This is a genomic window from Arthrobacter sp. M4, from assembly GCF_020251205.1.
Lineage (GTDB): Bacteria > Actinomycetota > Actinomycetes > Actinomycetales > Micrococcaceae > Arthrobacter.
This window is the reverse complement of record NZ_JAIWYX010000005.1, coordinates 55,685-113,355: the sequence shown is the minus strand read 5'-3', so window position 1 is coordinate 113,355 and position 57,671 is coordinate 55,685. Positions and strand designations below refer to the sequence as shown.

The following is a 57,671-nucleotide window of genomic DNA, read 5'->3' as shown; positions in this document are numbered from 1 at the left end:
CGCGGCCGCTAGGGGAGACAGCAGGACCTTGCCCTGACCGATCATCGATGCCGCGTGCTCTGTGCCCTCCGCGCTGCCGGGGACTGAACCCAGGAACGCTGCGGCACCAAGTTTGGGCGCCTCCACAGCCACCCCGAGCGACGTGGCCGCGGATTCCAGCTGGGCTTGGCTGACGCCGTCCCGTGCGGCTATGAACGCCGTGTTGCAAGAGTGCGCGAACGCATCGCGGAGTGTCACCGAGCCCAGTGAACCTTCCGGATACCCCTCGGCATTCTTGAAAGTTCTGCCGTCGACGGTCAGCGTCGGCGTGCAGTTGACCTTGGAATCGGGTGTCATACCGTTGCGGATCATTGCCAGGGAATCGACAATCTTGAACGTCGATCCGGGAGCGTACTGACCCAGCATCGCCGTGTTATAGCCGTTGCTCCCTGGACCGCTGGCCGCTGCGAGGACCGCTCCATTCGAGGGACGGAGGGCAACAATCGCGGACGCTGGGCCAACCCCTGCCAAGGTGTCTTCCGCCAATTGCTGCAGCCGCGGGTCAAGAGTTGTCTTGAGCGATGCGCCACTCACGGCCTTCACCGCGAACAACTCCCGAGCCGAGGCCGCTGATCCGGCAGGGGGTTCAGCAGGCACGGCTCCGATGGTCACACCGTCAGTGCCTCGCAAGAGGGAATCGTATTGTTCCTGGAGCCCGCCGTTGCCCGTAGTGTCTCCGAGCTGCAGCGCCCCGTTGGTTTTCTCGATTTGCTCCGCGCTGGCCTGTCCGACGCTTCCAAGCACAGCCCGCGCGAAGGTGCGAGTCGGGGCCAAGGGCATGGTGTCCTGCACGCTAACTGCACCGGGAATGGTTGCCAACTTGGCTTGGCTGATTTCCGGCGTGAAGGCACGCAGAACAATGCCTTCAACGAAGGCTTGTGGGCCCGACGCTGCCACTTGTTGGGCATAGGTAGTTGCATCGAGTCCGGCTAATCCAGCCAATGCCCGGGCGGAAGCATCGGCTTGCTCTGCGGGCACCTTGGTCTTGTCGATGCCAACGCGATAAACCGGGCGGTCGACGACGATGGGCGCGTCTCCTGCACCCAGAATGTTTCCGCGCTGGGCAGTAGAGACTTTGAGGTCAAGGACTTCACCGTCCGTCAATTCCGGCGCGAGCATCCCCGAAGTCCATTGGACGCGCCACTGGTCCTTAGACTTGGCCAACGTCGCCTGGGTGGTGTACTTCCATTCGGCTTCGCCGACCTTCCAGGAATACTCAAGCGGAACCGTTGCCTTGTCACTGGAGAGATCAACTTTCCCGGCGCTGACATTCGGCTTGGCTGGCGCCAGTTCCTTGAAGACCGCGGCCAGCCTCTTGGCCGCAGCATCCTGTTGGATCCCATCCAGGGTGAGCGATCCGACGTCGAGCGCCGACAGGGCAGCGGCCAACTGCTTGGCTCCGCTTTCCGCTCCAGCACGTCCGTCGTCGCACGCCGTCAGCGTGCCAGCAGTCACCAGGGCAACGAGGCCCAACACGATATTCCTAGGGTTCCCCACCCGGGCCATTATGCCTGCTGACACTGACAGTTCCGCGCCGCGCTGTTCGGGCGCCAATCGCCCCGGCTAGCCCTTGGTGCGAATTCAGTCCCGGATGATGGCCTCCAATGCAGGTTTCTTCGCCTCGAAATCAGCCTGATCCAGGAACCTGGCAACCCTGGATACTTCGCCTTCGCCTTCCAACAGCCCGCCCTCATCGCTGATTGATGCGCCTTGGTGGAACATCAGCGTGACGTTCTTCTTTGACTTGGGGAAGAAAGACGCAATGTTGCCCTTGTAAATAAACGTGGGCGCTTGCCATTTGATGGCCTCGCCGACGGATGGGTCCACGGACAAGATGAAGGCCCTGATGTCGGCAACAAGTTGCCTGTTGGGGTTGTCATATTTCTGCAGCCAAGCGTCAACGTCCGGGTTGCGGTTGTCCATGCAGCAACAGTAGGGCCGACGACGGCGCCCGTCACCTACCGTGCGGGCAGGACCTCATCCGCGGTGTCATCGTAAGCATGACGGGCCCGGAGGATGGCAGGGACGTTGTTCTCCGCCCACTGTCGCAACAGGCCCAAAGGCTCCAGGAGGGATTCGCCCAGATCGGTCAGCTGGTAGTCCACACGTGGCGGAACCTGGGCATACACAGTACGGGTCACCAGGCCATCCCGTTCCAGCGTGCGCAGGGTCTGGGTGAGGACCTTCGGCGTCACCACATGAACCATGGACCGCAGTTCGGAGAAGCGAGCCGGGCCGTTCCGCAGAACCTCAATTACCAGCGAAGCCCATTTATCGCCTACGCGCTGGAAAATTACCCTCGATGGACAATCCGGGTCCAGGATGTTTGCTGGCAACGGGGCACCGCCGTTATGTACGACTTCCCGGTCCAGGAGCTGGCGACGATTCACGCAGGAACCCAACTTCCATTGAGGTACTAAGTATCAAAAAGAAACTTTTAGCCAGCCTCAACCATAGCAAGCGGGCAACGTCGTGAAAACTTCACACGGACTACGTCCGGTTGACGGCCCTCCGCCACGGCAGCACAGAGGCCGAAGGCCGATTCAGGTCCAGGCGTAACCGGTCAGGACTACCTGCAAACGGGCCCCCTTGCGGATCGTCCATTCCATGCACGCGAACCGGATCGAAGTGCGGATCCCAGACATCCCACACCACGCGGAACATCAAATATGCCGTGGCCAGCATGTGTGCAACAACTGCTAGTACGTAGTACGGCATATCTATGTTGTGCTGGCTAGGGCCTCCACTGGTTACCTGGCCAAGGTACATCCACACAGCGCCCCAGTGGAGGGCTTCTGCAGCCTGCCAGAGAAGGAAATCACGCCAACGTGGCCGGGCAAGGGCCAGCAGTGGCACCAGCCACAGAACAAACTGCGGCGAATACACCTTGTTGGTGAGGATAAACGCCGCCACGATCAGGAACGCCAATTGCGCCAGCCGCGGGCGTCGCGGAGCCGTGATGCCCAACAGTGCGATCAGGCCACAGGCAGCCAGGAAAAGCCACGTGCCGGCGGTATTGATGAGGGCAGCCTCAAGAGGAACCCAGTGCAGCCGGTCCGCCACTAGGTTGTAGGCGAACCAGAGGGAGCTGTAGCCGGCAGGTCGGTCCTCGGAAAACTCAAAAAAATAGCGCCAGCCGGTTGGATTGATCGCAGCGACCGGGAGGTTTACGGCCAGCCAAGCTCCAGCCGCGGACGCGGCGGTCACCAGCAATGGTTTCAGCTTTCCAGTCCGCAGGGCCAGCACAAGGATGGCCCCCATGATCAACAGTGGATAGAGCTTGGTGGCCGTGCCTAAGCCAATGAAGATGCCCGCCACCACCAGGCGGCCACGGGAAAATGCCAGCATGGCAACGGCCAACATGCCAACGGCCCACATGTCCCAATTGATCAGGCCGGCCAGAATGATGCCCGGTGCCAGGGCGACCATCGCCGCGTCCCATGGCCGACGGGCGCTCATTCGGGAAGTTGCCAGGACCGTGACGATCCAAACGGCGGCCACGAGGGTGGCGTTGACGTCGAAGTACCCTAGGACGCGGCTGGCGTTCACGCCGGATCCGGGTACCAGTGCAGCCGTTGCCCCGGCAATAACCCCCATGATCACCGGGTACTCGAAGTAGCTCCCTTGGGTGAAGAAGGGGAAAACCCCGTCGCCCAGGCCGCGGTTGCGAAACAGCTCCGGGAAGTCGGAATAGCAGGTGGCGTAGAACTGGGTGGGAATCTGCCAGCCGTTGAGCCTGCAGTGATTCTTGACCACTACGGCAAGCAGCGCCGCGATCACCGTCAAGATGATCAGTACGCGCTCCACGGTGAAGATCCGTGGCAGGACAACCCCCGGCTCGGTTCGGTGTCCCAGAGGACCGCCGATGAGCTCAGTGAAGTTGCGCAGCAGCGCGTCAGCTCGGCTGGGAACAACAAAGCGCGCACGCCTCGGCTGATGGTGCGGCTCTGTCTCCTGCATGGTTTCGAGCATACAGTCCGCTAAATGAAGCCCGCGAAAGGGGAGCCCCACGCCCTGGACAGACCTGCTTAACTGGCGTGGGCTCCCCATGACCCCTCGATCTTGCCGCAACTAGTCAGCGGATCGCGCTGGTGTGGAGGATCACATAGACATCTTCACGGCGCTGGTCGAATAACTGACCATTGATGAGGTTCCAGTCCCTGGGGGTTGGGTTCCAGTTGAATATGGTGGAATTCTTGGCTTTCCTGCGCATCAAGTCACCTCCTTTCGGAAAATAGTCCTCATGGGACAAATTTGGCATGGCAAATAGACCGGCCATTGAGATAAAAGAAGGCCGATAACGGGAGCACAAAATAGCTGAAATCCACTCGACGCGTAACAGGCCAAAGGTGGGAACGCATCGCAGCCAGCCCGGATTTTTCGCGGGACACGGCGTGGTGAAGGGTTCTTCCCTCAGGCTTTTAGCCCACAGGACACAAAATTGCCACGCAGCGGCATCAGCAATGGATATGTGTCAGAGCGAAGATCGCTGGTTCAGCCCGGATTGACCAGGGGACTGACCCCGATTTCAGGCTGCGGACAGGCCTCGAAAATTGCGCGCACGGCAGCGGAAGGCCGGGGCATGGCCAGCGTCAATCGTCCAATCGCTAGTCAAGGTAATCATCTCCCAACCTCCTCTTCCGCCAGGCCCCCGGCGGCTCAGGCCGACAGGAAGCGCATAAATGATCCCGGCAATTCGCTCTAGGATCTGGAATAAAAGGTACACGATCAATCCGGACTTGACCACCGAATTTATTCGAATTTCACAAATTCCGTAAAGTTGTCTATTTCCTAAAGACCCCAGCGCACGATTGCGGGCGTTTTCTTGTCCCACCCCAGGGTGCAGACCTTCGCTGTGCCCAGGATGAAGTGCCGACCCTCCCGCGCGTCCATCTCGAGCCACCGGGCTGTAAGGATGCGCGAAAAGTGGCCATGCGCAACAATCAGCACGTTATCCATCCCGGATTCCAGGACACGGGCGATGATCTTGTCGGCACGGGCGGCCACCTCATCCAGGGTTTCACCGTTGGGAACCCCGTCCGTCCAGATCAGGTAGTCCGGGTTGTCCTTGCGGATGAGGTCCGAGCTGATGCCCTCGTAGTCCCCGTAGTTCCATTCAACGGCCAGCGGCTCATGCACGGCATCCGGAAAGCCCGCCAGTTCGGCCGTCCGACGCGCGCGCCGCAGCGGCGAAGTGAGCACCAAGTCGAAGTCGATCCCTTCAAGGACTTTGCGTGCCTCCACTGCCTGCTGCTCACCCTCTACGGTCAGGGGGAGATCGGTCAGGCCGGTGTATTGTCCGCTCTTGGACCACTCGGTCTCGCCGTGGCGCATGATCCACAGCTGCGGACGTGCGGTGTTGGCGGGTGCGTTCAACTTAGGACTCCTTAGTATTCGGCGAGTCGGCTGCGGGGCCGCCGGTGGACGGTGCGGAGCCGTTATCGGAAGGTTCAGCGTCGTTCGTGAAGGCGACGGACTCCGGCTGCTGGGCCCACCACGCCCGCAGCCTGGCTACAGCCTCGTCGTGGGGCAGAGGCCCGTGCTCCATTCGCTCCTCAAGTAGGAATTTGTAGGCACGACCCACAAGGGGACCAGGCTTCAGGTCCAGCAATTCCATGATCTGTGCGCCGTCAAGGTCGGGACGAATCGCGTTCAGGGACTCCTGCTCGGCGAGAGCCGCGATACGCTGCTCCAGATCGTCATACGCGAAGGAGAGCCGGTCCGCTTTCCGCTGGTTGCGTGTGGTGACGTCGGAGCGCGTCAGGCGGTGGAGGCGTTCCAAGAGCGGTCCTGCGTCCGTGACATACCGCCGGACAGCCGAGTCGGTCCAGCCGGCGTCACCGTAACCGTAAAAACGCATGTGCAGTTCCACTAGGCGGGCCACGGCCTTGATGGTGTCGTTATCGAAGCGCAGCGCCTTCATCCGCTTGGTGGTGAGCTTGGCGCCCACCACGTCATGGTGGCGGAAACTAACCCCACCGCCAGGCTCGAATCGCCGTGTAGCCGGCTTACCGACGTCGTGCATTAACGCCGCGAAACGGAGGACGAAATCCGGGCCGGGAACCGGGCCTTCAGGCCCGGTCTCAAGCGCCACAGCCTGCTCCAACACCTGCAGTGAATGCTGGTAGACATCCTTATGGCGGTGGTGCTCGTCGGCCTCAAGGCGCAGGGCGGATACTTCCGGCAGGACGAACTCAGCAAGGCCGGTATCCACCAGCAGATCGATGCCGATGCGCGGATGGGCACCATTAATGAGCTTGACGAGTTCCTCACGGACTCGCTCGGCGGAGATGATTTTGATTCGCTCGGCCATCCGCGTCATCGCCTCGCGGACGTCCTGATGTACGTCCACACCCAACTGAGCAGCGAAGCGCGCAGCCCGCATCATGCGCAGCGGGTCGTCCGAGAAAGAGTCCTCGGGAGTGCCCGGGGTGGACAGCACGGAAGCGTGCAGGTCACGAATGCCGCCAAAGGGATCCACGAGTTCCATTGAAGGCAGCCGCAGGGCCATCGCATTAATAGTGAAATCGCGGCGCAGGAGGTCGTCCGCGAGCGAGGAACCGAATGCCACCACTGGTTTGCGGGAATCCGGATCGTAGGCCTCGGCGCGATATGTGGTGATCTCGATGGTCAGGCCGCCCTTGCGCATCCCGATCGTCCCAAAGTCGCGGCCAATTTCCCAGAAGGTGTCCGCCCACTTCTTGATGATCTTGATGGTCTGGTCCGGCGTGGCATTGGTTGTAAAGTCCAGGTCGGGGGAGGATCGACCCAGGAAGAGGTCACGAACCGGCCCGCCAACGAGGGACAGCTCAAATCCGGCGTCGACGAATCGCTGGCCGAGGTCCAATACGACCGGATCCATCTGAAAGTTGACTGAAGAGCTGTCCAATACCTGCGCCATAGTCCCTTAAGCTTGGCAGATTTTACTTCCACCTTGGTGCACAGTTACCTTCAGCGCGGTCTCCCGCCGTCCACCTTTAGGTCATGTTCCGGTCATCAACTCCGGGCAAGAGTCGTTAGAGTGGACTTCATGGCCAACCCGATCCCGAGCGCTCCAGGCAGGAGGACGAACGCACCGTTGCCGTCGGCAATCGGTGCACACGTCGCGCCCGTCGCGCACCCGGTCCAGGCCTCCCTCCCCACTGTGGAGGAGATCTCCGCCGGCGGCGTTGTGGTGGACACGTCCGACGGCGAATTGCGGGTTGCGATTATTGCCCGCCTCAACCGGGGTGGTCGCCTTGAGTGGTGCCTTCCCAAGGGCCACCCGGAGGGCAAGGAAAACAACGAGCAGGCAGCAGTCCGCGAAATCGCCGAAGAAACGGGGATCAAGGGCAATATTCTGGCCCCGCTCGGCAGCATCGACTACTGGTTCACCGTAAGCGGCCACCGTGTGCACAAGACCGTGCACCACTTCCTATTGGAGGCCACCGGCGGCGAACTGACCATCGAAAACGACCCCGACAAGGAAGCCGTAGACGCCGCCTGGGTGCCCATCCACGAGTTGGCGCGCAAGCTTTCTTTCCCCAATGAGCGGCGGATCGCCGACCTGGCCCGAGAGGTCCTTCCCGAACACCTCTAGGTGTTCCGCGGGTGCCCTTAAAGGGTCTCAACACCCACTCATGGGACGATTAAGCCGATGTCTGCCGCCAAATCAGCCCAGTCCGTCCAGTCCGGAGAAGCGCGTTCCGGTGCCATCATGGCCGCTGGCACGCTGGTGTCGCGCTTTCTCGGTTTCGCCAAAACGTGGATGCTGGCCGCCGCGCTGGGCCTCGGTTCAACGGTCAATGACACCTTCATCAATGCCAACAACCTGCCAAACCTGATCTTCCTGCTGGTTGCGGGCGGTGTGTTCAACGCCGTACTGGTGCCGCAGATCATCAAAGCCAGCAAGGGGCCGGACCGGGGAGCTGACTACATCAGCAGGCTCCTGACACTCGCTGTGCTGGTGATGCTGGGGTTGACCCTGCTGGTGACGCTGGCCGCACCCTGGGTCATCGACCTAACAACGCAGGGATATTCACCCCAACAAAAAGCCCTTGCCGTGAGCTTCGCGTTCTGGTGCCTCCCGCAGATCTTCTTCTACGGCCTTTATGCGCTGCTGACGCAGGTCCTGAATGCCAACGGCGCCTTCGGCCCGGCCATGTGGGCGCCTATTTTGAACAACATAGTGGCCATCGCCGGCCTTGGCATGTTCATCTGGCTCCTCGGCTCAAACAACACCAATCCGCACACCCTGGACAACTGGGGCGATTCCCAAACTTTCCTGGTTGCGGGGTTCTCCACTATTGGCGTGGTTTCCCAAACCGCCATCCTGCTGATTCCCGTCATGCGGCTGCGGCTTGGCATCCGTCCGCGCTTTGGCTGGCGCGGCGTCGGACTCGGCCACGCCGCGAAGCTGAGCGTCTGGACGCTCCTGACTGCCGCCGTCGGGCAGTTGGCGTTCCTCTATGTCATGAAGGTGGCTACGATCCCTGGCGCTGAGCGCCTGAGGCTGGAGCACGCTGGCGACCCTACCGCGAAGGCCCTTCCCGGTAACGCGGTGTTGGAGGTCGCCAGCCAACTGTATTTGCTGCCGCACTCGATCATTGCGCTGTCGCTTGCCACTGTTCTTTTTAACAGGATGACGCGAGCCTCCCAGAACGGTGACCGGGACGCCCTCCGCGACGCCCTCTCGCACGGACTGCGGACCATGGCCGTCGCCACCGTTTTCGGCGCGCTGGCCCTGTTCGCCCTCGCCGGCCCGTTGGGCATGTTCTTCTCCGGCGGCCTCAAGCAGGACGGCGTGATGCTGGCGCAAACGCTGACTATCCTGTCGCTTAGCACGCCCTTTATGAGCGCCAACTTCATGATGTCCCGAGTGTTCTACGCCAACGAGGACGCACGCACGCCCTTCTACATCCAACTGCTCCTGGCGGTGGTCAATGTTGTGGGCGCGTTCCTCATCCAGTTCCTGCCTGTCGGCCAGATCATCTTTGCCATCGCCATCCTGTACATGGTGGGGAACATCCTCTCCGTGGTGATCAGCGCATTCTTCCTGCGCCGGCTTTTGGGACACCTCGACGGCCCGCGCATCGCCAACTCCTACATCCGCATGGGTTATGCCGCCGCCGGGTCCGCCCTTGCTGGTGCAGTGGCCCTCTGGCTCCTGGGCAGCTATAACCGTGACGGCTTCGCCTGGAGTGACCGAATCGCGGCGTTGATCACCATCGTCGTGGTGGGACCGGTGATGCTGGTGGCGTATTTCCTGTTGCTTCGCCTCTTCAGGGTTTCCGAATTGGCAGACTTGCTCAGGCCGCTGCTGGGCCGCCTGGGCCGCGGTGGCCCCGCGCCAGCCGAGGACCACGAGCCCATCGAACGCGCCACTCTGTCTGACGACACCGGACTGATTCCGCGCATTTCCGGCGAATTCGACGCCGCGTCCTTCCGGGCCGGCCCCGCGACCGGACAGATTCAGCGGGTGCGGCCGGCAGTCACCTTGATGGGACCCGTGCCAGAAGAAGGGACACACGACGGCGGCAGTCATCAGGGCGGGGCGAGTGCTTCCAATACGGTCGACGCCGGTACGGCGGCTGAGGTCGACGCCGGCACGGAGGCTGAGGTGGATGCCAGTGCCGACGTTGGCACCGAAGGAGGTTCCGGCGTCGGGCCTTATCTTCCTGAGGAGGATGTTCCCAGCACCGCCCAGGGCGGAGGGGACCAGGCACAGATCCCGTTGCCGGGCCGGAGAACTTACCAGGGCGAGCTCGGGCAGAACCCACATTTCACCCAGCGGACCCGGCGGAGACGCTAATATCACGTCGTCGAAGTGTGACATCAAGCGCTGGACCCGGGCTGCTGGCCGCCCATCGGCTAGGATCAGAAGCTAGTACAGGTAGTTGCCAACCAGGGCTCAACCGGCTGGAACAAGACCAGTGTGAAGGGCCCGCAGCTCCTTAGACAGCCTAGGAGGAACTCGTGTCCCACCCGATCGATGTCGGATCAGTACTTGGCGGCCGGTATAAGGTCACGGCCACGGTACTGACCTCGCACGACCAGGATCTGGTGCTGGATGGCGTGGACCAGGTGCTCAACAGGCCGGTCAGCATCCTCGTCGCCGGACCGGGGAACGCCGACCAAGTCGCACAGAGTGCGCGTGAAGTTGCGACGGGCGAACGTGCTGGCAACGTACAGATCCTAGACCTTGGCGTCAGCGACAACACCACATACCTCATCACCAACCACAGCAGCGCCCCGGACCTTCTGGACCTGGTGGTTGCCTCAGACGAGCCCTATGTGGAGCCGTTTTTCACTGACACGCTGGGCAGTGAAATTTTCGGGCAGGCACGTTCCAACGAGCCCGAGCCCTACGACGGACTCTACGATGATGAGATCGAAGCCGAATACATCAAGTACGGCGAGCACGGGGTGGAGGCGTCCCGGCCCGGTCCCACCGGTCAGCAGCCTGTCACTCAGGCCCCGGATCAAGGTGTCCGTCGTCCGCCGGTTGTTCCGCCCATGCCTCCGCGTCCCGCAGCGGCTCCCCACCAGGGCCTTGCCGCGAAGCTTGCAGCGGCAGCAGCGGGTGCTGGCGCCGCTGCGACGGCAGCTGCAGCCGCTGTAAAGGGCGCTGGTGGCAAGTCCTCGGATGCCCAAACGGGCACATCCGGCGAGGGCTCGGATGCCGTTGTAGGCTCAGGCGCCGGTTCCGGTCAAGCGGGCACCGATCAAATGGCTCGTAAGCCTGATTCGGCTGACACGGCCGCTCAAGACGTCCAGGCACAGCCGACCACGCAGGCCTTCGACGCCGCGGGGTCCGGTGCCGGTGCTGGGGCAGGTGCCGGCGGCGCTGCCTCCGGGGAGAAGCCCAAAGTGTCCCTGTGGTCGGACCACGACTACGGCTACTCTGAGTCTTCCTCGGATGAGCACCCCGGTTCCGGGCAGATCTCTCCCGGCGCAGCGGCGTTCCAGTCGGCGCCGCCATCGGGCACAGACTACGAGGAAGACGAGTACTACGACGACGAACCCGAGCGGGAGCCGCGATCCTTGAGGTGGCTGGTCGGCGGCATCCTCGCCGCCGTTCTGGTGGTCGGCTTAATTTTGGCGATCACTAATTTGGGCAGCATTTTCCCCAGCGGCCAACCTTCCGCCGGGAACAATGCGACTACGGCCCCGCCCGCCACAGGCTCAGCGTCCGGATCACCGAAGAGCACGGGAACCACAGCGCCTGCGGCAGGTCCGCCGTCGATTGAGTCCATCACCCGATTGGGCAACTTCGACTTCGCCGCAACATATGACAAGGACCTGGCCAAGGCTTTCGACGGCAATGCTGCCAGCTACTGGTCGGACATGGAGTTCGCAACGGAGAACTGGGGTGGCTTTGCTACCGAAGTGCCCCTGGTGGTCAAGCTAAAGGCGCCGTCGCAGGTCTCCTCGATTACGCTCAGCCAGTTGGGTGCCTCCGGCGGAAGCATCAGCGTGTTCACCAACGACCGCCCTGCTATGGATGGTGCGAAGCAGGTTGGGACCAACAGCTTCACATCACAGGACCTGACCATGCCGCTCACGGAGCCCAGCACGGCGCAGTACATCATCGTGTCCATCAAGACGCTGCCCAAGCTCGCTGCTCCCAAGACGCGTTATGGCTACGGCCTTCGCCTGGCCGAGGTCAAGGTGCAATAACACCTTTGGGTTGGTGTGGTGGCTGCTGCCACTTATGACGCGCCTTAACGACGCGAGCTGCACGCAAACTCGTACCTCGAAGCTCGGACGGTAACCTGTAGGTGGCGTCTACATCGTGGTGCCCAAGAACACAGGAATATTCGGCACACGCCACGGGTTGTGCCATGTGGCCGGCCTGAGAAGCCGGTGCATCGACTAAGGAAGAGGTTCACCGCTTGTGAGCGAGGTAGCAAACACCACGTCAGACGTACGTGATGTCATCATTGTGGGCTCGGGTCCGGCTGGCTACACGGCCGCCGTCTACACCGCCCGTGCCAACATGAAGCCGCTGCTCATTGCAGGGTCGGTCACCGCAGGTGGCGAGCTGATGAACACCACGGATGTTGAAAACTACCCGGGGTTCCCGGACGGCATCATGGGTCCGGATCTCATGGAGAACTTCGAGAAGCAGGCGGCGCGCTTCGGCACTGAGATCCTCTTCGAGGATGTCACCGAACTAAAGCTCGACGGCGACGTCAAGACGGTCACCATCGGCACGGGGGAGACATTCCAGGCGCGGGCAATTATTCTGTCCACCGGTTCGGCTTACCGTGAGCTTGGGCTTCCTAACGAGAAGCGCCTCTCAGGCCACGGTGTTAGCTGGTGCGCAACCTGTGATGGTTTCTTCTTCAAGGACCAGGACATCGCCGTTATCGGTGGTGGCGACTCCGCCATGGAGGAGGCCCTGTTCCTTACTAAGTTTGCTAAGTCGGTCACCGTGGTGCACCGCCGCGACAGCCTGAAGGCCTCCAAGATTATGGCCGACCGGGCTCTGGCGCACGAAAAGATCAACTTCGTCTGGAACACCACTGTTGAAGACGTTCTCGGCGGGGACAAGGTCACTGGACTTAAGCTGAAAAACAGCGTGGACGGTGCCGAAACGGAACTCCCCGTGACTGGTGTCTTTGTGGCAATCGGCAACGATCCACGTACGGAACTCGTCAAGGACACCCTGGAACTGACCCCCGAGGGAACCATCGCCGTCGAAGGCCGTACCTCCAAGACGAGCCTTAAGGGTGTCTTTGCCGCCGGTGACGTAATCGACCCCGCCTACCGCCAGGCAATCACCGCATCCGGCTCAGGCTGTGTGGCTGCCCTGGACGTCGAGCACTACCTGGCCGAGCTGCAGTCCTAACGACTCGCTGCCTCCGGGCACGGTCCCACTCACACCAAGGGAAAGAGAAACAATGAGCAACGCCAAAGACGTTACCGACGCAAGTTTCAGCACTGATGTCCTGGCCGCCGACAAGCCTGTGATTGTCGACTTCTGGGCAGAATGGTGCGGGCCTTGCCGCAAGCTCGGTCCGATTCTCGACGAGATCTCCGTTGAATACAGCGAGAAGGTTGAGGTCGTGAAGGTTAACGTCGACGACAACCCCGCCATCGCTGCCGAGTATGGCATCACGTCCATCCCCGCTGTGTACCTGTTCAGCGGCGGGGAAGTGAAGAGCACCGTCATTGGCGCTAAGCCCAAGCAGTTCTTCGAGAAAGAATTCGCTGACGTCCTGTCCTAATTGAGCTGCTGCTTCTCGGATTCCGAGGAAGCGCCTTCCGGACACATTTGAGCAAAGGCCGGTGCTGCCGCACCGGGGCTGGTCAACATTGCAATGACCGCTCCACTTCGGCAGCACCGGCCTTGCCTTGTTATGGGGACGATGAGGAGGGGCAAGCCTGACCACGACACCGTGTTCATGATTCAGCGAACTTTGCGGCACTCATTTCGGCGAGGGATTCCTTGGTTCTAAGGTCTGCAGCGTTTGGCAAGGACCGGACCTTCCTTTGCTATGGCGATGGACGAGTGGCAAGCCTGACCACGAAACCGTGTTCATGATTTAGCGAATTTTGCGACACTCATTTCGGCAAGGGATTCCTTGGTCTTAGGTCTGCAAAGTTTAGCTAGAACCGGACCTTGCTTTGCTAGGTGCAGGTGCTGGTGCGGGTAGCAGCGCCGGTGCAGGTGCCAGCCCTAGTCGTGTAGGCGTCAGATTGTTGGACTTCGTGTGTTCGGGTTCATTCCGGCGCTGCCACCCTTTGCGGCAAGCGTTGGGGGACAGATGATGGGACACGCCTAGCGGGACAGATGATGGGACACGCCTGCGAGTGAGCCATCTATTGGACGTTCGTAGGTCTTGCATTGATTGCGTGCTGCTTCGCCAAGCTACGGCAGGACGCAGGACATGCCTCCGGGATTGCTTTGAGGGCGGAACGAAGGGTGGGCCAACGCTTATCGACATCGGCTGATAGCGTATTCATTAATTTTCGATTGTTTTGTTCGGCTTTTTTACTGATGCCCCGCGATCTGGCGTTTCACAATGTGTCTGGAATCGGCCGCCGCTTCAGTCCTGCTTTTGGCCATCGCTATCGCATGATTTGGTTATGTCGGGGGAACGCGCCATTACGTGGTCGATTGCCACCGTAGTTTCCCACCGCATCGCCTAGCCGGCGGGACTGCGCTCAGTGCGGTCGGGTTCTGGAAAAGTACATTACTCCGCCTTCGCGACTGCATCTCATGGTCGCCAGGGGCTGCACAACCACCACACGAAATGGATGGCTTCTGGCAGATCAGCCATAAGACAGTAGGGGACGGCGGCCGCGGACGGTAGCAGCGAACCTTGGCCTGTCGCTTTCCGGTAAAGAGTCGACGCTGTTCCCGGAGTGTACAACCATCCAGTCCGTTTCACGTGGAACAGACTGGATGGCCCGTCCCGAATTCAGAATGCACCAGCCAGACAAGTCCAAGAATCCACACAGCACTGGCGCCAACAATCACGTGCCAGATTGTGTTTATGGACTACTCGACCCTTTCGGTCTTCTAGGGAACGGACTCGAGCGCCCATTCCCAAGGGCCCCTTGCATCTTGCATCTTGCATCTTGCATCTTGCATCTCGGACCATTCCAAAGATTTGTCATTCGCGGCCAATTGCGGCGCCACCAATTCAGAGATGTTTCATTTCACTCTGTCGTCCCTACTGCCCAATCAACTCAAGTTGTGCACTGACCGACTGCGGCGATGACCAGTCTTGCCCAAAGGCTATAGCTGCTCCTTGAAGGCAACGAAATCTCCCGGTTCATGCGGCCGTTCCAGCGGCAGGTTTTCGTCCTCAGGGGTCTCGTAAAGTGAAAGGACGGCGTCGTCCTGCTGCGCCGCAGGCACACCCATAGGGCGGGCGTCGTCCGGGTAGGTGTCTTACGCCTGAAATGATTCATGTTCCACGTGAAACCACAACGCCTTTTGGGGTGAGAGTCGATTGCCAAGTTGGCGCAGGGGCGCGGACAGATGGCTGGTAGAAGCGGCTGTTTCACGTGAAACGCACTATCGATCGTTGGTTTCCGCCGACCAAGGAACTCCTGAGGGAAGCAGCAAGCGCCGCACCAGGCCTTCTGCAAGGAATGCTGTAACGCGTCGAAAGATCCACGGTACTTTACGTGTTTCTAATTCTTTGGTGGACCAGTCATTTGCCTGGACCATTTGGGTCTTTCCGATCCCAATCGGGGTAGGTGCATAATCCATGCGTGGTCCCGCCCGGATGCTACTTTGAGTCGCGGGGTTCAGCCATCACCGTGGACTCGGATGAATAGCGGTGTCTCGCTCTTTCATGCGCCCGCTGCGCCTGTCTCGCACTTAGGCGCCAGGCATTCAGAGTTTCACGTGAAACCACCGATGGGCCTGTAGCCTTCTCAAACGTCCAGGAGTCCTCAAAAAACATGCTTGCTCTACTGAATTAACTTGATTCCCATTACGAGCCACGAGCGAAAGCCGAGAAGTGCCGCCAAGTTCTCAAGAGCAGTGGCGGCTAGACGCCCGCATCCTGGAACCACGGAGCCTCGTGGACGGTGAAGTTCCCACAAATGTGCCAGCAGCGAACAGACGGACAAGAAGGAACAGACGGACAGATGGCACAAGGAGGACGAACACTCCGTCGACGCTGAACGAAGTCGACGCGTTGCATCTTGCTACACCCCGGTGAGCCCTGCGGAGCAAGCCACTATGTACGCCGGACCTACTGAAATTGTTCGAACTCTGTGTAGTACTGGCAGCTGAATCATTCTGACTAAGATTCTCCGCCAAGTGGGCAGTGGGATCCTACATAACGCCGTGTGGCCTCTCCAACAGTCGTGGGTGGATAGTTGCGTATGCCCAGCTCCAACACACACTTCCGCTCGCGGACCTAACGGTGCACACACTTCCTTTCCGTCACTGTTCTCTAAGACGGGCCGGTTCTACATCCACAAAGCGTCGATCAGTTCTACAGGAAACAACAAAAGAATCACCGCATCGAAGGCAAGACGGTATGTCCTCTCTGCCGCACACCACCGTTGTCTGGCATCGCGTATGCTTAGGGCTCCCCGTGAGCTGAAAGAGGACGACTCAGAATGGGCTCTAGGGAAGCAGCGTCGGGACCAGTTCCTTTTGCAACGACTTGATCCAGGCTGCTCGCCCTGTTCTAAGGTGAGCCCAGGCTCGATTCGATTTCGGCTCTGACCCTGTAAGCCGCATACAGCCGGAACGTATTTGCATCGAAAACCCATGTAGCCCGATTAGGCAACCGTCTAGGTCCACTATTGGCGTGGGCTCCAGACTCGGCGACTAAACAGAGTCGGAAAAGTAGGGCGCTAGGTCTCCTCTAACTCGGAGCAACAGCCACCCTATTCGACATGAGCCGGTGTCCAATGTGCCGGCCACACTCCGATGATTTGCCCAGGGGAGCACTGAGGTGATTCGACCCGGGAAGCCCTCGGCGTCTTTCCGTCAATCGACCAATCCCTCGATTGGTTCTGTCCGGCTTTTGCGTCCCTCTGCTCGTCCGTCACTCTGCTCGCCCATACCTCCGTCCAAGCGACTTTCCGACTTCCCTCTCTCCGCCTTTCCGTCTCTCCGACTTCCCGTCCTTGCGTCCTTGCGTCCTTCCGTCTTTCCGTCTTTCCGTCTTTCCGTCTTTCCGTCTTTCCGTCTTTCCGAGGACAGCACAGCCACTGTCTACCGTATAAGTCGGGAGTCCAGACGAGATCCTGGCCACTAAGCTCCCGGGAGGAGAAGCGACGTGTCTTTCGGCGCCTCAGCGTGGAAACCGGAATGCGCACAACTTGGAAATGCACCTCTAGGGTCACTGCCCCTTTTTGTTTTCGGCGGAAGACCCGTTCCGGTAACCAAGCAGACTGTACGCGGGGCTATCCAAATGACCGGAAGAGTCTCTGCCAAAGGACGCTGAGCAATCCGGCGCTGTACCCCTTCGGGCACTAAATGGGGGCAGTCCCTCTGTATGTCTGTATGGTGGCTCCCAGCTCAAGGTCATGAATCTGCCCATAGGACAAGGACAAGAACACACTGGAACACGCATGCTTGTTTCCCCATCTCGTGGGCCAACCAGCTTGGAAGGCGGAACGACCCGCTGCCCACCGTGGAGCCCCCGTGGCATTCTGCGAAGGAGCGCGCGGCCCTGACAAAGCAGCAATGGCACTGGGGACCTCACTCGGATCGTTTCACGTGAAACAGTAGACTGGACTGCGCCCATGGGGGGAATGCGAACTTGTAGGACGCGTCAAGATTGCACATCGGAATCCGAAAGGATAACCCGCGAGCAAGTCGACGTCCCACTCCCGATTCCTTATCAAGTATTCTGCTGCTCCAAATCGCCCCGCAGAACGGCGGATGGGGCCCGCTCTAGGAACGACTTCGCTGGCGGGAAACGCTCAGTCGGTACCAAGCCGCTTCATTGCACGGTCTTCATTCACCATACAGACAGGGCAATGGTGGATAAGTTATGCACACAGTTATCCACAGGTCACAGGAGGGCCTTGTGGATAACTTCATTGGTGTGTGGAGAAAAATAGAGTGATGCAGTTCGCGTTGGATAGCCCTGCTCAGAACAGGCTAGACCTGTCTACATCCAGACCTGGCCACGTGTGACACCGCTAACTTCCGCTATTTTCGGTAAACTTTACTGAATTTCCGGAGAAGAACTGTCGGGTGCGCTCGGGGTGAGCCATCGTTTCACGTGAAACGGTGGCTCGAGATCGTAGACCTCTCAAAAGGCAAGGGAAGTATTGGGTGCCTTTGACCTTCCGACTGTGAGAGCAGGGAACGATTTTCCACACACTTATCCACATCAATATCCACAGCCTTATCCACACCGTCCACAGACTACGCAACATGGATATTAGCCGGATCTAACACCTTGCCGGAATCCGATAAAGAGCCTGGGCGTGGCTTCGAGCGCCGACAACGAGCAATTTCTCGCGAGGAAGTGAACCACCCAGCGGCACCACGCCAGCACGACATTGTTCCTTTGGTGGGACCTGGGGGACTCACGATGTTCGAACCAAAACGCGTGTGGAAATTCTTAGAACGTGCAAGACGCACAGAACTTGCACACTACCCATTGTCGTGACCGAGCTGAGTCGCAGAAGTGGGACGCAACCAACTGGGCAAAACCAAGTACTATCGCCCAGCTGCCCCAAGCCCATCTGCCGCTGACCAGGAACGGCTGGATCCAAGGCCAAGCTCGTACTATGCCAGACGAAGGGCAACAACTGGATACCAAATCGGAGGTGCCCGCGTGCTTTCCACGATGTACCCCACCAGTGATTTCCGGTGTGTCGGCGGAATAGCGAAGGTCGAAACGTCACGCACTGATGGCTTCCTCCCGCACTGCAATGGCCAGCGGTCGTGGAGGTCATGTCATCGCCTACCCGGCTTGTTGCGGAGGCCGGCACTACTAACCACACATGGAAATTTTGCATCCATCACCACCAACTCCAGCTCTGATCAAGAAGGAGTCGCTGTGCCCGGCGCGAGAGCGAAGCCATTCAGTCGTGGGTGCTGAGATAAAATCTTGATGCTGTCTGCTGTCGGGAAGCCAACCGTTGGATAGTGGTACCCACATCCAGTGGACACCTCAACCTGCCTATTTCCCCAAACCAGTGATGGGGGCGACTGGTACGGCGGACTGCGAGTTTGTGCACCAAGCCGTTCATTTGGCTCCCGTCCCCAGATTCGGGGGCTTCGTCCCATAAGCGCAATGTTCCCTGGCCCCGCCGCTGCAAACAGACCCAGACGCCTGGTCCCAGGCGTCGATCGACTCTGAACTAGTCCGGCAAGGAGGGGTAAGAAGGCTACTTAGCATTGGCCGAACTTCTACTTGGTAATGACAGCTCATCCCACTATGGCCGGCCGTTGCCCACCGAAGTCTTGTCGGCTCACCGCTGACCAAGTCCTGATCGAAGAGGGAGTCCTGCCCGTCCAGGACGATTCGTCACTTCTCGGGCAGTGCGCGGACCGGTCCAATTCATCACTAGATCAGTCCTCGTATGGTGGTAAATCTTCGCTCATTTGGGGCGGACGGAAGGTGGTCATATGCCTGGCATCGCGCATGCCACGCGACCAATACCTAACACGGTCGTCCGCCCAATGAGTTGAACCTCGAGCGAACCTGCGTGCCGGTGCACAGCCGCTGCAAGGCCTGAGCAATAGCGGAGGGACGTGCAGGGAGCTCCGCACCAAGGTGTCGGCGGCACTGACACCAGGGGAGCGTTTCACGTGAAACAAGTGATAGATCTCGCAGCCGCGAATCCGCCGCGATGCCGCAGCTGCTAGGGCTGTTGGGAAAGATAGATCGCGACTGAGAGCGATCCTGGAACTAAAACCTGATTGCCTCAGCCACGAAGCGCACCTGTTCCTTTGGATGCCCCACAGGCAGTTGATACCCGACCGAGGGAATGACTGCTTGTCAGGCACTGACGAGACCTGCCAGATCTGCCCCCATTCTTCACCTGAAAGTCAGCAAGCTTGCTCCAAGAGATCGGGCAGGCTCAGCGGTAGCGTGAGCGTTTCACGTGAAACTCTGGCTGTGAGTAGACTATCGGCGCGCGGCAGACCCAACGATTCACCACAGGCTTTCCGGCGAGAACTCCGGAAGCAGGTGGTTCAGCTAAGGCACTCCGGGTCAAGCTCCATCAACCGTTCACGTGCGCCACCAACAAGGAGAACTGACTACAGGGGCCATCAAGAGCATCCAGGCAGTTGGTGCCCAGGTAACTATCCAAAGAAGCAGTACATTGCGACCCAGTCTGTACACCTGCAGCGATTCGCGCAAAAGCACCCAAAGCTAGGAAGGTCGCTGATCCAGCGAAGTCGCCAATTGCTCAGTGACCGAGAGTGTGAAGCCAATGTCGGATTGGGATCCGGTCCACACGTCCACTGCCGTAGACAGCCAAAAATGCGCAATTGCCCTGCCTTTGGGCTCGGGGCTCAGGGCTCAGGGCTCAGGGCGCAGATGCAATCGTCACCACAGATGTACCGAAAGGGCCATCTCCCAGGACTATAACAACAGTCCCGGACACACCGGCTGTTTCGACGGCTGTTTCACGTGAAACACCCCCGGCTGACCACCGTCATGGGTGCAAGTCCAAATACGCGACAGAATCTCAGAATCGCACACACCAGCGAACTTGAGGACGTGCGAGTCCTCTCCCTAAGCCTTCGTCCTAGGTGGCTGCGCATCATGGCGCAATCAAGAGATTCTCCGGGAGCGGCGCGAATCGAAACGTGGACCGACAAAATTGCTGACAAAAGCTACGCTTCGGCGATGCAATCTGTACACCGATATTTGGCCCGTGGTGTTTCACGTGAAACTTCAGGCCCAAAAGTCGTCCGTTCAAATGCCTTCCTTCGCAATCCGGGGGAGTGAGCGAATCACCAAATCAAACCCAGCAGTCCGTACCTTTCCGTCGGCCTACTACGGCCGACCATGCACCAGTTTTGGATGAGAGCGTTACCCAAGCGGCCTTGACCTGAACTAGGTCCACCCAATCAGACATGCCTGAGGGCCGCACCATACCCCCGGCTCCAAATGCCTGCCAGATCCAGCAGCCCAGGCCTGCCATCATTCCACTTGCAGTCGCGGCCGATTGCGCAGGAATGTAGACACTTGATGGCTTCTCATGAACTCTGAGAGTGCAACAGCTGTTCAACGAGACGCCACGACACAAAATGATCGATCCATCATCAGCTCCACTTCAAGAACACAGATGAAACCCAAATAATCAACAGAACAAAGCAGATTATCTCATCCAATTTGTGGAGATCGGATCACATCATCTTTGCCGCAGCCAAGGAGTAATCGACACCGATTGATTCATGACATCCACAAAGACAGGTTCCGCCGGCGATCCCAGCCCCCGCCCCCACGCCTAGACATAGTCGGATACTCAGCCACTGAAAATGCCAGGACGGATGAAAACACGTGGACCCGACCACATCGCCATACAGCGAACCCAAACGCGCTCTCTCGGCAATGACCTCGTCGAGTGCGCCTCCAGTACGGTCACCTCGTGCAGCCAAGCGCGGCGACGGCAATTCCCAGCCCTGACAAATAGGGCCTACCCATACAGACAATATGGGCAGACCCTACTTTTTGATAATGGAGAACCAAATTACAAAACGCAGCCAAGACCTACAAGCCCAGGCCAACTCTGCAATCCCGAACAGACGCTACGATTCCGAACCAGGGTTCAGCACGTCCATGATCCGATTCAGATCCTCTACGCTGGCGAACTCGATGCTGACCCTGCCCTTACGAGCACCGAGCGTGATCTTCACGTTCGTGTCCAAGCGGTCCGATAGCGACGACGCCAGGTAGTCCAAACGTTCGTGCCGTGCGTTCGGTCGGGGGATGTTGTTCTTGGTCGGCTTCTCTGAATCCTCATAAAGAGCTACAGCCTCTTCAGTTGCCCGAACGGACATGCCCTCGGCGACGATCTTCTGAGCCAGGCGTTCCATGGCTGCCGGATCAGGCAGTGCAAGGAGGGCACGAGCATGACCGGCAGACAACACGTTGGCCGCAACCCGGCGCTGGACCAGCGGCGGAAGCTTAAGCAGGCGAAGGGTATTGGAAACCTGTGGTCGGGACCGGCCAATGCGGTCGGCCAGTTGCTCGTGCGTGGTGCCAAAGTCCTCTAGGAGCTGCTGGTAGGCGGCAGCCTCTTCCAATGGGTTCAGCTGGCTCCTGTGTAGGTTCTCCAACAGCGCGTCACGGAGTAGGTCATCATCCGAGGTGTCCCGGACAATCGCAGGAATAGTGTCGAGTCCGGCCGCCTGGACCGCACGCCACCGGCGCTCACCCATAACCAGCTCATAAGGTTCCCGGCCTTCCTCAGTGGAAGTTCGAACCACGATCGGCTGGAGAACGCCAATTTCCCTGACTGAGTGAACCAGCTCGGCCATCTCGTCCTCATCGAAGACGCTACGGGGCTGTTTTCGGTTGGGATGAATGTCCGTAACCGAAATCTCCGCAAACCGAGCACCAGGCACCTCAACCAAGTCAACATCAGAATTGACCTCAGTAACCGCAGCTTCATCCGCGGCCGACCCCACCGCGGCCGGGTCAGCTCCGGCGGACTTTGCCGCAGATTTCCCGGCCGGAACTTTCCGGCTTGTGTCCTTGGCTTCCGCGATCTGGGGAGCCGGAGCCTTGCCAGCCGACCGCTGAGGGGACGTCTTCGCAGTAGCGGGCTTCGCCGTCGTTGGTTCTTCAGCTTCCGCCGCACTAGGCGCCGGCGCCCCTTCTCGGGAGGCCCTTGCGGTGCCCGAGTCTTCAGCAGCCCCATCGCCAGACGCGCCCTCTACAGGGCTCTTGCGCGACTCAGGGAAGAACAGGTCAACCGGTCGGGACGGTGCGGCGCCGCTTGTGGTCACACCAGCCGTTGGGGAGCTGGGAATGAGTGCACCAAGACCTCTGCCCAGGCCTCGTCGCTTCTCGCTCATGCGTATGTCCCTCCGATGGAAAAGCCCGGCCTGGCCGGGCTAAGGCTGTTGCTGTGTGTCAAAAGTTTAGCGTTCAGCGATTTCAGCAGCGGCTTCCAAGTAGGACAACGCGCCGCTGGATGATGGGTCGTACGTCATCACAGTCTGCTGATAGCTCGGAGCCTCGGAAATACGCACAGAGCGGGGTACCACGGCGCTAAGCACCTGGTTGGGGAAATGCTGACGAACTTCGGAAGCAACCTGGGCGGCCAGATTCGTGCGGCCGTCGTACATGGTCAAAAGAATCGTCGACACTACAAGATCGGCATTGAGATGCTTCTGGATCATCTCAATGTTCTTCAAGAGCTGGCTCAAGCCTTCCAGCGCGTAGTACTCGCACTGAATGGGAATCAGGACTTCGCCCGCGGCACAGAAGGCATTAACAGTCAGCAGGCCAAGGCTGGGTGGGCAGTCGATGAAGATGAAATCCAGGCGCGGCTCGCCATTCTTTTCGCGTTCCTTGGCGTACAGATCAATGGCCCGTCGCAATCGCTGCTCCCGGGCCACCAAGGACACGAGCTCAATTTCAGCGCCGGCCAGGTGAATGGTCGCGGGGGCGCAAATGAGGTTGGGGATATCAGGGCAAGGCGCCACGACGTCCTTGAGCGGAAGGTCGTTGATGAGGACGTCGTAAATGCTGTCCACGTCCGCGTGGTGCTCGATTCCCAAAGCCGTGGATGCGTTGCCCTGCGGGTCGATGTCAATGACCATCACGTTCAACCCAGCACTGGCAAGGGCAGCTGCGATATTCACCGTGGTGGTCGTTTTACCGACGCCACCCTTCTGGTTGGAGACGGTGAAAATCCGCGTCTTGCTCGGTCTGGGCAGCTTGCGTCCATCCAGCCTCTCCCGGCGCCGTGTCTCGTTAGCCAACTGGCGGGCAATGGGACTCGAATCGTCGATGGAATCCATCACATTGCCACTAACGATTTCGGTTTCACGTGAAACGGCTGCGTTTTCAACCGAATTGGTATGACTAAACGGTGACTGAATTGCTGCGAGTGGTACTGCGGAGGCCCGCGCGGACCCCAACGATATAAACGGCGGGATCCGCTGCGTGGAGGCTTCGCTACTGCTCACTGTCACACTCTCGCTCTCATTCAGCCTTGGCCGCCGCTCTAAGCTAACGCTGGCTGCCGTTCTCTAGCCTAACTGCTTGCAGGCACCCCTTGAGGGATCCAAGCCTGGGGCTAGCTAATCTTCCCAGGCTTATTGACGATGATCCTCACCACTGTGGTGGGTTCCTCCAAAAGCTCCTGTCCAACCACCACAACCGAAGTCTCCACGCCGCCGAGCTTGCGGATGACCTTAGCGGCCTTCTCGATTTCCTCGGCCGCACTACGACCTTTGATCGCCACCACTTCACCCTTGCCGCCCAGCAACGGAATGGTCAGGCCAGCCAGCTTGTTCAGCGCGGACACGGCCCTGGCCGTGACAACGTCGGCCGTCACCTGACCGGCAGCGAGCTCAGCACGAGTGCGCAGGATAGTGACATTGTCCAAGCCGAGGTCGTCAACGACCTCCTGCAGCCAGATCACCCTGCGTTCGAGGGGCTCGATCAAGGTGAGCTTAAGGTCCGGCCGTGCAATCGCCAGGCAGAGTCCCGGAAGCCCGGCACCACTTCCGACGTCGGCAACGTGGCTGTTGGGCGGAATCTCGGACTCAATGACAGCGCAGTTCAGAACATGCCGACCCCACAATCGCGGGATTTCCCGCGGACCAATCAGCCCGCGCTCCGTCCCTGACGTCGCCAAATGTTCGACATACCGGGTAGCGAGATCAAGGCGGTCACCGAAGATCTTCTGTGCCGCCTCGAGCTCAGCTGGAGTGATCTCAACCATGGTCGGCTAGTCGGCCGAAACCACGATGTGACGGTCGGAACCCTCGCCCTCCGACTCGCTGACGAAGCCGAGGTCGGCAACGGCGTCGTGGACGATCTTGCGCTCGTAGGCGCTCATCGGATCCAAAGCAACTGAATTGCCCGTCTCCTTGACGCGCGCCACGGCGTCCTCTGCGATCTTCTGGAGGTAGCCGGCACGCTCCTTGCGGTAGCCGTTGATGTCCAGCACCAGGCGGGAACGGTTCTCCGTGGCCGAGAGGACAGACAGCCGAGTCAGCTCCTGCAAGGCTTCCAGGACCTCGCCGTCGCGTCCAACCAGGCTCTCCAAACCGGAGGAGTCTTCCTCGGCAATGATGGAAATGTACGTCCTGCCGTTGCGGACCTCGATGTCGATATCACCGTCGATGTCTGCGATATCCAGCAGTTCTTCGAGGTAGTCGGCGGCGATGTCGCCTTCCTCTTCCAGACGGCTGGCAGCAGAGGGTTTCGTTTCTTCTACGTCGTGCTCGTCGCTCGCCACGGCTTTTTCAGTGCTTTCGACAGACATCACTTCTTCTTCCTGTTCTTACGTTGCGGCTGTACGCGCTGCCCCTTGGGCTGTACGACGGCGGGCGCGACCTCGGCTTCCTCCCGCTTGCCACCGAGGATCGGCAGCGCAGGCAGGCCCTTGGCTGCCCGACGCTCGGCCAGGGCCTTCGCTGCGGGGGAGCCGGGCGTCGGCATACGGCGGATGACGAAGAACTGCTGGCCCATGGTCCAGAGGTTGGTTGTGGTCCAGTAGATCAGGACGCCGATAGGGAAGTTGATGCCGCCCACGCCGAAGACAATCGGGAGGATGTACAGCATCATCTTCTGCTGGCGCATGAACGGGCTGGCCAGTGCCTCTTCGGACATGTTCTTGGCCATGATCTGCTTCTGCGTGATGAACTGCGAGGCTGTCATGGCAAGGATCATGACGATCGTCAGGACGACCACCGTCACCTGGTGCTCCCCGCCACCGCCGTGCAGCAGCGTCGCGTTCAGCGGTGCGCCGAAGATGCTGGACTGATCGAACTGCACCACCTGGTCGTGGCTCATGGCTCCGATGCCCTGGCCCTTGTCCTTTGCCGAAGTGATACCGGAGAGAACCTGGAACAGCGCGAAGAAGAACGGCATCTGGATCAGCATCGGCAAACATGCGGAGAACGGGTTGGTGCCGTGCTTCTTGTAGAGTGCCATCTGCTCCTGCGCCATGGCCTGGCGGGACAGCTGGTCAGTCTTGCCCTTGTACTTGTCCTGGAGTTTTTTCAGGTCCGGCTGCAGGAGCTGCATGCCCCGTTGGGCCTTGATCTGCCTCACGAACACCGGAATCAGGGCCGCACGGATCACGAGCACCAGCCCGATGATGGACAGCGTCCAGGTCCAGCCCGAGGCCGCCGGAAGGCCAATGAAGCTCAGTCCGTCATGAAAACCGACCATGATGGCTGAGACCAGCCATTTGAACGGAAACATGATTGTTTCAAAGAAGTCCATACGTTTTCCCTATTTTGTTAGGCCGCTGGGCGGCCTTCTTCATTAGCCTGAGCAGCCAAGAACTGATCCGGGTTGTTCAGTACAACAATTGTGGGCGTGCGGCCTTCCGGCCAGTGGCGGTGTCCGGCGGGGACATGGTCCACGCCGCCGGCATTCCAAGGATGGCACCTGGCCAAGCGCCGGGCAGCCAGCCAGCTTCCTTTCACGGCACCGTGAACAGTTACAGCTTCTAGGGCATAGGCCGAGCAGGAGGGAAAGAATCGGCAGACCTGCCCGTAAAGGGGGGAGACAAGCCTGCGATAGATCATGAGGAGCACGATCAAAGTGTTCCGAGGAAGATTCCAGATGAAGGAACCCACCATTCGCGCAGCCTTTGAGATGGGCGCTGCGGTTTGATGCGGAGCAGCTTTGGTTGAGGGTACGACGGCGGCAGTCCGGTTACGCACGCGGTGTTCCTCCCTCTGTCATGCCCTGCTCCCGAGGCGAAGCGGCCCGCGGGGCCGCGCCGGCAAGTCGTTTCGTCGTCACAGCTAGCGCCGCGTTGTAGTCAGCCAGCAACTCGTCCCAGCCAGCCGTGGCGGCGGCCGGTAGGGCCCTAACTACAACTGCCAGGCCTGTACGGTGCGCTTGCAATGACAGCGCCCCTGCTTCTCTCAGTCTCCTCTTAACGAGGTTCCTAGTGACAGCGTTCCCGACAGCTTTCGAAACAATGAACCCGATCCGGCTGGGTTCGTCGGCAGCAATTGCCGCCGTATATAACACTAAGTTCCGGCGCCCATTGCGGACGCCGGAACGTAAGGTTGTTGAAAAGTCGGCCGACGTCCGCAAGCGGTTACGGGTGGCAAGCACCTTAACTCACAAAGGGTATGGCGGCCGACGAATCAGTAATTACGCCGACAGTTCGGCGCGGCCCTTGCCACGGCGTGCAGCCAGGATGGCGCGGCCGGCGCGGGTGCGCATACGAAGGCGGAAGCCGTGCTTCTTGGCCCGACGGCGGTTATTCGGCTGAAAAGTCCGCTTGCTCACGTTAGTTACTCCAGTGGATCAAAGGTGCGTCCACCCGATCAGAAAGTAAAGAACTGGCCGACGCTAAGTTTTGCTGATGTCCGCTGCTCTGAAGCCTCCGGGCGACGTGCGCTCAGCAAGGCATGGCAGATCAAAAAACGGACACAAAGGACTTCACAACGTTAGGGCAAAATACACCCCAGCGTCAAACCGAAACAGCCTTTCCAAGCTGTCCACAGCTGTGTTCAACTAACCTCTCCAGCCTGTGGATGAAGTGGGTCACAGGCTCCATTTTGAAACGACAGCCATGTAATTATCCACAAGCCCGAGGCCAGCTATCTTCTGGCCTTTTCATCCCCTAGAGTGTCTCAGTAGCCGATTATCCACGGACTGTGAATAACCCTGTGGATTCCTTTGGAAACACACTCACCGCTGGCCCAGATTCCGATGGCATATGTCCGGACGTAACAGTGGCCGGCCCGATGGCAAGCAAGGATCTTAGGAACGCTCTTGATGACAGTAGACGAAGCCAATCACGCCAATACTGTCGGAAGTTCCTGGCGCCGGGTCCTCAGCCTGTTGGAACAGGATGACCGCGTCTCACCCCGCCAGCGCGGCTTCGTCGGCCTTGCCCAGGCCCAGGGCCTCATCGGTTCCACGCTCTTGGTCGCCGTTCCCAATGAATTGACCCGCGAGGTCCTGCAGACCCAGGTCAAAGAAGCACTGGACGAAGCCCTGCGCAATGTCTTCTCGGATGACATCCGATGCGCCATCGACGTAGACACCGACTTGGTGCCGCTCCAGGATGAGCCGCCCGCCGTCGTCGAGCCGGCTGTTGGCGGCGCCTTTGAGCCGAAGCCGCAGCCCACCCCGCCCAGCACGTCCCACGAATTTGGACGGCTGAACCCGAAATACGTCTTTGACACGTTCGTGATCGGTTCCTCGAACCGCTTTGCCCACGCCGCGGCCGTGGCTGTAGCCGAAGCACCCGCCAAGGCATACAACCCGCTGTTCATCTATGGCGACTCAGGACTGGGCAAGACTCACCTTCTGCATGCGATCGGCCACTATGCACGACGCCTCTACAGCGGAATCCGCGTCCGTTACGTCAACTCGGAAGAATTCACCAACGACTTCATCAACTCGATCCGCGATGACGAGGGCGCAAGCTTCAAGACCACGTACCGCAACGTCGATGTGCTGCTGATCGATGACATCCAATTCCTGGCGGGCAAGGACCGGACGCTGGAGGAGTTCTTCCACACATTCAATGCCCTGCATAACAACAACAAGCAGGTTGTGATCACGTCCGACCAGCCGCCCAAGCTGCTCGCAGGATTCGAAGACCGTATGAAGTCCCGCTTTGAGTGGGGACTCCTGACTGACATCCAGCCGCCGGAACTCGAAACCCGTATCGCCATTCTGCGGAAGAAGGCCCAGAGTGAGGGACTTTCCGCTCCGGATGACGCACTCGAGTACATCGCTTCCAAGATCGCCAGCAATATTCGTGAACTGGAAGGCGCCCTCATCCGTGTCACGGCCTTCGCCAGCCTCAATAGGCAGCCCGTGGACGTCGCGCTGGCCGAAATGGTCCTCAAGGATTTGATCACCGATGACGGTGCCCAGGAGATCACGGCGAAGCAGATCCTGGACCAGACGGCGGAGTACTTCAAGCTGACCATGGAAGAGCTCTGCAGCAAGTCCCGCACACGGACTCTGGTGACTGCACGCCAGATCGCCATGTATCTATGCCGCGAACTCACGGACATGTCCCTGCCAAAGATTGGCCAGGAGCTTGGCGGCCGCGACCACACCACCGTGATCCACGCGGACCGGAAGATCCGTGAACTGATGGCCGAGCGTCGTGTGATCTACAACCAAGTCACCGAGCTGACCAACCGGATCAAGCAGCAGCAGCGGGACTCCTAGCCCCGGCGCGTACGAGACCGGAATCCACATCGCCAAGGGCCGAGTAGCGGCAAGCTATACCTTATTAACGAGTACATGTGGATAAACCTGTGGATTCTTAAGGGGACAAGCGCGGTTAATGGGCTTAAAACCCTTAAGCCGTCTGTGGATTCCCAAAAACGCCCCGGTTAGCAATCCACATCCACACCCTGTTTAAAACCCAGCCCACCCACAACACATGAACAGGGCTTAACCGCGGATCCGCACCGCAGAAGCGGGTTTTCCACAGTTTCCACAAGAGTTATTAACACTACGAATCCCAAAAATTTGAATCCCTCAAACAACAATCTCCCTCTGAAGGGCCCCACAGTGCACAGCCGCTTGGCCTGACTTCCCAGACCGAGCCCAGCAGAACTACAAGCCTGTGAGCTGGGGATGGGTTAATCTCCACGGATGCGGCTAAGCTGTCAGCAATGCGTCCCGTCCCTGAAGCTGTTTTTGTGATTCGCACTCTGGATCCACCGTGCGCGACCACGGAACAACAGGCGGCGAGCGGCGCGAACCAGCTCGCCCACGCGAGCGGACCAGCACTGACAGCAGCAATGAAAGGCGGAAGACTTCCGTGAAGTTCAGAGTCGAGCGGGACGTCCTGGCAGAAGCCGTCACGTGGACAGCCCGGTCGTTGTCTCCGCGGCCGCCCGTCCCCGTACTCTCAGGCCTGCTGCTCAAAGCCGAAGCGGGGACGGTCAGCCTGTCCAGCTTCGACTACGAGACATCCGCCAGGCTTGAGATTCCGGCCGACATTGCTGTCGAAGGAACGATTCTGGTTTCCGGACGACTACTGGCTGACATTTGCCGAAGCCTGCCGTCCGCACCCGTGGAAATCGAAACCGATGGCACCAAAGTCACGCTGACTTGCCGCCGGAGCAGCTTCCACCTGGCCACCATGCCCGAGGCGGAATATCCCCCGCTCCCTGCGCTTCCCGCCGTTAGCGGTACCGTGTCGGGCGATGTCTTTGCCCAGGCCGTATCCCAGGTCATCATCGCTGCCAGCAAAGATGACACCCTGCCCATCCTCACCGGTGTCCGCATGGAGATCGAGGACGACCTCATCACGCTCCTGGCCACAGACCGATACCGCCTGGCTATGCGCGAAATCCCGTGGAAGCCGGTCAACCCCAGCATCTCCACGAGCGCCCTGGTCAAGTCCAAGACCTTGAACGAAGTTGCCAAGACCCTTGGCGGGAGCGGAGACCTGAGCGTAGCCATTGCGGACGACGACAGTCGGCTGATCGGCTTTGAGAGCGGTGGCCGCACCACCACTTCGTTGCTGGTGGACGGTGAATACCCGAAGATCCGCTCGCTGTTCCCCGAATCCACCCCAATCCACGCAACCGTCCAAACCCAGGAACTCGTGGAAGCCGTTCGCCGTGTGGCCTTGGTGGCCGAACGGAACACTCCCGTGCGCCTGGCCTTCACCCAAGGACAACTTCACTTGGACGCCGGAACCGGTGAAGACGCCCAGGCCTCGGAAGAACTCGAAGCTACCCTGACCGGGGATGACATCACAGTGGCATTCAACCCGCACTATCTGGTTGAGGGCCTCAGTGTGATCGAAACCAAGTTCGTCAGGTTCTCGTTCACAAGCGCCCCGAAGCCGGCCATGATCACAGCGCAGGCCGATGCTGATGGAGACGACCAGGACGACTATCGCTACCTTGTGATGCCAGTGAGGCTGCCCAACTAACTCACTCGCGGCCCAGCGGCGTCTAACGTCAACACCATTCAGCGCCCGCAAGCTACTTCGCCCATCCAGCCCACAGCAGAAAAGAGTTCATTGTGCATATCGGACTAATCGGCCTCGGGAAAATGGGCTTCAACATGCGTGAACGTCTCCGCAAGGGCGGCATTGAAGTCACAGGCCTTGACCGCAATCCTGAAGTGACCGACGTCGGGAGCCTGGACGAACTCCTCACAGCCATACCGGCGCCGCGCATCATTTGGGTGATGGTGCCCGCCGGCGAGATCACAAACTCGGTGATCACCGAACTTTCAGAGAAGCTCAGTGCGGGCGACCTGGTGATCGACGGCGGTAACTCCCGCTTCACCGAGGACCAGAAGCATTCAGCCCTCCTGGACTCCAAGGGCATTCGCTTCGCCGACTGCGGGGTTTCCGGTGGCGTCTGGGGACTTCAAAATGGCTACGGGCTAATGGCAGGCGGTGCTCCCGAGGACATCGAACGTGCCCTTCCCGTGTTTGATGCCCTCCGACCGGAAGGCGAACGGGCGGACAGCTTTGTCCACGTCGGCGACGTCGGTGCCGGCCACTACGCCAAGATGGTGCACAACGGCATCGAGTACGGCCTGATGCAGGCGTATGCCGAAGGCTACGAACTGCTCGCGGCGAAGGAGATCGTGCAGGATCTTCCGGGCACGTTCCGCGCCTGGCAAAAGGGAACGGTGGTCCGTTCATGGCTCCTGGACCTCATGGTGAAGGCATTGGACGAAGATCCTGGCCTGCAATCCATCGATGATTATGTTGAGGATTCCGGCGAAGGACGGTGGACCGTGGAGGAGGCAATCGCCAACGCCATCCCTGCCCCTGCCATCACCGCCGCACTCTTCGCGCGATTTGCCTCCCGCGAGGACAACTCCCCGGCCATGAAGATGGTTTCCGCACTGCGCCACCAGTTTGGCGGGCACGCCACCCGCCCCGCCAAGTAGCGCCCGGAGTCCGGCAGAACGCGTGTACCTCGAACACCTTTCGCTCACGGATTTCCGCAGTTACGCCCAGGTGGACCTGAAACTCGGTCCGGGTGTCACGGTCCTTGTTGGATCCAACGGGATTGGCAAAACCAACCTAATGGAGGCCATCGGCTATCTATCCACGCTGGGTTCGCACAGGGTCAGCTCTGACGGACCCCTACTGAGGTTCGGTACCGACCGCGCCATGATCCGGGGCAGGCTGGTTCGCGGAGACCAAGCCACAATCGTGGAGCTCGAAATCAACGCCGGCCGGGCCAATCGCGGCCGGATTAACCGCGGAAATCCCGTCCGGGCGCGGGACATCCTGGGTATCTGCCAGAGCGTGCTCTTCGCCCCCGAAGACTTGGCCTTGGTCAAGGGCGACCCAAGCAACCGCCGTCGTTTTTTGGACGAGTTGCTGGTGAGCCTGATGCCAGTTCACGCCGCCACGCGCAGCGACTACGACCGCGTGCTCAAGCAGCGCAACGCACTGCTGAAATCAGCGCGAAGCGGCAAATTCACTTCCGCCCACGAGGCCACCCTTGAAGTGTGGGACCAGCACATGGCCAGGGCCGGAGCCCAACTCCTTCACGCCCGGCTTCAAATTGTGGAGCGGCTACGGCCGCATCTGGCCCGCGCCTACGCGGAGTTGACAGACGGCACCAAGATTGCCGACGTCGCCTACCGCTCCACCCTGGAAGGTGTATTGGACGACGACGGTGGCCAGGAGCTTGAGCTGCAGGGCGCCACCGCGGACGGAGCTACGGAGGACCTGTCATCCGTTTCCATCGAGGAGTTGGCCTCGCGCTATATGCGGTCCTTCGCCGCCGCCCGACGAAAGGAGTTGGAGCGGGGAATCTCAATGGTGGGCCCGCACCGGGATGAGCTGGTGCTCAGTCTGGGTGGCGCCCCTGCCAAGGGCTATGCATCCCACGGTGAGACGTGGTCCATGTGCCTTGGGCTGCGCCTGGCGTCCTATTACGTCATGTTGGACGACGCCATGACGGGCGGTTCCGCCCCCATCCTGATCCTCGACGACGTCTTCGCGGAGCTTGACGTCCAGCGCAGGCGTAAACTTGCCGGCATCGTAGCCAGCGCCGAACAGGTGCTGGTGACGGCCGCCGTCGACGCCGATATCCCGGAAGAACTGGCGGGCCGGCGCGTCAGGGTGGTTCCGGGAGGCATCGATGGCGAAGGATAGCGGGGGGCTCCAGCCAGGTCGGGACCCCGATGAGATCGACGCAGCCCAAGCTGCGTTGAACCGGGTCCGCGAAGCAGCAGCCGCGCGTGGTGAGGTCCGGCGATCCGCCCCTAGGTCCGGCACCACCGGGAGGAACGGCGCGCCCGGGCGCGGCGAGGCCGCGGGCACGAGGGGATTCAGTCAATTCCACAACACTGGGCGCGATCCGTTGGGATTGAGCAAAGTGGTGGGCAGGCTTGTTGCCGAGCGGGGCTGGACCTCTCCGGTGGCCGTCGGTTCCGTGATGGCAGAGTGGGCTTCGCTTGTTGGGCCGGATATTGCCGCCCACTGCACCCCGGAAACCTTCACCGACACGACGCTGCATGTCCGCTGCGATTCAACGGCCTGGGCCACACAGCTCCGTCTGCTCAGCACCAGCCTGCTGGAGAAATTCCGGAAGGAACTCGGCGAGGGCGTTGTGACCAGCATTCAGGTGCTGGGTCCCGCCGCTCCAAGCTGGCGCAAGGGCGGCCGCAGCGTTGGCGGACGCGGACCGCGGGACACTTACGGCTGAGTCGGCTCAGCTGAACGTTGCGTAAACGGCATGCAGGGCGCCTCAACGCCCCGGAGCTGTATAGGCACCCATTCATGCCACCGTTGGAGCCTTGCAGCGCGGGCCAGTGGCCTGTGAGCGGCAGTTTCCCAGCGCCGCGACCGCCGTTGATGCGGGGTCGCGGTAGTTTTCACGATAGAATCGCTTGTAGATAACTGGGCGCCGGCAAAGCGATGACTGAGTCCGATTCCAGCCGCTTTCGCACGCGCTGGTCAATCGACTACGGGCAAAGCACCAACCAGGCGTGATCAGTGACGTGCCTGCTGGCGGCCGTCGGTTCCCTTTGCAAAAGATCGGGGCTGCGGTTGCCGGCACCGAAATGCAGAGGAGTCGAAAGCGCCTGTGGCCAGCGAAAACGCAGAGACCGTGGCAGTCCAGCCGACAGGGGGGAACAACCCCGCACCAAACCCTTCGGCTCCCCGGGAATATGGGGCTAGCGATATCACGGTCCTCGAAGGACTCGAGGCTGTTCGCAAGCGCCCCGGCATGTACATCGGGTCCACAGGGCCCCGCGGTCTGCACCACCTGGTCTACGAGGTAGTTGACAACTCAGTCGACGAGGCCCTTGCCGGCTACTGCAGCCACATCGAAGTCACGCTTCAGGCCGACGGCGGCCTGAAGGTAGTGGATGATGGCCGTGGCATCCCCGTCGACATCCACCCCACCGAGGGCAAGCCCACAGTGGAAGTCGTTATGACCATCCTGCACGCCGGGGGCAAGTTTGGCGGTGGCGGTTACGCCGTGTCCGGTGGTCTGCACGGCGTTGGTATTTCTGTGGTGAACGCCTTGTCCAAGCGGGTGGACACCGAGATCCGCCGCCAGGGCCACGTCTGGCGTATGTCGTTCGCCGACGGCGGCAAGCCGCAAGGCGAGCTCGTCAAGGGCGAACCCACGGACCAGACCGGAACGACGCAGACGTTCTACCCGGACGATGCCATTTTCGAAACCGTCGATTTCGACTTCGAGACCCTGCGCGCCCGCTTCCAGCAGATGGCGTTCCTGAACAAGGGGCTGCGCATCACCTTGGTGGACGAGCGTCCCGAGAAGACCGTTGAAGATCCGGACCTGGACCTGGATTCGGTGGCGGCCGAGGGCGAAGTCGTGGCTGAACACCGCACCGTTGTCTACCAGTACAACGACGGGCTCTTGGACTACGTCAAGCACCTGAACTCCAGCAAGAAGGTGGATGTTGTCCACGAGGATGTCATCGCGTTCGAAACGGAGGACACTGACCGGAAGATCGCCGTCGAAATGGCCCTTCAATGGACCACGGCGTACTCCGAGAGCGTCCACACGTACGCCAACACCATCAACACGCACGAAGGCGGTACCCACGAAGAGGGTTTCCGTGCTGCAATGACCACGCTGATCAACCGCTACGCGCGGGAGAAGAGCATTATCAAGGAAAAGGACGACAACCTCACAGGCGACGACATCCGTGAGGGCCTGACCGCCGTCATTTCCGTGAAGCTGTCCGAACCGCAGTTCGAGGGCCAGACCAAGACCAAACTGGGCAACTCGGAGGTCAAAGGCTTTGTTCAGCGCGTGGTGACGGACCAGCTGGGTGACTGGCTTGAACGCAACCCCGGCCCCGCCCGGGACGTCATACGAAAGGCGATCCAGGCAGCACAGGCACGAATGGCTGCCCGCAAGGCCCGTGACAATGCTCGCCGTAAGAGCCCGTTGGAGTCGTTCGGCATGCCGGGCAAGCTTTCCGACTGCTCCTCCAAGGACCCGTCGAGGTGCGAGGTCTACCTTGTGGAGGGTGACTCCGCAGGTGGCTCCGCCAAGCGAGGCCGCAATCCGGAGACACAGGCCATCCTTCCGTTGCGCGGCAAGATCCTCAACGTGGAGCGCGCGCGCTTGGACAAGGCCCTGGGCAACAACGAAGTCCAGTCCATGATCACGGCATTCGGCACGGGCATTGGCGAGGACTTCGACATTTCCAAGCTTCGGTACCACAAGATCGTGCTGATGGCCGATGCAGACGTCGACGGCCAGCACATCACCACGCTGCTTATGACGCTGCTCTTCCGATACATGCGTCCGCTGATCGAGAACGGCTACGTTTATCTGGCCCAGCCTCCGCTGTACCGCATCAAATGGTCCAACGCTCCCCACGACTACGTCTTTAGCGACCGTGAGCGCGACGACACCATCCAGAAGGGCATCGCCAACAACCAGAGGCTGCCCAAGGAGAACGGCATCCAGCGCTACAAGGGTCTGGGCGAAATGGACTACACCGAGCTGTGGGACACCACCATGGACCCAGACCGACGCACTTTGCTGCAGGTCACCATGGAGGACGCCGCGGCGGCGGACCAAATCTTCTCTGTGCTGATGGGTGAAGACGTGGAGTCACGGCGCAATTTCATTCAGCAGAACGCCAAGGACGTCAGGTTCCTGGATATCTAAGGGTCCACAAGACCTCGAAACATCCCTGAGCAGACATATACCTGAAACGGAAAATACACGACGATGAGTGACGAAACCCCTGAAGTCCCCTCGGAAACTCCTGATACGCCGGATGCCGTCCTTGAAGGCGATGTGCTGACTGACCGCGTGGAGCAGGTGGACCTGCAGACGGAGATGCAGCGGTCCTACCTCGACTACGCCATGGCCGTCATTGTGGGCCGCGCCCTCCCGGACGTCCGTGATGGCCTGAAGCCCGTCCACCGCCGCGTACTGTATGCAATGTTCGACGGCGGCTACCGGCCGGACCGGGCCTTCAACAAGTGCGCCCGCGTGGTGGGTGACGTCATGGGTACCTACCACCCGCACGGCGACATGGCCATCTACGACGCATTGGTCCGCCTGATCCAGGATTGGACCATGCGGTATCCGCTGGCCCTCGGCCAGGGGAATTTCGGTTCTCCCGGCAACGACGGCGCCGCCGCTCCGCGATACACCGAAACGAAGATGGCCCAGCTGGCCATGGAAATGGTCCGGGACATCGACGAGGAAACCGTCGACTTCCAGGACAACTACGACGGCAAGAACCAGGAACCCACCATCCTGCCGGCCAGGTTCCCCAACCTGCTTGTCAATGGTTCCTCGGGTATCGCCGTCGGAATGGCCACCAACATTCCGCCGCACAACCTGCGCGAGGTGGCCGACGGCGTCCAATGGGCGCTGGAGAATCCCCAGGCCAGCCGTGAGGAATTGCTGGAAGCGCTGATTCAGCGGATCAAGGGTCCGGACTTCCCTACGGGCGCCACAATCCTGGGCCACAAGGGCATCGAAGAGGCCTACCGAACCGGCCGCGGCTCCATCACCATGCGCGCCGTGGTCAACGTCGAGGAACTCCAGGGCCGCACCTGCCTTGTGGTCACCGAACTGCCGTACCAGGCCAACCCGGACAACCTGGCAATCAAAATCGCCGAACTGGTCAAGGACGGCAAGATCCAAGGCATCGCGGACCTTCGCGATGAAACTTCGGGCCGCACCGGCCAGCGCCTGGTTATTGTGCTCAAGCGTGACGCCGTTCCAAAGGTGGTCCTGAACAATCTCTACAAGCACACCCAGCTGCAGGACAACTTCCCGGCCAACATGCTTGCCATTGTGGACGGCGTGCCGCGGACGCTGACCCTGGATGCCTTCATCCGGCATTGGATCAACCATCAGTTGGATGTCATCGCCCGCCGCACCCGGTACCGTCTGCGCAAGGCCGAAGAGGAAGCCCACATCCTCCGCGCCCTGCTCAAGGCCCTGGACATGCTGGACGAGGTCATCGCCCTGATCCGCGCGTCCAACACCACCGAAGCTGCGCGCGACGGCCTCATGCAACTCCTGGACATCGATGAGCTTCAGGCCCGGGCCATCCTAGACATGCAGCTGCGCCGCCTCGCCGCACTGGAACGGCAGAAGATCCAGGACCGTCACGCAGAACTTGAAGCCATGATCGCGGAGTACCACGCGATCCTCGCGTCCGAGCAGCGCCAGCGGGACATCATCAGCACCGAGCTCGCCGAGATCGTGGCGAAGCACGGAGACGAACGCCGCACCAAGATCCTGATGGGCTTCGACGGTGACATGTCCATCGAAGACCTCATCCCCGAGGAAGAAGTGGTGGTCACCATCACCCGGGGCGGGTACGTCAAGCGGACGCGGAGTGATAACTACCGTTCACAGCAGCGCGGCGGCAAGGGCGTCAAGGGTGCCCAGCTGCGTGGTGACGACGTGGTGGAACACTTCTTTGTCACCACCACCCACCATTGGCTGCTGTTCTTCACCAACCTCGGCCGGGTCTACCGTGCCAAGGCGTATGAACTGGCTGAGGCCGGACGCGACGCCAAGGGCCAGCACGTTGCCAACCTGCTGGCGTTCCAGCCGGATGAGCACATCGCCCAAGTGCTGGACCTGCGGGACTACCAGCAGGCGCCGTACCTGGTGCTGGCTACCAAGAGCGGCCTGGTGAAGAAGACCCGGCTGGAAGATTACGACACCAACCGCAGCGCGGGCGTTATCGCCATCAACCTCCGCGAGGAGGACGAGCTTGTTTCGGCGCAGCTGGTTTCTGAAACAGATGACCTCCTTCTCGTCTCGCGGAAGGGACAATCCATCCGCTTCACGGCCACGGACGATGCCCTGCGCCCAATGGGCCGTGCAACGTCCGGCGTGACCGGTATGAAGTTCCGTGAAGATGACGAACTATTGGCTGCCGACGTTGTTCAGGACGGATCGTTCGTCTTCGTGGTAACGGAAGGCGGCTATGCCAAGCGGACCGCCGTTGAGGAATACCGGCTCCAGGGCCGTGGCGGCCTGGGCATCAAGGTGGCCAAGCTTGCTGAAGAACGCGGTGATCTTGTTGGCGCCCTGATCGTGCAGGAAGAAGACGAGGTTCTTGTGGTCATGGAGGGCGGCAAAGTGGTCCGCTCCGCAGTCTCCGGAGTCCCCGCCAAGGGCCGCGACACCATGGGCGTCATCTTCGCCAAACCGGACAAAAACGACCGGATCATCGAGGTGGCACGCAACAGCGAACGAAACCTCGAGGGCGACGAAACAGACGAAGCCGAACCCGATGAAACGGGTCCGGTGACCGACGAAAACTCGGCCGAACAGGCGGCCGACGGGGCCGATGACGTAACGTTGGCTGAAGATGCCGGTGGTTCGCAGGCATCGACACCGGCCGAAATAGCACCGGAAGACCAGTCCGGTGCCTCGGTGCCGAACGAAGATAACACCGGAGGTAACGAGTGAGTAATTCCGACTCATATTCCAAGCCGAGCTCGGGCGTCCCCGGCGGACTCCGGCAGCCGACGTCCGCTCCGCGGGTGGATGCACCGGCTCGTCCGCAGCAGAGACCGTCCAGCGGTCCGGGCGCTACCCGACCTGTAGCTCCCGGACAACGGCCGCCGGCCCCCGGCCAGCGGCCCACCGTGTCGGGACAGCGTCCGGCGGCTCCTGCCCAGCGGCCCACGACTCCTGGATTGGTAAAGCCCGCTCCGAAGGCCAAGGTGCGCCGTGCACGCCTTCTCATCAGCAAGGTAGACCCATGGTCCGTCCTGAAGATGGCTTTCCTGCTGTCCGTTGCCCTGGGCATTGTGACGGTGGTTGCGGCGATTGTTCTGTGGACAGTGCTGGACCTGACTGGCATCTTCAACCAGGTGGACAGCCTCCTGGGGACGCTGGCCGGCTCCGAAGGCGGCGGCTTTGAACTAAAGAAGGTTGCCTCCCTGGGCCAGGTGGCGTCGTTCGCGGTGATCATCGCCGTGGTCAACGTGGTGCTCCTGACGGCCTTGTCCATGCTGTCGGCTGTGCTCTACAACATCGCCGCGACCCTGGTGGGCGGCATTGGAGTCACTCTCACCGACGACTAAATTCGGGGCCCGATTCCGCTCCCTGCGGCGGTGTCAACCCTCGATTTGAGATCGGGCCGGGATGTGCTGTAGAGTCATGTCTCGGCCCGATGAGGCATCGGGGCGTATAGCTCAGGCGGTTAGAGCGCTTCGCTGATAACGAAGAGGTCCCAGGTTCAAGTCCTGGTACGCCCACGGAACCAGCACAGGTTCAAGTAAAGGTCCGATCAAAAGTCGGCCCGGAACGGGGTGCATGTGAAGAAGTTGCTTGTTATAGCAGCGGCGATCGCAGGCGTACTGCTTTACAAGAAAGTGCAGGAGTCCGAAGCCCGGAAATCTGACTGGAGCAAGGCCACCGACAAGGTTGGCTAGCCCAGGTCCGCTCGACGGTCAGTCACAAGCTGGCAATCGCTTGGGATAGGATGGATGGGTGTTTCCACGGGGGCATGGCGCAATTGGTAGCGCACCTGCTTTGCAAGCAGGGGGTTAGGGGTTCGAGTCCCCTTGCCTCCACCATGGGAAAGAGTCCCGGCCAACACGGCCGGGGCTTTTTTGTTGTGGCGACTGACTAGGGTGAGAAAGTGAACCTCCTGATCGCGGCCTTCGGTGTCTTGGGCGTAGCCGCTTCCGGTCCGTTGATCGCCGCCACCCTGGGCGCTACCAGCGTCAGTGCCCTGGCCATCGCCTTTTGGCGCAACGCCATCGGCGCGGCCGTGATGGCCGCCCCTGTGATCATCCGCGAACCACGGACGTTCGGGCGACTGACCCGGCGGGAGTTTGTCTGGTCGGCTGTGGCAGCCGCCGCCCTGGCCCTGCACTTTGCCTGCTTCATCACCTCCTTGCAGCTGACTTCCGTTGCCGCAGCCACGGCTCTGGTATGCCTGCAGTCGGCATGGATTGTTGTTTTTGAGTTGTTCCGCGGCACCAGATATCGCTGGTCCGTTCTTGCCGGTCTAGGTATTTCCCTGGCCGGCGTTGTGCTGATCACGGGTTTTGACATGGGGGTCTCCCCGGATGCGCTCCTGGGCGACGCCCTGGCCCTTGCTGGCGGCGCGCTGGCGGGCCTATACACGATCGCCGGCGGCAAAGCTCGGCAGACGCTGAGCACTGGAACCTACACGGGGCTGTGCTACGGGATGTGCGCGGCTTTGGTCGCCGTGTTGGCAATCGTGGTTGGGCAGCCGCTGGCAGGGTTCGACGGCCGCGGTTGGCTTGGCATCCTGGCCATCACCGTGTGTGCCCAGTTGCTTGGGCACACGGCGTTCAACCACCTGCTGGCGAGCATGAGCCCACTGGTGGTTTCGATGACCATCCTGCTCGAGATCCCGGGAGCAGCCATCCTCGCCGCGGTGTTCCTTGGCGAGAAACTGCCCGCCGGCACCTACGCTGGCTTGGCCCTCATCCTGGCGGGGCTGGCCGTCGTCGTACTTGGGCAGCGCCGGAACGGTCGCAATGGACGCGGCAAGCCGCGCGAGCCGCGCATTGCCGAATTGGGCACTGACTAGCGGGTCGGTGCGGCTGGCGGCCCCAACGGAGGGTTACTGGCCGCCGCGGCGCACAGCCTGGCTGGAACTGGCCGTGTGGATGGCGCGCAGGAGCTTCGCAGGAAAATAGACGGAGAAAAAGACCACCATGGGCGCCTTCAGCGCCATTTTCTTAACGTTGTGGGCCTTGTACGTCCGGTCGAAGCGCGTCACGTAGTAGCGGTAGTCCTTGGGGGAATCCTCGAGCCGGCGGGCCGACATGCCGGACACCATCTGCGGCCAGTACTGCACTTTGAGGTCATGCTCGGCCAGATGCAGTGAAAGGTCTATGTCCTCGTGCATCTGGTCTTTCTCGTCAAGGCAGGCCTCGTCCCGAATCGTTTCCCAAGCCGATCGGCGGAGAGCCATGTTCGAGCCAAAAAGAAAGTGGTACTGGTGCTTGGCCAGCTTCAGCATCAGCTGGCGCATCTTGTCGTCGGCTTTGAGGCCAAAGCGGCGCATGGGCATGTCGTAGTAGACCACGGGGCCCGTGGCGGCTTGGACAGAGGGGTCCGTGAACGCCTTCTGAACCTGTTCCACCCAGTCGGGCTCCAGCACTGAGTCAGCATCGATCCGGCCCAGGACCTCGGAGGTGGCGTGATTCAACCCAAAGTTACGGGTGGGAATGAGTCCCTGGGCTTGATCCTGGCTGAGCAGGATGATGGGGCTCTCAGGGTACTCCTGCTGCATTTGGCGGACGATGTCCGCGGTGCGGTCCTTGGACATGTTGTCCACCACGATGATTTCGTCAGCCGGGACCGACTGGTAGATGGCGGCGATCAAGCACTGCCGAATGACGCTTTCCTCGTTGTACGCCGGGATGATGATGGACACCCCCGGCGGCTCCGGAGATGGAAGCGGGAGGTCCTCGGTGGATCTATCAGCTGACATCCCTTCAAATCTAGCACCCGGACCCTCCCGCCAAGGGCAGTCCGGGTTACCGGTGGACAAACACTGAGGGGACCCCGGGCGAACTGGAGTTCAGTACGCCCGGGGTCCCCTCACCCGGATGGGATGGAGCGGAGGCTACTCGGCCCTGTGCTCTGGTTCTTTGTGCTCGTCGTCCTTGTGGAGGCTGGCCGCGATGTTGTGCATGGCAGTCTTGGCGTCGGTGGCCACCTTGCCGGTGGCTTCCTTGGCAGCTTCGCCAACCTTCTCAGCGGCCTCGCCCGCCTTCTCCACTACGTCGGCGGTCTTTTCTGCCGCGGCTTTGGCGGCATCGGCGGCCTTCTCGGCGACGTCGGCAGCAACTCCCTGCACCTTGTCAGTTGCCTTGGCGGCGCTTGCTTCGGCCGAGGCAGCCGCGGCGGCAGGAGTCGCCGTCGTTGTGCCCGTAGTGGAGCCGCCCGCTGGGGTGACCGGCGTCGGGGTCTTCCAGGGGTCCTCTACGGGCTTGGTGGCGCGCCAGGCTGCTATGCCAGCGGCGACGGCCGCAGCGATCACCGTGAAGATCAACAGCCCGCGCTTCTTGGGTTTGGCAGGCTTGGACAGCTCCTTCGAAACCACCTTGGTGGCTTCCTCTGCTGCCGCCTTCAGCTGCGAGCCTTTCGCCTGAGCCTGTTCCTGCAGGTTGTGGACGACGCCGGAGTCCACCAGCTTCTGTGCCACTGCATCCACTTTTGCGGGCGCTGCTTCCAGGGCGCTGTGCACGACTTCCGAGGCCTGGCCAATCTGCGTGGATAGCTTGGGCAGGTAGTCCTCGACGACGACGTCCCGTGCGTGGGTCAGCGCCGGCGTTGCCTTATTAAGGGCTTCCTGGATCTTGGGCGTGGCATCGTCGACGGCGTCATGGATCTTGGGCGCCAGATGGGCCAGACCGTCCTGGATGCGAGGCGTCACGGTGGCGACGCCATCAGCCAGGTTGTGGGCGGCCGACTTCAGGCCTTCCTGGATTTTCGGGGAGGCTGTGTCGATGCCGTGCTGGATCCGGGGAACGGCCCATTGGACTGCCGCTTCAACGCGAGGCGCCGCCCAATCACGTGCATTTTCGACACTTGTTGCGACAGAGTGCTCAAGGTCGCGTGCAATACGGTCCGATTTCTTCACAACTACCTCCCGATATATAGGTGATGGTTTGTTGTTAGCCTACGTCGATTGCACTCCACCGGCTATTCTTCCCACAGAATGGCGGGTGATTTCACCCAGCGCGGAACCAGCTTCCGCACAGGTTCCGCGTTGCCACCACATGAAAGAATGGCGCTATGACTGCTATCGCAACGGCAAAAGCAACCATTCACACGAACCTCGGCGACATCGTGGTGAACCTGTTCGGCAACCACGCCCCCAAGACCGTCGCCAACTTTGTCGGCCTTGCCACCGGTGAGAAGTCCTGGACGCACCCGGAGACAGGTGAGGACAAGACCGGTACTCCGCTGTACAACGGCACCATCTTCCACCGGATCATCAAGGACTTCATGATCCAGGGTGGCGATCCACTGGGCCGCGGCATCGGAGGCCCGGGCTACAAGTTCGACGACGAAATCCACCCGGAACTGAACTTCAACGCCCCCTACAAGCTGGCCATGGCAAACGCCGGCATCCAGATGGGCCGCGGAACCAATGGTTCGCAGTTCTTTATTACCACCGTCAACACCGACTGGCTGTACGGCAAGCACAGCATCTTCGGCGAAGTAGCTGACGACGAGTCCAAGAAGGTTGTGGACGCCATTGAAGGCGTGCGCACCGGCATGGGCGACCGCCCTGTTGAGGACGTGGTCATCAACAGCATCGACGTCGAGCAGCTTTAACTTCTTATCCCATGTCATTCGGATACCCACCGGCAGAGCAAACGTCAGAGATCCCCGTATGCCCCAGGCATCCGGACCGGCCCTCCTACGTGCGCTGCCAGCGTTGCGGCAGGCCAGCCTGCCCGGAATGCCAGCGAGCAGCTCCGGTTGGGTTCCAATGCGTTGACTGTGTCAACGAAACAGCGCGTTCGACGCCGGCCGCGCGGTCCGTCTATGGCGGCACCGCGCGGCCTGGCCCGCCTGTAGCGACGTATACGATCATCGCGGCGTGCGTGGCCGTCTATATCCTGCAGTGGATTGTGCCGGGCGACTGGATTTTCCAGGAGATGGCTTTTGCCTCCGCCTTGGCTGAACCTGAGCCGTGGCGAATGCTGACGGCCGCCTTCCTGCACTCCCAAAGCTTCATCCTCCACATCGTGCTGAACATGTACACGTTGTGGATCTTTGGCCAGGCGCTGGAGCCCCTCCTGGGACGCATACGCTTCCTGGCGATCTACCTGCTTTCCGCGGTAGGCGGTTCCGTTGGCTTCTACCTGCTCACGCCCATCTACCCACCTATTCCCGTAGTTGGCGCGTCAGGTGCGATCTTTGGCCTCTTTGGGGCCATGCTGGTGATCCAACGCCATCGGGGTGGCGACACCAGGCAACTTTGGGTGCTGATTGCCATCAACGGTGTAATCGGCTTCCTGGTACCCGGGATTGCCTGGCAGGCCCACTTGGGCGGGTTGGTTACTGGCGCGCTGGCTGCCGCAGCCGTGGCCTACGTACCCCGTGGGCGACGCCGTGGACTCTTCCAAGCCGGCGCCCTGGTGCTTGTATTTGCTGCCCTGGTCCTGGCGACGGTCCTCCGACCCGTTTAGGGCCCTTTCCCATCCCTACTGGGGCGCACGTCGTCTGGCGGGCGCCCCATTCTTTTGCCTTCGCTGGCGACCATGCTTTGAAAGCCGCAGGGAGCCGCATATTGTCAGCCTGCTTTTCCACAGGCGTTATCCACACTGTGCGTAACTTACATTCGTGTAGTTCGAGAGGCTTTCCTACCTCCTGGCTCGTCTTCTCGCGGATGTGCTCGCCTGGAAAGAGATTCCCACATCAGTAATCCACATCTGTGGATAACTTTGAGGCCCCGGGCTGTGGCTAAGTGGAAAAGTAGGGGTTCCACGCGCAGTCTGTGGAAAATCTTGCCGTTGAGGGTGCGTGCCTTGGGCTTTCAACAGACTTATCAACACTGTTAATAACTCACAGGCCTGTGATTTGGATCCTTCCACAGGCCCGCAATCCGCGTAAATACAGGCCAGAGCGCCACATCCACCAAGCGCTGTCCACACTTGTGGATAACTTGTGGAGAGCGGCCTGTTCTTAAGTGGGTAACTGCCTTGGACGGAAACCCACAGCACCGAAGAGCTCCTGCTGAGCCGTCCCTACGCCTGGAGAGGTCGTTTTGATCGGAATCCACGCCCAAGGATGACAACTTCAATAGGTGGAACGTGAACACTCCGTGAAACTAGCTCAACAATCCACAGCCTTATTCACATTGGGTATAACGTGCTGCAGGCTTGGCTTCACCCTGGATCGGCTCCAACTAGCCGTTCTCTGTGGATATTGCTGGGATGTCCACGTACTTTCTCCACACCTGTGGATAAAGTTGTGCACTTCTGTGGAACCGCGGAACTACACCCACACGCCGGAGCTGCCACGCCGGTGGCTGCCGACCAGGTGGGTGTCAATCATTCCGATGGCTTCCATGAGCGCGTGCATGGTGGTGGGGCCGACAAAGGCAAAGCCCTTCTTTCGGAGCGCCTTGGATAAAGCGACAGACTCCGGAGACTGCGTCTGCAAGTCCTGCATGGTGGCGGGACTTGGAGTTGAGGCTGGCTGGAAGGACCAGACGAAATCCACAAGCCCTCCTTCCTGGCGCAGGGCCAGCGTGGCGCGGGCATTAGTGATGGCGGCCTGGATTTTCAGGCGGTTACGGACAATCCCCGCGTCCTGCATTAGCCGCTCAACGTCCCGCTCCGTGTACTCGGCAACGATTTCCGGGTCGAAGTTGGCAAAGGCGGCCCGGAAGGCCGGGCGTTTCCTGAGGATGGTGGCCCAGGACAGGCCTGACTGGAATCCCTCAAGGCTGATGCGTTCATAGAGGCCGTGCTCGTCCCTGACAGGCATGCCCCATTCCTGGTCGTAGTAATCGCGCAGCATCGGGTCCACAGAAGCCCACGCGGGACGCGCCAAGCCGTCTTCGCCAATGATCGTCCCCAAGGCCTGGGATGGGCCGGACTGGACCCGCTCAACCGGAACCGGGTGGCTTTCAGCTGTGTTGGGCACCGCGGCAGGGCTTGGGTTGTTTTGCGTTGTTGCTTGAGCGTCCATGTGGCTTGTCCTGTCCTTATGCGTCCTACGCGTCATTGTGCCCTCTAGCTATGACAATCTGGCAGCTACAACAATCTGGCAGCTACAACAATCTGGCAGCTACAACCATCCAGTGACCCGCATGGTGATGTTGATTCGACCGTGGTCCAAACCGCAGCCCGCAGGCGCGGTGCCCGGGAGGACTTTTGGGATGCCGTGGTAAGCAAAGCGGGAGGGACCTCCGAACACAAAGAGATCCCCCGAGGCCAAGGTCAGGTCGGTGTACGGCTTGGTACGGGTGGCCGTATTCCCGAAGCGAAAAATGCACGAGTCGCCGATGGACAGGGAAACCACCGGTGCATTGGACTTCTCATCCTTGTCCTGATGCATACCCATGGTCGCCGCATCGTCGTAGTAATTCACCAGGGCCGCGTCTGGAGAAAAGTCCGACGACGGGTCCCCTGCACCGTAGACACCAGGGTCGCTCGCAACTGACCCAGCCTCTGCAACGGCCCTTCTCCCCAGCCGTACCATCCAGTCGGGAAACTCCAGCACACGCATTCCATTCACGTCCGTGGCTTCGCGGGTGTAGCGGTACGGCTGCCAATGCCAACCAAGGCAGACCGTGCGAACGGACATCCTATGTCCGCCCGGCATAACGGCGGCCCGCGGCGGAACCGGACCAGCGGCCCATTGCCGGAACTGGTGGACAATCCAGGACTGTTCCTCCAAATTCAGCCAACCGGGCATATGCACTGCGCCCGCGGCCACCTCCCGAGGCTCGGCCGGCAGTGGGAACAAAGCCCCGCTCATGCTGCCTCCATGTCCAACAGTGTTCGCTTTGCATCTGTGCCGCCAAGATACTGGCCCAGGCTGCCATCCGAACGAACCACCCTGTGGCATGGGACGATCAAGGGCAAGGGATTAGTGGCGCAGGCGCTGCCAACGGCACGGACAGCCTTGGGATTACCTGCAGCAGCGGCCACCTGGGCATAACTGGCAGTGTGTCCGTAGGCGATATCGGGCAAATGGTGGAGCACACTGAGCCGGAACCCTCGTGACAGGCTCAGGTCCAGCGGCAGGTCAAAGGAACGGCGTTTCCCTGCGAAGTACTCCCCCAGTTCGCGCGCAGCTGCATCCAGCCTGGCGGGGGCAAGGAGGATCCGAGGGCTGATCCGTTGGGCCAGTTCCTGCAGCACCGCGTCGTGGCCCTCAACGGAGAAAGCCACCCTGACCACGCCGCGATCTGTGGCTGCCAAGAGGAGCTCCCCGAGCGGTGAATCGATGGTGCGGTATGCAACATCCAAGAGGCCCTCGCGATCAGCAGCCTCGGCCAGGAGCCCGGCCAGCCGCCCGACGTCGTCGGACGCTGCTTTGTTAAGCGGCGCTAAAAGCATGGCCGCCTCCTGCGGTTCCTCAAGATCAGCCACGTCTGTGCCGCCCAGCGGCTTAAAGCCGTTGTTGGCAAACTGCTCAATCATGGCGTTGTCCTTTCACTGGCTCGGCGCTAACGGTGAGCTGGGCACGCAGGTTCCGGACGCCGTCGGACGCGGCGCGGCGGGCGGCCTCGGCGGTGCCGCCCAGCAATTCGGCCACATCCCTATAAGGCAAGCCGGCCAGGTGATGGTAAGCGACGGCCTGGCGCTGGCGCTCGGGAAGGTTTCGGATGGCGGCGATGAGGTCCGCCTGGCGGTCACCTGGGACGCCGAGCCTGGATTCCGACGGCGGCAGCTCGGCGACCGCCACCGGCCTGCGGTTCCGTCCACGGATGATGTCGATGGACTTGCGGTGGGCGATGGTGATTAGCCACGCCTCGACGTTCGCTGTTGGTGGCAGCTCCGGATAGGCCCGGAGCGCGGAAAGGAATGTTTCCGACCACGCATCGTCTGCATCGTCCGGCCCCACCACGGCACGGCAGACCCGCAGGACCGTGGGTCCATGCTCGCGGACGATCCGCTCAAAGGGCTTTTTGGGTTCCATCACGTTGTAGACGATCCCACGGGTAGGAATGTGAGCCCGTCAAAAGAGCCGGCTTTCCCGGTCACATTCGGGCGCTTCGAGGTCCAGGAGGGCCCGTTTGTTCTCCAGTCCGCCTGCGTACCCGGTCAACCTGCCGTCGTGGCCCACCACGCGGTGGCACGGGATCAGGATGCTGATCGGATTGCGTCCGACGGCGGCGCCCACTGCCTGGGCCATCCCCGGGTCGCCAAGCTCGGCGGCCAGCTGACCGTACGTGACGGTGGTGCCGTAAGGGATCTTTTCCAACCGCGTCCACACGCGTTGCTGGAAGTCTTTTCCGTCGGCGCGGTACGGAATCTCAAAGCTGCTTCTGGCACCGCGGAAGTACTCGTCCAGCTGTTGTCCCACCAGGCTGAATAACGCGTCGTCCGAAGCTGCCGGATTGCCAAAGAATTCCTGAGGCGGCATATGCCAGTGGCCATCGAAGAAGATGCCCTTGAGGACATCGCCGTCGGCAACCAGGGTAAGGCGGCCAAGGGGCGAGGTGAGCGTGCTGTGTCGTGGTCCCATGCTTAGTAGACGCTGACGGTGGCCAAAACGTGAGGTCGGAATTGGCGGTAGCCCAGGCGGCGGATTCTAGGAGCGCCAGCGGGTGGTCATTAGGAACCCGAGGATCGCGATGCCGAAGCCCGCAACAATGTTCCAGGAACCCCAGGCAGGCACAGGAAATTGGCCCTGGCTGATGTAGAACGCAATGATCCACAGGAGGCCGATAACCATCAGCCCGAACATCACAGGCTTGTACCACACCGGGTTCGGCTTGTAGGCCTGCGCGGACGTTGTCTCCTCGGTCCGGCGGACAGGACGCTTTCGGGGCTTGGACTCGGGCACAGATCCTCCTTGGCCAGCGCGTGATGCCGCGAACAGCTTGATATCCTGCAGTGAGGAAATCGTCAGCGGTCGCAGCGCTCACGGTATGTTCTGGGTTCCTACTAGCTGTCAAGTCTAGCCGGAGTTCTGGGGGAAACCGGCGCTGTCCCCGCCTGTCAGGAGGAGAGCCATTGGCCCAGCAGCACGTCTCGGCTGCAACGCCAGGCGAAGATGAGGAAACCTCCCGCGCGCGTACCCGTGCCCAAGGCGGTAATGCCGGCACCTGGACCAGCGGAACCAACAACAGGAACGACGACGGCGGACGGCGACGCAGGAAAAACGGCGGTAACGGTGGCCGCCCCCGGCGCCGGGGGTCCGACGTCGTCCGCATGATCATCCAAGTGGTGGGCGAGCTCCTGATCACCGCGGGGGTCATCCTGCTGCTATTCGTCGCATGGGAACTCTGGTGGACCAATGTCCAGGCCGACGCCAAGCAGGACGAGGTCATCAAGAACTTCACTCAGGATTTCAAGGGGCCGCTGGCTCCTGCGGTGCCGTCGCCGTCGGCAACCCAAGGCACTGCCCCGGTGGACTACGGTCCGCCACCTGTTGCCACACCACCGGCACATGGCGGAACGATCGGCATCGTCTACATTCCCCGCTTTGGCAAGGACTACACACGTCCCCTCATCCAGGGCACCAGCTCGGACGTTTTGGACAGCCTGGGCCTGGGCCACTACCCGGATACCACCATGCCGGGGGCTCCAGGGAACTTCGCCGTAGCCGGGCACCGACAAACGCACGGCGCCGTGCTGGACAACATCCACCAACTGGTGCCGGGCGACCGGATATATATCCAGACCAAGGACGCGTATTACACCTACGTGTTCCGAAACAACCAGATCGTTCTGCCGAGCAGGACTGACGTGATCCTTCCGGTCCCGACGCAGCCAGGTGCCACGCCCACGGAAAGCTACCTGACCATGACCAGCTGCAATCCGCGCTTCGGGGCCCAGGAACGGATCATCGCCTACTCCATCCTGGAGCGATGGCAGCCGGTTTCCGCAGGCCCGCCAGCCGAAATCGCAGCACAGGTCCAAGCCGCACACGGAAAGGGATAGCCGCATGTACGCGTGGATTTTCCGTCATTTGCCTGGGCCACTCTGGGTCCGCATCCTGACATCCGCAGCCCTTGTGGCCGGCGTGCTGGTACTGCTTGTCCAGTTCGTCTTCCCCTGGATCTCCCAATTCACTTCCCTCACCGACTCAACGATTGGTTCATAAGCCCGCCATGAGCACTACAAAAATCCTGGTCGTCGACAACTACGACAGCTTCGTTTACACCCTGGTGGGCTACCTTCAGGAGCTCGGTGCGGAAACCACCGTGGTGCGCAACGATGACGTAACTCTGTCCGAAGCCATTGAATTGGCCGAAGCCCGCGACGGCGTGCTGATCTCCCCCGGTCCCGGCACTCCGGCCGAAGCAGGCGTGTGCATTGAGCTGATCAAGTGGTGCGGAGATAACAACAAGCCCATGTTTGGTGTCTGCCTTGGCCACCAAGCCCTGGCTGAGGCCTACGGCGGCACGGTAACGCACGCCCCGGAGTTGATGCACGGGAAGACGTCCAAGGTTGAGCATCAGGGTGACAACGTCTTCGCCGGGCTGCCGTCTCCCGTCACCGCCACCCGTTACCACTCACTGGCTGCCGTGCGGGAGACCATCCCCGACGTCCTGGAAATCACAGCCGAGACTGCCAATGGCGTGATCATGGGGCTCAAGCACCGGACCGCTCCGCTGTGTGGCGTGCAGTTCCACCCGGAATCCGTGCTCACTGAGGGCGGCTACCAGATGCTCGGCAACTGGTTGGAGTCCGTGGGTATGGCAGGTGCCGCCGAACGGGCTTCGAAGCTGAGCCCCCTGATCCAGCGCTAGCGTTTCCCGGCGCCCAGCTTTCCTTGGGCTTTCCGCGGAGTGCCAGCCTTCCGGAGTTTGCCTAGCCGAGGAGCTCCGGCGGGGTTCCTTGGGCCTTGCTCTTGCTCGGCGTTGGCGTGGGTGTGGGCGTCGGACTTGGTGCCGGCGCCTTCGCCACGGTCACCGTGATGGTTTTGCCCTGCTCCACCGCACTGTTGACGGGGTCGCTCTGCCCTGTGACCTTGCCAGGCTCCACTTGGCTGTTTTCGGCTTCCTTCACGGCAATGCCCAAGCCGTTCGATTTCAACAAGGCTTCCGCCTCAGCCACAGTGAGCCCTGCCAGCTGCGGGACCAGGACCTTGCCCGTGGAAACGATGATCTCCACAGTGGAGCCAACAGCCACGGTTGAGCCCGGGGCAGGGTTTGTTGTGATGACCATGTTGGCGGGCACAGTGGCGCTGTTCGCCAACGTTGTGGTGGGTGCACCGACCAGGCCCTTTTGCCTCAGGACGTCGCGAACGGCTGCCTCTGTCCGGCCCGGCAAGTCCGCCGGGATTGTCACAGCGCTTGGACCATCGGAGACATTCAGCGTGACGTCCGACCCCGGATCCACGGATGATCCGGCAGGCGGCTGTGTGCCGATCGCAATTCCCTTGGCGATGGTGTCGTGCGGCAGCCGCTTAATCTGCGGCTTTAGGTTCTGTTCATAGAGCTTTTGCAGGGCCGCCGACTCGCTTAAGTCCTGCACGGAGGGGACAGCGATCTTGGCTGGTGGCGGCGGTTTCTGGTTCACGGTGTTGTAGAGCCAGAACCCGGCTCCGGCGAGGATGAGCAGCGTGAAAATCACCAGAGTGGCGGCCCAAAGCCTGCGGCGCGACCTTTGGCGGCGAGTCCGCGTACGTTCCTGCGGCAGTTCCAGCGGCAGGTTGTCCTCGTCAGGGGCCTCGTACAGTGACAGGACGGCGTCGTCTAGCTGCGTCGCAGGTATACCCACAGTGCGGGCGTCGTCCGCGTAGCCGCCGCCGGTGACGCTCAGTGCCGCGGTTGCCTCCTGCGGGGACGGAACCATGTCGTTCGGGTCAGTGGGTACCTCGGTGGCCGGAAGGGCTGGAACCGCGACGCCGTTGATCGCCGCCCGTAGGGCACGGCGGAACGCTGCGGCATCCTGGAAGCGGTCGGCCCGTTTCTTCTGCAGTCCCTTGGCCACAACGCTGTCCAATGCCTCGGAAACTTGCGGGTTGAGGCTGCTGGGCGGCTCTGGGGCCTCGCGGACGTGCTGGTATGCCACGGATACCGGACTGTCACCAATGAATGGAGGCCGGCCCGTCAGCATTTCATACAGCAGGCACGCTGCTGAGTACAGATCGCTGCGCGCGTCAACGGTTTCGCCCAGAGCCTGTTCTGGCGAAAGGTATTGGGCTGTGCCTACAACGGCTTGGGTCTGGGTCATGGTCGCTGCAGAATCAGCCATGGCACGGGCGATGCCAAAGTCCATGACCTTGACGTCCTCCCCACCACCAGTGACCATCACGTTGGCGGGTTTGATGTCACGGTGCACAATGCCGGCCTTGTGGCTGTATTCCAGCGCAGCAAGCACCCCGAGGGCGAAATCCACAGACTGTTCGATGCTGAGTTCGCGATTTCGAATCAGCTCACGAAGCGTCCGGCCGGAGACGAACTCCATGACGATGTAGGGAACCCGGACATTCTCACCAGGGCCCGTGGCGGGGCATTCCCCGGTGTCGTACACGGCCACAATCGCCGGGTGGTTCAGTGCGGCGACCGCCTGGGCCTCGCGCTTGAATCGGGCCAGGAACTGTGGATCCCGGGCCAGGTCGGCACGCAGGAGCTTCACGGCTACCGTGCGGCCAAGTACCGTATCAGTGCCGCGGAAAACATCTGCCATTCCGCCGCGGCCAATCAGTTCGCCGAGTTCATACCGTCCGTTGAGGACACGCTGGGTATTCATTGCTGAGCTGTCCTCTCTACTGGTGCTTGGCGGCCTGCGCTGGAGCGCTGCTTTGGTTCGGTGGAATCGCTGGGATTCCCCGCGGCTGTCCGGGCTGGGCCGGACAGCCGTTGTAAGGCTGGCGGGTCAGTTTATTTGGGTGTGGCGGTATTGGTTGCAGTAGGCACGATGGACTTGGACAAGTGGTAAACAACCACCGATCCTGCTTCGACTTTGCTGCCTGATGCGGGATCCGAACTGACGAACGTGTTGGGCGCCTGACCCAATGAACCGTCAACCGGGTCACCCTTCTGCCAACGGAGTCCGGCACCCTCAATGATCGAGCGGACCTGTGCCTCGGTGGCGCCCGGGCCGATGGTGGGAACGGTCACCATCTCCGGACCCTTGGAGTACTGCACCGTGATGACGGTACCCCGCGGAACCGGGCCTGAAGGGTTGATCTGTGTGACCGTGCCAACCGGATCTGGGTTGAAGACCTCCACTCCGTTGACCTGAAGCCCCAAGGCAATCAGGTCGCTGCGCACCTTGCTGTACTGCTGGCCAAGGTAGGCGTCCGGGATGACGTTGACCGGAGCCTCAGTGGTCTGAGTGGGCGTGGGGCTCGCGGACGTCTGCGTGGGTGTGGGGCTCGCGGACCTGGTGGTCGGGCTGGCGCTTGGCTTGGCGCTGGTTGAGGAGGTGGTTCCGGGGTTCTGGTTAGAAGCGAACAGCCCGGACTGCGACAGCAGGAAGCCTACCAGCGCGAACAGAACCAGCAGGATCAGGGCGACAAGCGGCCAGGTCCACGGGCTGCGCTTGCGCCGTGGTGGTTCCTGCTGCTCCTCGTAGGTGTCTTCATCCTCGTCATTGCCGGGTTCCCAACCACGTTCCGCTGCCAGTGCGTTGGCCCGGTGCAGGGTGTTCCCCTGTCCCGTGCCGGAGCCGGCGCCCGCCGTGGCGGCGGCAGCGGCCGCACCGGCGGCCGCCGCGCCGACCACGGGAAGCGCGGAAGTCGCCGTCGGACGTTCACGGCCGTAGGGTGAGCTGACGACGCCGGTGGGTGCCGTCGGGACGTTAACCGGAGCGGTGATGGGACCCGTGGCGGATTCGTACAGCAACATGCCGGGAACCGCGGCGTGGGCGGCCTCAACGTCACCGTTGCGGATGGCCTCCGCCGCTTCAGCGAGCTTGATGGCGTTTGCCGGGCGGTTCTTGGGGTCCTTCGCAAGCATGGACATCAGAAGGGCGCGCACAGGCGTGGGCAGGGTGTCCGGTAGCGGTGGCGGCGCGTCGTTGACCTGGGCCAACGCGATGGCGATCTGCGACTCACCGGAAAACGGCCGATGCCCCGTGAGGCATTCGTAGCCGATAACGCCCAGCGAGTAGATGTCAGAGGAGCCGGTGGCCGTCTGGCCCGTGGCTTGCTCCGGGGCAAGATATTGCGCGGTACCCATGACCTGGCCGGTCTGGGTCAAAGGAACCTGGTCCGCAAGGCGTGCGATGCCGAAGTCGGTTACCTTCACCCGGTTGTCCGGTGTGATGAGTAGGTTGCCGGGCTTTACGTCCCGGTGCACCAGGCCCTGGGCGTGCGCTATGGCAAGGGCACGCGCGGTCTGCGCAATGATGGACATGGTCCGGTCCGGCGAGAGTACCTGCTCGCGCTCGATGATGCTGCTCAGCGGCTGGCCGGGAACAAGCTCCATCACGAGGTAGGCGGAACCCTCCTCCTCGCCGTAGTCGAACACGTTGGCGATGCCCGAGTGGTTCAGCAGGGCCGTGTGGCGCGCCTCGGCACGGAAACGCTGGAGGAAGCCGGGGTCGCCCGTGTACTCCTCTTTGAGGACCTTGATGGCGACAGCGCGGCCCAAGATCTGGTCCTTGGCCTTCCACACTTCTCCCATGCCGCCAATGGCAATGCGGCTGGTGAGTTGGAACCTGCCGCCGAGTGTGATTCCTGACGTAGGCCTCACTTATTCAACACCGCCTCAAAAATCTTCTTCGCGTTTGGACTGGTTAGCTTTGCGCCAGTGGACACATCGACGCCCTGCATGACGATGGTTACGGCCACTTGCGGGTCGTTGGCCGGGGCGAACCCGGTGAACCATGAGTTGTTCAGGCCCGTGTCGCCGAGTTCGGCGGTTCCTGTCTTGCCGGCAACCTGGATGCCCGGAACGGCCGCGCCGGCACCAATGCCTTTGGAAACGACGCCGGTCATCCACTCGGTGATCTGGCGGGAGATTTCCGGCGTCGTGGAGGTCCGAAGGACCTCGGGCTTAGGCTCGTTGATGACGCGCAGGTCCGGCGCACGGACCGTCTTGATCAGGTTGGGTTTCATTTGCACACCGCCATTGGCGATCGCAGAAGTCATCAAGGCGACTTCCAGCGGTGTGGCGCGAACGTCCCGCTGTCCGACGGCGGACTGGGCCAGGGACGCGCGGTCCAGGTTGTCCGGGAAGACACTCTTGGCGTAAGGAAGCTTCAGCTGGTTGCCCAGCTCCTCGTTGAAGCCGAACTTGGTGGCCTGCGCGGCGATGGCGTCCGCGCCAAGGTCCAGGGCGATGCTGGCGAACGGCGTGTTGCAGGATTGTTCGAGGGCAAACGCAAAGTCGGCCGTGTTCCTGACGTTGCAGTTGCCGCCAGCGTAGTTGGGCAGGCTCGCCGAGGAACCCGGCAGCGGGAGGCTGCTGGGGTTAGGCAACTGGCTGTCCTTGTTGTACTTGCCTGAGCTCAAGGCAGCGGCGGTGTCAATGAGCTTGAATGTCGATCCCGGCGCCAGCAGGGCGCCCGTGGGTCCGCTGACCGACTGGTTCAGGTTGATACCCGGGATCTTGTTGAGGGCGTCGTAGTTGGTCTTTTCCGCGTTTGCGTCATGCGTCGCTATGAGGTTTGGATCGTAGGAAGGCTTGGACACCATTGCCAGGATGGCGCCGGTCTTCGGATTCGTGACAACGATGTGGCCGCGCTGACCTTCGGGGATTAGGTCATACGCGAGCTTCTGGATGGCTGGATCGATGGTCAGCTCCACGGAAGCGCCCTTGGGCTGGCTGCCGAGGAACATTTGCCCGATCCTATCCAGGAACAGCTGGTCCGAATTGCCAGCGAGTTCGTCCCGGAGCGCCCACTCAAGTCCGGTGGAGCCGTAGTTCTTGGAGAAGAACCCGGTGAGGCCGGCGTAGAGCTCGGGCTGGGTGTACTTGCGCTGGAACTTGCAGGTCTCCGAACCCGTCACAGATTCCGCAATCGGAGTACCGGCAACAATGATCGCTCCACGGTTGTTGCAGTAGTTCTGCAGGATGGCGCGCTGGTTCCACGGGTTGCCGTTGAGGTCGTCCGCACCGATCACCTGGATGTAGCTGATGGCACCAAAAATGAGGGCGAACATGGCAACGGCGGCAAGCCAAGAGCTTCGAATGGCCTGGTTCACTGTTGCTTCACCGCCTCTGTGGGACTGTGGGAGGGCCTACGGGGAATGGAGCTGGCTCCGGGTGCCGGAGACGCCTCGGTCATGGGTGTGGTGTCCACCGGTCCGCGGGCTGTGTGCGAAATCATCAGGAGCAATCCAACGATGATCCAGTTGGCCAGCAGCGACGAACCACCAGCCGCCAAGAACGGTGTGGTTAGACCGGTCAACGGGATGAGGCGCGTTACGCCGCCGATCACCACGAAGCACTGGAGGGCCACTGCGAAAGACAGCCCGCAGGCAAGGAGTTTGCCAAAGGCGTCCCTGGTGCCCAGGGCGGCCCGGAAGCCACGCGTGACGAGCATCAGGTACAGAAGGACAATGGCGAACAGGCCCATCAGGCCCAGCTCCTCGCCAAACGACGCAATGATCATGTCGCTGTTCGCGAACGGAACCAGGTCCGGACGGCCCTCCCCCAGGCCAGTGCCGACCAGCCCGCCGTCGGCCATTCCAAACAGGCCCTGGACAATCTGGCCACTGCCGCCTGGCGAACGGCCGAACACTTCCGGAGTAAAGGCGTTGATCCAGCTGTCGATGCGGAAGGCGACGTGGGAGAAGATCCGCGACGCCGCGAAACCACCGCCCAGGATCAGGGCGAGGCCAATCACCACCCAGCTGATGCGGCTGGTAGCGACGTAGATCATCACGATGAACAGGCCGAAGAACAGGAGCGAGGTGCCGAGGTCCCGCTGGAAGACCAGGACGCCGATGCTGACCAGCCACGCAGTGATCATGGGGCCCATGTCCTTGAACCGCGGGAACTGCATTGGGCCGATCTTCCGGCCAGCCAACAGGATGAGGTCGCGGTTGGAGGAAAGATAACCGGCAAAGAATATGGCCAGGGTGATTTTGGCGATTTCACCGGGCTGGAACGTCATGGGCCCAAGCTTGATCCAGACGCTCGCACCCAGGATCTCACCAGCGGAGATGCCTGGAACAAGGGGCAGGATGAGCAGCAAGGCGCTGACAGCCAGCGAAATGTAGGTGAAGCGCCGCAGAATCCTGTGGTCCTTCAAGGCCCAAATCACCGCCAAGGAGACGGCCATGGCGACCACGGTCCAGCGGAGCTGGTTGTTGCCGGCATCCGCGCCAGGCGGATCAAGCCGGTGGATCATTGCTAGGCCAAGACCGTTCAGGGCCACGACAATGGGAAGAATCACCGGATCGGCATACTTCGCGCGGATCCTCAGGACCACATGGAAGGCAAGGGCAGCGACGGCCAGCAGGCTCGATTGGAACCAGAAGTCATTGTCGAAGGACTTGTCAGTATTCAGTCCTGTCAGGGCACTGGCGCCGATGCCCACGCCAAGGGCAAGCAGGAGCAAGACCAATTCAACGTTCCGGCGTGGCTTTGGGGCGGCATCAATAGGTGTCATTTCGCCACCTCACACGTCGGGCTGGTTTTGGGCGCGGCGCTGCCTTGGCCGGTGGGCTGCGGACTGGCCGCCGCAGCTGACGACGGGGCACCCGGTGATGACGGCGCCGTCGAGCCCGGGCTGGCGGTTGGGGCGGTGCTGGCGGTTGGGGAAGCGCTGGCGCTCGGCTTGGCGCACTCTCCGGGCGTGGTGCTGCCCGTTTCCTTCAGGTTCCGGACGATGGCTTGGGCGTCGTAGAGGTCGCTGGCTGGTACGGTCTGCCGTACGCGCTGCTGCGTGAACTCGGGCAGCGAGTCCATGCGGATTTCGGTCACGGTTTCCAGCGTGGAGAGCTGAATGGGTCCCAATCGCTGCGAGATGCCGTTGTAGATTGCTACACGCCGGTCATATTC

General features: G+C 61.1%; 49 protein-coding genes and 2 tRNA genes (2 of these 51 running past the window's edge). 22 read left to right on the top strand and 29 right to left on the bottom strand.

From position 1 onward, the window contains the following. From LD110_RS10590 to LD110_RS10560, 7 genes are all read right to left on the bottom strand, one after another. Positions 1 to 1,536, bottom strand: the 5' portion of a protein-coding gene (locus LD110_RS10590; protein WP_374200327.1) for a penicillin-binding transpeptidase domain-containing protein. The gene continues 459 nt to the left of window position 1, outside the view; 1,536 of the gene's 1,995 nt are visible here — the first part of the coding sequence; its start codon is at positions 1,534 to 1,536; the stop codon falls past the left edge of the window. An 84-nt stretch (positions 1,537 to 1,620) separates the two neighbouring features. Then, entirely contained in the window at positions 1,621 to 1,962 is a 342-nt protein-coding gene (locus tag LD110_RS10585) for a DUF1801 domain-containing protein (protein ID WP_225498768.1), read from the bottom strand. Positions 1,963 to 1,997: 35 nt separating this feature from the next. Next, positions 1,998 to 2,429: a winged helix-turn-helix transcriptional regulator gene (locus tag LD110_RS10580; protein ID WP_374200326.1), complete on the bottom strand. Its 432-nt coding sequence runs from the start codon at positions 2,427 to 2,429 to the stop codon at positions 1,998 to 2,000. 100 nt (positions 2,430 to 2,529) lie between these two features. After that, the gene (locus LD110_RS10575; protein WP_225498767.1) at positions 2,530 to 3,999 is read right to left on the bottom strand and encodes a glycosyltransferase family 87 protein; all 1,470 of its coding nucleotides are present in this window, start codon (positions 3,997 to 3,999) and stop codon (positions 2,530 to 2,532) included. Positions 4,000 to 4,114: 115 nt separating this feature from the next. Further along, complete coding sequence (locus tag LD110_RS10570) at positions 4,115 to 4,252, bottom strand: hypothetical protein (protein WP_225498766.1); 138 nt, start codon at positions 4,250 to 4,252, stop codon at positions 4,115 to 4,117. Between the two features lie 578 nt (positions 4,253 to 4,830). Beyond that, positions 4,831 to 5,415, bottom strand: coding sequence for a histidine phosphatase family protein (locus tag LD110_RS10565; protein WP_225498765.1), 585 nt, complete (start codon positions 5,413 to 5,415; stop codon positions 4,831 to 4,833). A 1-nt stretch (position 5,416) separates the two neighbouring features. After that, the gene (locus LD110_RS10560; protein WP_225498764.1) at positions 5,417 to 6,940 is read right to left on the bottom strand and encodes a CCA tRNA nucleotidyltransferase; all 1,524 of its coding nucleotides are present in this window, start codon (positions 6,938 to 6,940) and stop codon (positions 5,417 to 5,419) included. A gap of 129 nt (positions 6,941 to 7,069) precedes the next feature. Between LD110_RS10560 and LD110_RS10555 the strand changes: the two genes are divergently transcribed. From LD110_RS10555 to trxA, 5 genes are all read left to right on the top strand, one after another. Beyond that, a complete protein-coding gene (locus LD110_RS10555) occupies positions 7,070 to 7,618 on the top strand; it encodes an NUDIX hydrolase (RefSeq protein WP_225498763.1) in 549 nt (182 codons plus the stop codon). 57 nt (positions 7,619 to 7,675) lie between these two features. Beyond that, a complete protein-coding gene (gene murJ, locus LD110_RS10550) occupies positions 7,676 to 9,829 on the top strand; it encodes a murein biosynthesis integral membrane protein MurJ (protein WP_225498762.1) in 2,154 nt (717 codons plus the stop codon). Positions 9,830 to 9,993: 164 nt separating this feature from the next. Beyond that, on the top strand, positions 9,994 to 11,697 hold the full coding sequence (locus LD110_RS10545) for an ABC transporter substrate-binding protein (protein ID WP_225498761.1): 1,704 nt from the start codon (positions 9,994 to 9,996) through the stop codon (positions 11,695 to 11,697). A 217-nt stretch (positions 11,698 to 11,914) separates the two neighbouring features. Beyond that, positions 11,915 to 12,871, top strand: coding sequence for a thioredoxin-disulfide reductase (trxB, locus tag LD110_RS10540; protein ID WP_225498760.1), 957 nt, complete (start codon positions 11,915 to 11,917; stop codon positions 12,869 to 12,871). Between the two features lie 52 nt (positions 12,872 to 12,923). After that, entirely contained in the window at positions 12,924 to 13,250 is a 327-nt protein-coding gene (gene trxA, locus LD110_RS10535; protein ID WP_225498759.1) for a thioredoxin, read from the top strand. A 1,517-nt stretch (positions 13,251 to 14,767) separates the two neighbouring features. Here trxA and LD110_RS23645 read toward each other — a convergent pair. The 9 genes from LD110_RS23645 to rpmH form a co-directional block, all read right to left on the bottom strand. Next, positions 14,768 to 14,896 carry a hypothetical protein gene (locus LD110_RS23645; protein ID WP_263855120.1) on the bottom strand — a complete coding sequence of 43 codons (129 nt, stop codon included), beginning with the start codon at positions 14,894 to 14,896 and terminating at the stop codon, positions 14,768 to 14,770. 6,330 nt (positions 14,897 to 21,226) lie between these two features. Further along, positions 21,227 to 22,498, bottom strand: coding sequence for a ParB/RepB/Spo0J family partition protein (locus LD110_RS10530; protein WP_225498758.1), 1,272 nt, complete (start codon positions 22,496 to 22,498; stop codon positions 21,227 to 21,229). Positions 22,499 to 22,564: 66 nt separating this feature from the next. Further along, entirely contained in the window at positions 22,565 to 23,617 is a 1,053-nt protein-coding gene (locus tag LD110_RS10525; RefSeq protein ID WP_225498757.1) for a ParA family protein, read from the bottom strand. A gap of 110 nt (positions 23,618 to 23,727) precedes the next feature. Next, positions 23,728 to 24,378, bottom strand: coding sequence for a 16S rRNA (guanine(527)-N(7))-methyltransferase RsmG (gene rsmG, locus LD110_RS10520; RefSeq protein ID WP_225498756.1), 651 nt, complete (start codon positions 24,376 to 24,378; stop codon positions 23,728 to 23,730). Positions 24,379 to 24,384: 6 nt separating this feature from the next. Beyond that, positions 24,385 to 24,924: a R3H domain-containing nucleic acid-binding protein gene (locus LD110_RS10515; RefSeq protein WP_225498755.1), complete on the bottom strand. Its 540-nt coding sequence runs from the start codon at positions 24,922 to 24,924 to the stop codon at positions 24,385 to 24,387. Further along, on the bottom strand, positions 24,924 to 25,889 hold the full coding sequence (gene yidC, locus LD110_RS10510) for a membrane protein insertase YidC (protein ID WP_225498754.1): 966 nt from the start codon (positions 25,887 to 25,889) through the stop codon (positions 24,924 to 24,926). The genes LD110_RS10515 and yidC overlap by 1 nt, the downstream gene beginning before the upstream one ends. 17 nt (positions 25,890 to 25,906) lie before the next feature. Continuing rightward, positions 25,907 to 26,335 carry a membrane protein insertion efficiency factor YidD gene (yidD, locus tag LD110_RS10505; RefSeq protein ID WP_374200325.1) on the bottom strand — a complete coding sequence of 143 codons (429 nt, stop codon included), beginning with the start codon at positions 26,333 to 26,335 and terminating at the stop codon, positions 25,907 to 25,909. Then, positions 26,328 to 26,738, bottom strand: a complete 411-nt coding sequence (rnpA, locus tag LD110_RS10500) for a ribonuclease P protein component (protein ID WP_225498753.1) — start codon at positions 26,736 to 26,738, stop codon at positions 26,328 to 26,330. The genes yidD and rnpA overlap by 8 nt, the downstream gene beginning before the upstream one ends. A 39-nt stretch (positions 26,739 to 26,777) precedes the next feature. Next, a complete protein-coding gene (rpmH, locus tag LD110_RS10495; protein WP_113716382.1) occupies positions 26,778 to 26,915 on the bottom strand; it encodes a 50S ribosomal protein L34 in 138 nt (45 codons plus the stop codon). Positions 26,916 to 27,407: 492 nt separating this feature from the next. Here rpmH and dnaA point away from each other — a divergent pair, with 492 nt between their 5' ends. The 12 genes from dnaA (at position 27,408) to LD110_RS10435 (ending at position 40,643) form a co-directional block, all read left to right on the top strand. Beyond that, positions 27,408 to 28,823, top strand: a complete 1,416-nt coding sequence (gene dnaA / locus LD110_RS10490; RefSeq protein WP_225498752.1) for a chromosomal replication initiator protein DnaA — start codon at positions 27,408 to 27,410, stop codon at positions 28,821 to 28,823. A 601-nt stretch (positions 28,824 to 29,424) separates the two neighbouring features. Beyond that, on the top strand, positions 29,425 to 30,549 hold the full coding sequence (dnaN, locus tag LD110_RS10485; protein WP_225498751.1) for a DNA polymerase III subunit beta: 1,125 nt from the start codon (positions 29,425 to 29,427) through the stop codon (positions 30,547 to 30,549). A 92-nt stretch (positions 30,550 to 30,641) separates the two neighbouring features. Beyond that, positions 30,642 to 31,526, top strand: coding sequence for a phosphogluconate dehydrogenase (NAD(+)-dependent, decarboxylating) (gene gnd / locus LD110_RS10480; RefSeq protein ID WP_225498750.1), 885 nt, complete (start codon positions 30,642 to 30,644; stop codon positions 31,524 to 31,526). A gap of 22 nt (positions 31,527 to 31,548) precedes the next feature. After that, positions 31,549 to 32,748, top strand: coding sequence for a DNA replication/repair protein RecF (recF, locus tag LD110_RS10475; RefSeq protein WP_225498749.1), 1,200 nt, complete (start codon positions 31,549 to 31,551; stop codon positions 32,746 to 32,748). Then, the gene (locus tag LD110_RS10470; protein ID WP_225498748.1) at positions 32,735 to 33,301 is read left to right on the top strand and encodes a DUF721 domain-containing protein; all 567 of its coding nucleotides are present in this window, start codon (positions 32,735 to 32,737) and stop codon (positions 33,299 to 33,301) included. The genes recF and LD110_RS10470 overlap by 14 nt, the downstream gene beginning before the upstream one ends. A 381-nt stretch (positions 33,302 to 33,682) precedes the next feature. Further along, positions 33,683 to 35,755 (top strand): DNA topoisomerase (ATP-hydrolyzing) subunit B, encoded by a 2,073-nt coding sequence (gene gyrB / locus LD110_RS10465; protein ID WP_308012426.1) that lies wholly within the window; start codon positions 33,683 to 33,685, stop codon positions 35,753 to 35,755. 63 nt (positions 35,756 to 35,818) lie between these two features. Continuing rightward, entirely contained in the window at positions 35,819 to 38,539 is a 2,721-nt protein-coding gene (gyrA, locus tag LD110_RS10460; protein WP_225498747.1) for a DNA gyrase subunit A, read from the top strand. Then, entirely contained in the window at positions 38,536 to 39,159 is a 624-nt protein-coding gene (locus LD110_RS10455; RefSeq protein ID WP_225498746.1) for a DUF3566 domain-containing protein, read from the top strand. Before gyrA ends, LD110_RS10455 begins: the two co-directional genes overlap by 4 nt. 100 nt (positions 39,160 to 39,259) lie before the next feature. Continuing rightward, a tRNA-Ile gene (locus LD110_RS10450) sits at positions 39,260 to 39,333 on the top strand. A gap of 60 nt (positions 39,334 to 39,393) precedes the next feature. After that, the gene (locus LD110_RS10445) at positions 39,394 to 39,510 is read left to right on the top strand and encodes a DLW-39 family protein (RefSeq protein WP_225498745.1); all 117 of its coding nucleotides are present in this window, start codon (positions 39,394 to 39,396) and stop codon (positions 39,508 to 39,510) included. 68 nt (positions 39,511 to 39,578) lie between these two features. Next, positions 39,579 to 39,654 (top strand) — tRNA-Ala (locus LD110_RS10440). A gap of 65 nt (positions 39,655 to 39,719) precedes the next feature. Beyond that, entirely contained in the window at positions 39,720 to 40,643 is a 924-nt protein-coding gene (locus tag LD110_RS10435) for a DMT family transporter (RefSeq protein WP_225498744.1), read from the top strand. A 33-nt stretch (positions 40,644 to 40,676) separates the two neighbouring features. On the opposite strand, the gene LD110_RS10430 is transcribed toward LD110_RS10435, so the two are convergent. Together LD110_RS10430 and LD110_RS10425 are read right to left on the bottom strand one after the other, a co-directional pair. Beyond that, positions 40,677 to 41,552, bottom strand: a complete 876-nt coding sequence (locus LD110_RS10430) for a glycosyltransferase family 2 protein (RefSeq protein ID WP_225498743.1) — start codon at positions 41,550 to 41,552, stop codon at positions 40,677 to 40,679. Positions 41,553 to 41,687: 135 nt separating this feature from the next. Then, positions 41,688 to 42,707, bottom strand: coding sequence for a hypothetical protein (locus LD110_RS10425; RefSeq protein WP_225498742.1), 1,020 nt, complete (start codon positions 42,705 to 42,707; stop codon positions 41,688 to 41,690). Positions 42,708 to 42,862: 155 nt separating this feature from the next. Between LD110_RS10425 and LD110_RS10420 the strand changes: the two genes are divergently transcribed. Then, a complete protein-coding gene (locus tag LD110_RS10420) occupies positions 42,863 to 43,408 on the top strand; it encodes a peptidylprolyl isomerase (RefSeq protein ID WP_225498741.1) in 546 nt (181 codons plus the stop codon). 11 nt (positions 43,409 to 43,419) lie between these two features. Continuing rightward, the gene (locus LD110_RS10415; RefSeq protein ID WP_225498740.1) at positions 43,420 to 44,268 is read left to right on the top strand and encodes a rhomboid family intramembrane serine protease; all 849 of its coding nucleotides are present in this window, start codon (positions 43,420 to 43,422) and stop codon (positions 44,266 to 44,268) included. A gap of 808 nt (positions 44,269 to 45,076) precedes the next feature. Here LD110_RS10415 and LD110_RS10410 read toward each other — a convergent pair. From LD110_RS10410 to LD110_RS10385, 6 genes are all read right to left on the bottom strand, one after another. Then, the gene (locus LD110_RS10410; RefSeq protein ID WP_225498739.1) at positions 45,077 to 45,775 is read right to left on the bottom strand and encodes a DNA-3-methyladenine glycosylase I; all 699 of its coding nucleotides are present in this window, start codon (positions 45,773 to 45,775) and stop codon (positions 45,077 to 45,079) included. 99 nt (positions 45,776 to 45,874) lie between these two features. Further along, positions 45,875 to 46,567 (bottom strand): alpha-ketoglutarate-dependent dioxygenase AlkB, encoded by a 693-nt coding sequence (locus LD110_RS10405; RefSeq protein WP_225498738.1) that lies wholly within the window; start codon positions 46,565 to 46,567, stop codon positions 45,875 to 45,877. Then, positions 46,564 to 47,151, bottom strand: a complete 588-nt coding sequence (locus tag LD110_RS10400) for a methylated-DNA--[protein]-cysteine S-methyltransferase (protein ID WP_225498985.1) — start codon at positions 47,149 to 47,151, stop codon at positions 46,564 to 46,566. The genes LD110_RS10405 and LD110_RS10400 overlap by 4 nt, the downstream gene beginning before the upstream one ends. Before the next feature lie 76 nt (positions 47,152 to 47,227). Continuing rightward, positions 47,228 to 47,734: an RNA polymerase sigma factor gene (locus LD110_RS10395; RefSeq protein WP_225498984.1), complete on the bottom strand. Its 507-nt coding sequence runs from the start codon at positions 47,732 to 47,734 to the stop codon at positions 47,228 to 47,230. Between the two features lie 39 nt (positions 47,735 to 47,773). After that, complete coding sequence (locus tag LD110_RS10390) at positions 47,774 to 48,283, bottom strand: methylated-DNA--[protein]-cysteine S-methyltransferase (protein WP_225498737.1); 510 nt, start codon at positions 48,281 to 48,283, stop codon at positions 47,774 to 47,776. A 66-nt stretch (positions 48,284 to 48,349) separates the two neighbouring features. Continuing rightward, positions 48,350 to 48,604: a cell division protein CrgA gene (locus LD110_RS10385; protein WP_225498736.1), complete on the bottom strand. Its 255-nt coding sequence runs from the start codon at positions 48,602 to 48,604 to the stop codon at positions 48,350 to 48,352. Positions 48,605 to 48,972: 368 nt separating this feature from the next. Here LD110_RS10385 and LD110_RS10380 point away from each other — a divergent pair, with 368 nt between their 5' ends. The 3 genes from LD110_RS10380 to LD110_RS10370 are packed head-to-tail and all read left to right on the top strand — an operon-like array spanning position 48,973 to position 50,516. Then, entirely contained in the window at positions 48,973 to 49,704 is a 732-nt protein-coding gene (locus LD110_RS10380; protein ID WP_225498983.1) for a class E sortase, read from the top strand. 4 nt (positions 49,705 to 49,708) lie between these two features. After that, entirely contained in the window at positions 49,709 to 49,867 is a 159-nt protein-coding gene (locus LD110_RS10375; RefSeq protein WP_225498735.1) for a hypothetical protein, read from the top strand. Between the two features lie 7 nt (positions 49,868 to 49,874). After that, positions 49,875 to 50,516 carry an aminodeoxychorismate/anthranilate synthase component II gene (locus LD110_RS10370; protein ID WP_225498734.1) on the top strand — a complete coding sequence of 214 codons (642 nt, stop codon included), beginning with the start codon at positions 49,875 to 49,877 and terminating at the stop codon, positions 50,514 to 50,516. 61 nt (positions 50,517 to 50,577) lie between these two features. Here the strand turns inward: LD110_RS10370 and pknB are convergent, their stop codons facing one another. The 5 genes from pknB to LD110_RS10345 all read right to left on the bottom strand — a co-directional run. Next, complete coding sequence (gene pknB, locus LD110_RS10365) at positions 50,578 to 52,464, bottom strand: Stk1 family PASTA domain-containing Ser/Thr kinase (protein WP_225498733.1); 1,887 nt, start codon at positions 52,462 to 52,464, stop codon at positions 50,578 to 50,580. A 131-nt stretch (positions 52,465 to 52,595) separates the two neighbouring features. Next, the gene (locus LD110_RS10360; protein WP_225498732.1) at positions 52,596 to 54,413 is read right to left on the bottom strand and encodes a protein kinase; all 1,818 of its coding nucleotides are present in this window, start codon (positions 54,411 to 54,413) and stop codon (positions 52,596 to 52,598) included. Then, positions 54,410 to 55,867: a penicillin-binding transpeptidase domain-containing protein gene (locus LD110_RS10355; RefSeq protein ID WP_225498731.1), complete on the bottom strand. Its 1,458-nt coding sequence runs from the start codon at positions 55,865 to 55,867 to the stop codon at positions 54,410 to 54,412. Before LD110_RS10355 ends, LD110_RS10360 begins: the two co-directional genes overlap by 4 nt. After that, the gene (locus LD110_RS10350) at positions 55,864 to 57,279 is read right to left on the bottom strand and encodes an FtsW/RodA/SpoVE family cell cycle protein (protein WP_225498730.1); all 1,416 of its coding nucleotides are present in this window, start codon (positions 57,277 to 57,279) and stop codon (positions 55,864 to 55,866) included. Before LD110_RS10350 ends, LD110_RS10355 begins: the two co-directional genes overlap by 4 nt. Further along, positions 57,276 to 57,671, bottom strand: the end of a protein-coding gene (locus tag LD110_RS10345; protein WP_225498729.1) for a PP2C family serine/threonine-protein phosphatase. Its footprint extends 1,461 nt past the window's final position; 396 of the gene's 1,857 nt are visible here — the last part of the coding sequence; its start codon lies off the right edge, out of view — the gene reads right to left on this strand; its stop codon occupies positions 57,276 to 57,278. Before LD110_RS10345 ends, LD110_RS10350 begins: the two co-directional genes overlap by 4 nt.

Bases quoted from the DNA above. Each gene is read 5' to 3' on its own strand.
- LD110_RS10555 (WP_225498763.1), top strand. From the start codon at position 7,070: ATGGCCAACCCGATCCCGAGCGCTCCAGGCAGGAGGACGAACGCACCG.
- LD110_RS10395 (WP_225498984.1), bottom strand. From the start codon at position 47,734: ATGGAACCCAAAAAGCCCTTTGAGCGGATCGTCCGCGAGCATGGACCC.
- dnaA (WP_225498752.1), top strand. From the start codon at position 27,408: ATGACAGTAGACGAAGCCAATCACGCCAATACTGTCGGAAGTTCCTGG.
- yidC (WP_225498754.1), bottom strand. From the start codon at position 25,889: ATGGACTTCTTTGAAACAATCATGTTTCCGTTCAAATGGCTGGTCTCA.
- LD110_RS10405 (WP_225498738.1), bottom strand. From the start codon at position 46,567: ATGAGCGGGGCTTTGTTCCCACTGCCGGCCGAGCCTCGGGAGGTGGCC.
- LD110_RS10410 (WP_225498739.1), bottom strand. From the start codon at position 45,775: ATGGACGCTCAAGCAACAACGCAAAACAACCCAAGCCCTGCCGCGGTG.
- LD110_RS10400 (WP_225498985.1), bottom strand. From the start codon at position 47,151: ATGCTTTTAGCGCCGCTTAACAAAGCAGCGTCCGACGACGTCGGGCGG.
- LD110_RS10420 (WP_225498741.1), top strand. From the start codon at position 42,863: ATGACTGCTATCGCAACGGCAAAAGCAACCATTCACACGAACCTCGGC.
- rsmG (WP_225498756.1), bottom strand. From the start codon at position 24,378: ATGGTTGAGATCACTCCAGCTGAGCTCGAGGCGGCACAGAAGATCTTC.
- LD110_RS10350 (WP_225498730.1), bottom strand. From the start codon at position 57,279: ATGACACCTATTGATGCCGCCCCAAAGCCACGCCGGAACGTTGAATTG.
- LD110_RS10375 (WP_225498735.1), top strand. From the start codon at position 49,709: ATGTACGCGTGGATTTTCCGTCATTTGCCTGGGCCACTCTGGGTCCGC.
- LD110_RS10585 (WP_225498768.1), bottom strand. From the start codon at position 1,962: ATGGACAACCGCAACCCGGACGTTGACGCTTGGCTGCAGAAATATGAC.
- murJ (WP_225498762.1), top strand. From the start codon at position 7,676: ATGTCTGCCGCCAAATCAGCCCAGTCCGTCCAGTCCGGAGAAGCGCGT.
- LD110_RS10515 (WP_225498755.1), bottom strand. From the start codon at position 24,924: ATGTCTGTCGAAAGCACTGAAAAAGCCGTGGCGAGCGACGAGCACGAC.
- LD110_RS10430 (WP_225498743.1), bottom strand. From the start codon at position 41,552: ATGTCAGCTGATAGATCCACCGAGGACCTCCCGCTTCCATCTCCGGAG.
- LD110_RS10370 (WP_225498734.1), top strand. From the start codon at position 49,875: ATGAGCACTACAAAAATCCTGGTCGTCGACAACTACGACAGCTTCGTT.
- LD110_RS10570 (WP_225498766.1), bottom strand. From the start codon at position 4,252: ATGCGCAGGAAAGCCAAGAATTCCACCATATTCAACTGGAACCCAACC.
- LD110_RS23645 (WP_263855120.1), bottom strand. From the start codon at position 14,896: ATGGGTGTGCCTGCGGCGCAGCAGGACGACGCCGTCCTTTCACTTTAC.
- LD110_RS10380 (WP_225498983.1), top strand. From the start codon at position 48,973: ATGATCATCCAAGTGGTGGGCGAGCTCCTGATCACCGCGGGGGTCATC.
- pknB (WP_225498733.1), bottom strand. From the start codon at position 52,464: ATGAATACCCAGCGTGTCCTCAACGGACGGTATGAACTCGGCGAACTG.
- gyrA (WP_225498747.1), top strand. From the start codon at position 35,819: ATGAGTGACGAAACCCCTGAAGTCCCCTCGGAAACTCCTGATACGCCG.
- LD110_RS10470 (WP_225498748.1), top strand. From the start codon at position 32,735: ATGGCGAAGGATAGCGGGGGGCTCCAGCCAGGTCGGGACCCCGATGAG.
- LD110_RS10415 (WP_225498740.1), top strand. From the start codon at position 43,420: ATGTCATTCGGATACCCACCGGCAGAGCAAACGTCAGAGATCCCCGTA.
- LD110_RS10575 (WP_225498767.1), bottom strand. From the start codon at position 3,999: ATGCAGGAGACAGAGCCGCACCATCAGCCGAGGCGTGCGCGCTTTGTT.
- trxA (WP_225498759.1), top strand. From the start codon at position 12,924: ATGAGCAACGCCAAAGACGTTACCGACGCAAGTTTCAGCACTGATGTC.
- LD110_RS10530 (WP_225498758.1), bottom strand. From the start codon at position 22,498: ATGAGCGAGAAGCGACGAGGCCTGGGCAGAGGTCTTGGTGCACTCATT.
- LD110_RS10390 (WP_225498737.1), bottom strand. From the start codon at position 48,283: ATGGGACCACGACACAGCACGCTCACCTCGCCCCTTGGCCGCCTTACC.
- LD110_RS10560 (WP_225498764.1), bottom strand. From the start codon at position 6,940: ATGGCGCAGGTATTGGACAGCTCTTCAGTCAACTTTCAGATGGATCCG.